The organism is Acetobacterium tundrae, assembly GCF_008086615.1.
Taxonomy (GTDB): domain Bacteria; phylum Bacillota; class Clostridia; order Eubacteriales; family Eubacteriaceae; genus Acetobacterium; species Acetobacterium tundrae.
In genome coordinates this window covers 1-57671 of sequence record NZ_RXYB01000017.1, presented here as the reverse complement: position 1 = coordinate 57671, position 57671 = coordinate 1, and the positions used below count along the sequence as shown (strand labels likewise).

Here is a 57671-nt window from a genome sequence, read left to right as displayed (position 1 = left end):
GTTGGGCTATCATATTGATGCTTTTGTAAGGCGATTTCCAGATACAACCTTTTCACTTTATGAGCCTTCAGAGGAAGTATTTGAAATTTTTTTAAATTATAAAAAATTGAAAGATTTGCCAATAAAAAAAATGATTGCAGTTCAATGCGAAGTTAATACTGAAGCAATGGATGACTTCTTTAATACAGTTTTAATAAATACAGATAAAAAAACGATTATTATGGATTTGCCAATTTATCAAAATGCGTTTGAAGAACAGTACACTCAGTTTTCAAACAGATTTATGGAAGCAATTAAAAGTAAAAGAAGTTTATTGAACACAAACTATTCTTTTCAAAATAGATGGATCCTCAACAGTGTCAATAACTTTGATAAAGTGTTGAATACACCAAATATATTGATGCAGGATAAAAATAATTTTAAAAATAAAACGGCTATTTTAGTTTCTGCAGGACCATCACTAGATTACGAAATTGAAAACTTGCATACTATTAAAGAAAAGGGATTAGCATACATATTTAGTGTTGGATCGGCGATTAATACATTACTCTATAATGATATATTACCAGATGCAATGTGTACCTATGATCCTAAAGAAGAAAATAGAACCGTATTTAAAAAAGTTAATGAGATGAAGATTAATACAATACCGATGTTGTTTGGTAGCAGTGTTGGCTATGAAGTATTAAAAGATTATACAGGTCCACAATATCATATGATTACTTCTCAAGATACTGTGTCCAATTATTTTCTTAAAGAAAAAGATGGTAAAGAAATTGATAAAGTTAATGATGCACCATCTATTGCAGTGGTAACATTGGAATTATTGAGTAAGCTTGAATTCTCAACAATTATTCTTGTCGGTCAAAATCTTGCTTATAAAGACGAAAAAAACTATGCTAAAGGTATAGATTATCATCAAAATGATATCGAGGAAATAAAGGAGCAAAAAATAAAAGATGTTTTGGGCAATGAAATTCTAACAAGTGTTTCTTTTAATGATATGAGAAAGCAGATGGAATTTTACATTAAATCATTAAATATTTCAGTTATTAATACAACCGTTGGTGGTGCACAGATTGAAGGGGCTAAATTCATCCCAATGGATAATGTGATAAATGATATTCTGCAGCATAAAATTGTTCAAGGGGATGAATTTAAAAGTTTGATGCAATCAGATTTATATGACAAAGAATATCTTCAGTCAAAGATAAATTTATTGGACGATGAATTTACAGATTATGTGGGGTTATTATCAAAAATAAAGCAGCATATCTTAAAAGTAAGAGAATTACTCGACATTTCAAATACAAAACAGGCTGGTATCATGTACGAAAGGCTAGACAGTTACATTGTAAAGCTCGAAGCTAATGATTTTTTTAATGTAATCGCTATGCCAATGAACCGTGTACAATATGAAATATTGTCAAATGATGTTCAACGAATCAAAAGGGAGAAAAATGAATTAAAGCGTTTAAAGCGGTTAATTAAACACATAAAGCCAGTTTTTGATCTTTTGTATATTGATAACAATAATAATTTAAACCAAAATATAATGAAAGTACTTTCAAATAATATTAACAATTTTGTGGAAACAAAATAATTTGATTATGGGATAGGATTGCCTTTTGTAATTACTATACAATAAAAGACAATGATTCTTATGTATTAAAAGTTAATAAAATGATGAGGAATTAATATGGCTAATTTGAATATTGCAGGCAGAAAAATAGGAAAAGACTACCGACCATTGGTTATTGCCGAGATTGGTATAAATCATGAGGGAAGTTTAAAAACTGCTTTTGAGATGGTGGATGCAGCACATAGTGCCGGAGCAGAAGTAATTAAGCATCAAACCCATGTTGTTGAAGACGAGATGTGTAAAGAAGCTAAAAAAATTATTCCGGGTAATACTGATGTTTCAATTTACGAAGTAATGGCCAGATGTGCTTTATCAGAAGAAGATGAAATTAAACTGAAGGAGTATGTTGAAAGCAAGGGTATGATTTTTATAAGTACACCATTTTCAAGAGCAGCCGCGGATCGGTTGGAAAGAATGGGAGTAGTCGCATACAAAGTTGGATCGGGTGAAATGAACAACTATCCATTGTTGGATCATATTGCTTCATTCGGTAAGCCAATGATTGTTTCTACCGGTATGAATAATATTGGAAGCGTGAGAAAAGCCGTCGAGATATTGGAAAAAAGAGGAGTTCAATATGCTTTGCTGCATACAACCAACTTATATCCTACCCCACCGGAGTTAGTTAGATTGGGCGCAATGCAGGAACTGGAAAGGGAATTTCCGAATGCAATTATCGGGTTGTCGGATCACACCATTAATAATAATGCTTGTCTTGCGGCAGTTGCATTGGGTGCTTCAGTGTTGGAAAGACATTTTACCGATCGCTCAGATAGACCTGGCCCGGATATTATATGTTCAATGACGCCAGATCAGTTGCACGACTTGATAATTGGATCAGTAGAAATTGCAAAAATGAGAGGCGGTAAAAAAGAAGCTGTTAAAGAGGAACAAGTGTCAATCAATTTCGCTTTTGCAACAGTTGTTTCCATTAAACCGATCCATAAGGGGGATCTATTTACGCAAGAAAATATTTGGGTTAAAAGACCTGGTACAGGTGAAATTAAAGCTGTGCATTATGAAAATCTAATTGGAAAAAGATCAATAAGAGATATTCCTGAGGATGAACAACTTAAATGGAATGATGTGAAATAGGGATGGGGAACAAGAAGAAAAAAGTACTTTTCCTTACCGGCACACGTGCTGACTATGGTAAAATGAAACCGCTGATGAGTGCAATAGAAGAAAATAATAAATTCGAATGTCATGTGTTTGTAACCGGTATGCACACATTAAAAGAGTTTGGTGATACAAAAAATGAAATCATTAAAGATGGGTTTAAAAATATTCAAGTATATATGAACCAGATTATTGAAGAACCGATGGACCTAGTTTTGGCCAATACTATCAATGGTTTTAGTCGTTATATTAGAGAATTGGAGCCAGACATGATTATTTTACACGGTGATAGAGTTGAAGCTCTAGCTGGTGCAATCACCGGTGCACTGAATAATGTATTAGTAGCTCATATCGAAGGTGGAGAATTATCAGGTACGATTGATGAATCGATTAGGCATGCAATATCCAAACTTGCACATGTGCATTTCGTTTCAAACGTTGATTCAAAAAAACGGTTGTTACAACTGGGTGAAAGTGAACAATCGGTTTTTGTTCTTGGTTCTCCTGATATTGATTTAATCATGAAAGAACCCAGTATGGATTTTGAGTTTATAAAAAAAAGGTATGAGATTCCTTTTGATTTATATTCTGTTTTGATGTACCATCCTGTCACTACAGAATTAGAAAATTTAAAACAAAATGTAAAACAGGTTGTCGACGCAATTATCGAAAGTGGCGATAATTGCATCGTGATACATCCGAATAATGATTCTGGTTATAAAGATATACTTGAAGAATACAATCGGTTTAGTGATTTTAAACAAATAAAATGTTTCCCATCAATAAGATTTGAATATTTTCTTCAAATTTTGAAGAATGCCAAATATTTGATTGGAAATTCCAGTGCCGGTATTCATGAGGCACCTGTAATTGGAATTCCAAGTATAAATATTGGTTCAAGACAAAAAAATAGATTTAATCATGAGACAATTATTAACTGTTCAGATTCATCCAAAGATATCTTAAGGTCGATTGAAATAGCCAGAAAAATGAAAAATTTAAATAAGACAAATCATTTTGGAGATGGTAATAGCAGAGAAAATTTCATTAAAATTATGTTAGATGAAAATGTTTGGAAAATATCGAGACAAAAAGTATTTAATGATATAATTTATAATGAATGAATTAACCGAATTATATAACAAGATTTAAAAAAACAATGATGTTAAACTGTTTTGAAAGGAAAGTTATATGTATAAAGGAATGAGATTTTTGGCTATCATACCCGCAAGAGGTGGGTCTAAGAGCATTCCAAAAAAAAACATTAAAGATTTGATTGATAAACCTCTAATTGTATGGTCAATTCAAGCTGCAAAAAAATCTAAATATCTTGATAGAATTATTGTATCGACTGATGATGAAGAAATTAAAAATGTTTCGCTGGATTATGGTGCAGAAGTTCCTTTTTTAAGACCACAGGAGTTGGCAAAAGATGATACGCCAAGTTCAGAAGCAATTTATTATACAATGAAGAAATTAATTGATGATGCGAATGAAAAATTTGAGTATCTTATACTACTTCAGCCCACTTCACCACTAAGAGATGAAAAGCATATCGATAATGCAATTGAAATGCTTTTGGAGAAAAAAGAACAGTTTGATTCTCTTGTTTCGGTAACTGAATTAGAACATCCTGTATACTGGAATAGAGTTATTGGTAGTCGGCAAGAATTAAATAGTTTTCTTGAGTACGATAAAGATAAACTTTTTAGAAGGCAAGATTTTGAAAAAACTTTTCGATTAAATGGTGCAATTTATTTAATAGAAGTAGGAATTTTCATGAAATATAAAAGCTTTGAAACGGATTCAACAATGGCGTTTTTTATGGATAGAATATCATCAACTGATATAGATACAAAAGATGATTTCGAGATAGCTGAGTTTTATCTTAGAAATAAAACTTTAACAAAGAGAATAAACAATAGGGAAATATAATTATTTTTGCCACTGGAAAGGTAAATTATTGGATTTGTATTAGTTTGGATAAGATAATTGTAGATCTGCAAGTTATAAGTTGATTAAATCTTTTAGAAATTTTGCGAGTCTAGTATATCCTTCAAAGTAAGAATAAACAGAAAAATTGAGCTTTTTTAATGTATAGTTAAGGAGAAATAATTCATGAAGGTAGTATTATTAGCAGGTGGTTTGGGTACACGAATATCTGAGGAATCACATTTAATACCAAAACCGATGATTGAGATTGGTGAAAAACCGATTTTATGGCATATTATGAAATATTATTCAAGCTTTGGATATAATGAGTTTATCATTTGTTTAGGTTACAAAGCTTATGTGATTAAAGAGTTTTTTGCTGATTATTTTTTGCATACATCGGATATTACATTTGATTTAGCAAATAATAAAATGATCGTCCATAATAATTATTCAGAACCTTGGAAGGTAACACTTGTTGATACAGGTTTAAATACGATGACTGGTGGTCGTGTGAAGCGAATTCAAGAGTACATTGGAAACGAATCATTTATGTTAACCTATGGTGATGGTTTGAGTGATGTGGATATATCAGCATTAGTTAACTTTCACAAATCACATGGAAAAATTGCTACCATGACAGCAATTCAGCCAGAGGGACGTTTCGGAGTTTTAGATATTGAAAGCAATAGTATTAATTCTTTTAGAGAAAAAAACAAGGAAGACAGTGGATGGATTAATGGGGGCTTTATGGTTTTGAATCCAGAAATATTTGATATTATTGAAGGAGATACCGTTGTTTTTGAAGAGGAACCTTTAGAAACAATGGCTAATCATGGAGAATTAATGGCGTATAAGCATTCTGGCTTTTGGCAATGCATGGATACGCAACGAGATAAACAAAAGTTGGAAGAATTTTGGAATACTGGAAAGGCACCGTGGAAGGTATGGTAGTCGATATTAATTATTATAAAGGCAAAAGGGTCTTTATAACTGGTCATACAGGTTTTAAAGGCTCATGGTTATCAAAAATTCTAATTAATGCAGGTGCTGAGGTAACAGGATATAGCCTTGAACAAAAAAAAGAACTTAATCTATTTACAATTGCAGGAATTGAAAAAGGCATAAATTCGATAGTTGGTGATGTGCGAAATCTGGAATATTTACAAAAAATGATAAATGAAACAAAGCCCGAATTTGTTTTTCATTTGGCAGCACAACCGATTGTGAGCGACTCTTACAAGGAACCCGTATATACTTATGAAACAAATGTTATGGGAACTGTCAATATTCTAGAAGCTATTCGACATTGTGAGAGTGTGAGGTCTTTTTTAAATGTGACGACGGATAAAGTTTATGAAAACAAAGAGTGGTGCTGGGGCTATCGTGAAAATGATCGCCTGAGCGGTTTTGACCCATATTCTAATAGCAAATCATGCAGTGAGCTGGTAACTCAAAGTTACAAGCAATCATTTTTTGGAGATACTAGAGTTGCAATTTCAACAGCAAGAGCAGGTAATGTAATAGGTGGTGGAGATTTTGCTAAGGATCGGATTATTCCTGACTGTGTACGAGCAATCATGCGTGAAGAATCAATTGTCGTACGAAATCCGTACTCCATTCGCCCATACCAACATGTATTGGAACCATTATTTGTTTATTTGTTAATAGCAAAGAAGCAGCAGGATAATGCTAAGTACGCAGGCTGTTATAATGTGGGACCAGATGAACAGGATTGGATAACAACGGGTGAATTGGTTTCATTATTTTGCGAAAATTGGGACAACGGTTTATGTTGGGAAAAGCACTTTAAAGGTGGTCCTCATGAAGCGAATTTTTTAAAATTGGATTGCTCAAAGTTAAAAAATACATTTGGTTGGAAACCACATTGGAATATAAAAACAGCAGTGAAAAAGACGATTGAATGGACAAAGTGCTTTTTAGATAATAATGATGTGGACGAATGTATGGATAGACAAATTGATGAATATTTTTATCTGAATAAAAATTAAAAAAAATATTTTCATATTATAATGGATACTGAACAAACCGAACTCCCCAATAACACTGACTTTAAAGGGGTTTCATGAAATAATAAGTGCAAGAGAAATGTGTGAAAACACTCAAAAACCTTGCACATCGGGTGAATTACATATATAAATTCAGTGGTAATCAGATCAGTTTCAGCGATTTCAAACAACCCAGAGGATGCGGCTCTGCCGTACAAGAATATTCAGTCGATTGTTATTTTGAACCTGCGCAAGGTTCTTTACGCCATTTTAAATTTTTTATGCCAGCATTGAATGGGTTCAGTGTTTATCAAAAATTGGTAATTGTTCAGTAGACATTAATGTAGGTGATCGAATTAGAGAATATGTAAGAAAAAATGATGGATAAGTTTTTTTATGGAACAAAGCGTTTATAACGCGATTTTCCAAGGGCAGATAAAATATTGCCACCAATATACAAATACACACCACTTATACTCTGATGTAATATTTGTCATATGAGAAAATCATTAAATTGAGAAAACCAATGGGTTTTTATACCCAAAGAGAAATCGAAGATGCTGTTAGTAATCATGAAATTGTTCATTTGACAAGCACTTTCCTGATTACGAACCGCGCTTGGTTTGAAGTTACTAATAATCCGGAGAATGAGGAGTTTAAGAGATATCAGTTATTAACCCCATGGAAGAATGAGCCAGCATTTCCGGATAGAAGGAATGCCATAAAGAAAGCGACACAATTCTTTGTGGATTATCTGCCAAAAGCATTTGTTATAGCCTTCGCAGAAATGATATACAACTCTTTTAGAATTTATAACATTAAGAAATTGCAGAAGAAGTATCGTAAAGCAATTTTGCTTTATGACTTTTTAGGACAGGAGCAGTGAATTTGAATAAAAATATACAGATTTTGGATTGCACATTACGAGATGGGGGCCTTGGTCTAGAAGATGCTGAAAAGAATAAGATTGCCTCTATCAGATTTACAGAAAAGGACGCTTGTTCTGTAGCAGAAAATCTTACATTATCAGAAATAGATATTATTGAATTAGGTTCAATTGAGATAACACCTGATGATCGGCGGGGGTTTTGTATATATCAGGATATTCAGAGTATTTCAAAGGTCATGCCTAAAAAGAAAAATGGGAATCAATTATTTGCTGCTTTATACAGGGGGCCGGATACACCGATTGAAGACATACCTGAGTGGAATCCGTCATTATGTGAGGCCGTTCGAGTGATTATAAGATATTCTGAACTCCAGAAATCACTTGATTTTTGTGCAGCACTATCTACAAAAGGATACAAAGTATTTGTGCAACCAATGCTTACGATGAGATATAGTGATGAAGAAATTAAGGACTTAATACAAAAATCCAATAAGATGGGTGCATATGCCCTTTATTTTGTTGATAGTTATGGATATATGCAAGCTTCGGACGTGATGAGATTATTCAAGGTATATGATCAGGGATTAGATAAGAACATCCGAATTGGATTCCATTCACATAACAATATAAATTTGGCTCTGAGCAATGTTCTTTCATTTATTGAAATAAATACAGAAAGAAAAATCATAGTGGATTCATGTTTGCTTGGAATGGGGCAAGGCGCAGGAAATCTGCAGACAGAACTGTTTATCGGGTATTTGAAACAGAATCAAGAAATCAGATATTCTTATTCTAGAGTGCTAGAAGCCTGTGAGATTATAGAAAACTATACTGAACAGGGATCCTGGGGCTATTCTGTAACAAGACTTCTTCCAGCGATATATAAAACTGCCTATAAGTACGGAATTGCGTTGAGATATCATTATCGCTTAAGGTACAGCGAGATGGATGTTGTATTATCAGAAATGCCTGAAGATTTACGTCAGAGATACACTCCTGAAAATACTGTGAACTTATTAGAAAGAACAGGTTTTTTTGAAGAAATAAAGGTAGAAGGATAGAGAATATGAAAGTTGCTGAATACATTGCAAAAAAGCTTATAGATCAACATGTGACCGATGTGTTCGGTATTCCTGGTGGAGTTATTTTGGACTTGATTTATGCTTTTGATAAGTGTCCCGGTATTAATGCTCATTTGAGCTACCATGAACAGGCTGCTGCATTTGAGGCGTGTGGATACGCTCAGGTTAATCATTCACTTGGTGTAGCTTATGCAACACGTGGACCCGGATTTACAAACTTAATCACTGGAATTGCGGATGCATATGCTGACTCCCTCCCAGTATTGTTTATAACAGCACATAGTGGATTGGCTGTTGGCCATGAGCAAAGATTTGAGCAGGAACAGGAAATGGATACTGTTCAGATGGTTAAATACATCACAAAGTTTGCTTCAACGGTTGAATGTATTGATCAAGTTGAGGCAAAGATTGATGAGGCTATTTCAAAGGCTCTAACAGGAAGAAAAGGTCCTGTGCTATTGGATTTTTCTACAAGTCTCTGGAATGAAGATGTTGAAAATGACTGTAGCCAGAGCAAATCAAATGCTAAGCATAATGTAGTGGGAACGCTAGCGTGTGAGAGTATTTGGAAAATAATCGAAAAGGCTCAAAGACCTGTTTTTTTGTTAGGCGATGGTATACGTCAGGCCAACGTGTGCTATAAGTTATCAAACTATATTAATGATATAGGAATACCAGTGCTAACAAGCAGAGGTGCACAGGATACCGGAAGAGCATGCAGGGAATATTACGGTTATATAGGCAGTCATGGAATTCGGTATAGTAATTTCATTTTTGCAAAAGCTGATTTAGTAATTTCGATGGGGAACAGATTAGCCTTCCCTGTTAAGTCAGAAAGCTTTCAGAAAGCTATTCAAAATAAAACAATAATTCGTATCGAATGTGATGAAAATGAATTAAAGAGAGCAATTCCTAATTCTATAGTTTTCAAAGAGGAGCTTAGCAATTTTGTTCAGGGAATCAAAGAACAGAGTATAAAAACAAGTAATTATGAATCATGGCTGAATGTATGCAGAGAACTAAAAAGACATTTGTGTAGAACCGATTGCAATGACATAGTTGACACTGTTTCCGATATCTTTAGGAAAATTTCTGATGAAACTATTGTTGTCGCGGATGTTGGAAATAATGAATTTTGGTTATCGAGGGCATATGAAATTTCGGGAATCAAAAATCGTATTTTGTATTCAAAGTCATTTGGCGCATTGGGGTGCGGAATTGGTAAAGCTATAGGGGCCTATTATAAGACAAAAAAGCCAATTCTCTGCGTGGTAGGGGATCAAGGCTTGCAGTTAAACATACAAGAGTTGCAGTTGATGACTCAAGAGAAGCTGCCAATCACTATATTTGTTGTTAATAATCATTCTTCAGGGATGATAAAAGATAGACAAAAGTCAAGAGAAAAATTTGTTCATACCACTTTAGATAGTGGTTTTATGACACCAAAATTTAACTTAATTGCTCAGGGATATGGGATAGACTATTTACAGCTAACTGATGATGTAACAGATAAAAATAAGATTCTTGAAGCTGTTAAAAAACCTATTATTATTGAAAGATTTTTTGATGAAAGTATTGGTCTTCAACCAAGCCTCCCTAAAGGAAAACAGATGCAGGATATGACACCTGAAATAGACAGGGACTTATTCAAAAAATTGTCAGAGTTATAGGAGAAAGGTAATGAGTGTATATTCAAATAAAACAGTTCTTGTAACGGGAGCTACAGGCCTCATAGGAGGACGTATCGTTGATGTTTTTATGAAAAAGGGAGATGTGAGAGTTGTTGCTTTAAGTCGTTGCGATAAAAAGCTTAGAAAGGGATTTCTTGAATATTTGGAAAACCCCAATTTTGAAATTATTGCGCAGAACATTAGTGAACCATTGACTATCGAGAAACCTATTCATTATATATTCCATGCAGCAGGACCTATGGAAGGGAAAATTATAAAAAACTATCCAATGGATGTTATTAATCCAAATCTCGTGGGGACAATCAAATGTCTAGAGTTTTTAAAGAATCAGGAAAAAAAATCAGGAATTAAGGGTAGAATGATCTTGTTTTCATCCGTAACAGTTTACGGTAATAATACAGATCAAGATATAACAGTTGGTGAATGTGATACGAGAGTAACGGAAACACTTGATGCTATTAGTGCTCCATATTCTCAGTCAAAGAGAATGTCAGAAGTAATCACACTTGCATACATTAGACAGTATGGGATAGATGCGGTAATAAGTAGATTTTCCACTGTATATGGAAGTACTAGATTTATTCCTGATACAGCATTTTTTGAGTTTATCAAGAAAGGAATTGCGGGTGAAGATATAATCATGAATATGTCCGGCTTACCAAGAAGAGATAATATTTATGTGGATGATGCTGTGGAAGGGGTTTTGTTGGTAGGAAGCGATGGTGCAGTAGGAGAGGCTTACAATATTTCCTCTAATGGAGATTTAGATAATTATGCGTCTGTGGATGAAATTGCGAAGGTGGTTGCGGATGTAGCCAATAATAAGTATGAGGGAAATTCGGTAAAAGTGCTATTCAAGACAGAAAACACAGAGGAAAAAAAACCAGGTCTAAAGTTGAGTAATGAAAAATTAAAGAAACTTGGTTGGAATACGACAATTAGCTTGAGTGCGGGGATAAAGAAAACAATGGAAGATGTTGCCTACAGATAATACACACATATTGTTGTTTTTTCACCATAAAATCAAGGCATATCGAGCTAAATGATGGACAATAATAACAAAATTGCGTTTGTAATTTGTTGGTTCGGCAAATTGCCTATTTATTTTCAATTATGGGCAAAGACGTGCGTATATAATTGAAAATTTGATTTTTGGATATTGACAGACGATTCTATGCCGTCAAATCTTCCGAATAATGTTTGCTGAACAAATCGCCCCCCAATAACACTGACTTCAAAGGGGTTTCATGCTATAATAAGTGCAAGAGAAATGTGCGAAAATACTCAAAAAACCTTGCACATGGGTGATTTAAATGTATAAATTCAGCGATAATCAGATCAGTTTCAGCGATTTCATACAACCCATTGGGATGAAAATGAATGCCACCAATCGATGGGTAAAAAAAGCCGAGTCGATTCCCTGGAAAGCCATTGAAAAAAAGTATGCCAAACTGTTTTTAAATAAAAAAGGAAATGTGACCAAATCGTTGAGACTTGCTTTGGGCGCCTGCATCATTCAAGCAGAGTATGGGTATTCCGATGTGGAAACGGTCCTACAGATTCAGGAAGGTCCGTATCTGCAGTTCTTTTGCGGATTCCGTGAATACCGGGATGAACCGCCATTTGATCCATCACTGATGGTTTACTTCCGAAAACGACTGATCCCTGAGATTCTGGGAGAGATCAACGAACTGATTATTCAAAAGGCGGAAGCAGAAACGGTGAAAGACGATTCTGATGATCCGGATGATTCATAGTCAAATGAAACACCACAAAACAGTGGAACGCTGATCGTTGATGCAACCTGTGCCCCATCGCATATCCGATATCCCCAGGACACTGAACTCCTGAATGAAGACAGAAAAAATGCTGAAGCAATGATTACTGAAATGCATGATCCTGCTGATGGCAGAAAACCCCGTACCTATGCCGGCCGGGCACATAAAGATCATTTGAATCTGGTCCGTAAAAAGAAAAATACAGCCAAAACAATCCGCAAAGCAATTGGGAAACAACTGCGTTATCTGCGCAGAGACCTGGCGATTATCGACACCATGTTGAGTCATAAAAAACACTATCCAGAAAATGGCAGGTTCGGCTGGAAACCATCCGCTGTCTTTATGAACAGCAAAAATACATGTACGACAATCATACCCATCAGGTTGAAAATCGGATTGTCAGTCTGTCTTAACCGCATCTGAGTCACATTGTCAGAGGGAAAACCAAAGCGCCGGTGGAGTTCGGCGCAAAACTGGACATCAGCGCGGTGGACGGGTATACCCGTCTTGAAAAAGTATCCTTTGATGCATATAACGAAGCAAGCTATCTTATCGAAGTCATTGAGCGTTACAAAGCTCGGGTCGGTGTTTATCCGTCACGGATCCTGGCCGATAAGATTTACAGAAACCGGGGTAACCTCAAGTTCTGCAGAGAAAAAGGGATCCGATTGTCAGGTCCGGTGCTAGGTCGCCCACCTAAAACCGCAGTGATTGATAAAAGACAGGACTACGTGGATATTTGCGAACGTGTCGAAGTCGAACGAAAATTCAGTCTTGCCAAACTCAAATGTGGCCTGGGTCTGATCCGGACACGTTTGCCTGATACAGACCTTTGTGCCATTGCTCTGTCGATTGTTGTTCTGAACCTGCGCAAGGTTCTTTACGCACAGTTTCAGTTTTTTATGCCGGAATTGAATGGGTTCTGTGTTTATCAAAAATTGGTAATTATTCAGTAGGCATTATTTACTAGTTTATAACGATGAAAGATTATTAAATTTGAGGATGAAAGTAGTGCTACAATGAGATTAACTAATCAACAATTAAATAAAAAGTTAAATGAAATCAAAGTTTTAGTTGAAAATGAGGAGCTAGAAGACGCATGCAAAGAATATAAACGGATAGAAAGTTATATTGATAATATTAGTGAAGCAATATCAGGAGAAAATCAATTCGATCGAGAGGAAGTTGCTGAATTTTATGCTTCTTATGCCTATTTTTTATTTGCCTTATCAGAATATGAACAGTTCTTTGAAATGTATATTAAGGCACAAAATTATGGATACTCATGTGAAAAAAGAATAAATTTTATTTTTGAAGCATTTGTTCAACCTAATTTGTGTGATTTTATGTCTAACTATGAAATAAACAGAAAAAATATGTTTGTTAACGGGTGTTTAAACGAATCTTTGGAGTTTAGTGAATTACCCTACTGGTTACTTACAAGCGGAAATGAAAATGAGTATTATTTATTCGAAAAGGAATCGAATTTGATAAAAGAAAAATTCGAATGGAATCTTTCAGAATTCTCTTGCAATGAAGAAATTACTTTAGATTCAAGTGCGTGCGACCAATTAATTATAGGGTGCGACTCTTGGTCAGAATTTCAAGGATATTTAAAAAATTCAAGCATGAAGGGAAAAAAAACATATTATGTTGAAGCAAACATAAAAGAATTATTAACCTGTCTTCAAGGAGGTATTATTAGCGAACTATATTTATCAAAATTTATATTATTTGAAAATAATGAGGACTTGAAAAAATATTTCATAAATCATAGTGATTATTTACCAAGAAAAATTATTGGGATAGATGAAGAAAAAGCAAAATATAAAATAAATATTGAAAAAATCCATCAATTGAGGTTGAAAAAAGAGAATAGAGGTGGTGATAATATACTGTTAAGTATCGGTATACCTAGTTTCAATAGAGGAAAAAGGGCGTATAATAATGTAATCCACACCTTGTTATCAAATTTTGATGAGGAAATTGAAGTGGTTATTTCAAATAATGGGACACAAAATGAGACTAAAGATTTATATGAAAAAATTAGCTTAATTGAAGATGCTAGGGTTACATATTTTGAATTTGATAAAAATCAAGGTGTTGCATTAAATATTTGCAAGGTGATTGATTTAGCTCATGGAAAGTATGTGTTGATGATTAGTGACGAAGATTTAGTTGACTTGAATAAGCTTAAAGAAATTGTGAACATGTTGAATCGGATCAAAGATAATAATATTGCAGAAATTAGAACTAAAACTGATGGAATGGGAATAGTACCATTTATTGGTATAGCTAAGCCAGGAATGGACGCTTTAAACAAATTTATGCTTACTTCAAACTATATGACGGGTATAATTTATAAAAAAGAGATAATAGAAAAATATGATTTGCTAGATTATATTAGATTGCATTTGAATAATGAAACCTGCTTTTATTATCCTCATGTAGTGATGGAATTGATACTTTGTCAATACGGATCCATTTTAGGTTTAGACATGGTTTTAGTCAATGAAGGTAGACCGGAAAAAACAGAAGTTGAATATGCTGAAATTGGAGAAAAGTTGAATAAAACTATTCCATATTATGCAACTTTAGAGGGAAGAATTAAACAACATAAGGGTTTTTTTGATATCATTAGAGAAATGGAAATAAGTAAAAATAATTTTGATGCTTTTAGACAATTGTATCTAACGTTATGTAGAAAAACTATTTATTTAGTTAATCTATCAATATGTGTAAACTATAGAGAAACAGATATTAATACTGATAAACTATTAAAATCAGCGTATGATGCAGTAATGAAGTATTTTGATGAGATATATTATGGCAAAAAAAATAGTAATAAATATAAATTTGTAGAGGATACTGCAGAAATAAAAAAATATTACTCTTATTTTATAAATCAAAGCAGATAATCAAAAAAATAAATTTACTGATTATGATTTAGATAGTTATAGATGAAAGTTAGTTTAGGTGATAATTTACTAGCTAGAATTTTGAAGTTTTTTTTAAAAGAAGGTAAGGAGTAAAATAATGGAAGTTGCAATAAATCGAAGAGCAAATTGTAGGGCCTGTAAAGGTACAGATTTAAGAAAATGCTTAAAGTTAGAGAATATGCCATTAACTGATGACTTGAGAAGTCAACAAAACCAAGGTTTAGAGTTCTTTCATGATATCGAAGTATTTACTTGTGAAGACTGTGGCTTGACTCAAACGTTAGATGAAGTAGAGCTGACAAATTATTATAATGATTATTGTTATACATCTTCAAATTCAAATTTTGCTAAAGATTTTATGAAATGTCTAGCCAATGAACTCTATTCGAAGTTCTGTTTTGATAGTAATTGTAAAGTCATTGAGGTTGGCAGTGGAGATGGTGCTCAATTGAGCTTCTTCAAGTTGTTAGGTGCTGATGTTTATGGAGTGGAACCTTCAGAAATACTCTGTAATGTAAGCCGAGAAAATGGCATACCGGTATACCAGGGCTTTTTTGAAAAAGAAACAATTCAGTATTTGCCTGAAACGCTAAAACCAGCAAATATTGTTTTAGCTACATATACTTTTGATCACATACCAGAGCCAAGTGATTTTCTAGATTCAACGAGAGAAATATTGGATCCAGACACAGGAATATTAGTATTAGAAATTCATGATCTTGATAAAATTATTAAACGAAAGGAATTTTGTCTTTTTGAACATGAACACTACATATATATGACGAAAAATACGTTATCACATCTTTTGAAAATACACTCATTTGAGCCAGTTACTTTTGATTTGCTTTCAGATAGTCAAAAACGCGGAAATTCATTGCTAGTTGTAGCAAAACCGGTAAAAAGCAAACACGTGAAGTCTAGCATAAAAATTGATAAATATGAAATTCAAAAAACAATGACACTCACTAAAGAAATTGGGCAGGCAATTGAAGATATTGATAAGTTTATTGAAAATATGGTTAATTGTGGAAAAAAAATTGCTGGTTATGGCGCCGGAGGAAGAGGTGTTATGACGTTAGCGGCACTTAGTAAAGCGCAACATATGAAATATTTGTGCGATCAAAATGAGAGCTTTCACGGCTATTTTACGCCAAAATCAAATATTCAAATAGTATCGCCACGGATGCTTAAAGATAAGCCTGTTGATGTTCTATTGGTATTTAGTTTTGGATATATAGATGAAATAAAAAACCAAGTATCAAAGTATAACCCCAATATGGAAATAATATCACTATTGGATGTAATAGGTTAAAGAAATTTGTCTAGTTACGGGAGTAACGTTTTATTTGGTAGTTACCTTGGGAAGTATCTCTTATAAATTAATGAAATTGTTGTATTGTGATTATGAATAGGCTTGTGGATTAATTGAGCAATTAGCTATTTAAATACCTTATCACTAACCTCATTCCCCTCAGCCAAATTAAGTAGTGATATATATATATTCACCACAATCTGGAACAGTTCCGGGGGGACTTCCTGACCCATTTCCAGCTTGGAAAGCAGGGTGGCGGCGCTGTCATCATGGTAGACGGGAATACCGCTTTTTTCGGCCACATTTAAGATGTTCTGGGCTACGAAACCAGTGCCGGCGGCAACGATCACCGGGGCATTGTTCTTTTTGGGATCATATTTTAAGGCCGATACTCTTAATGTTTTTTCTTTTTCCGGCAGTTCCTTATTGGGGACTGCTTTTTTCTTTTTAGACGGTGACATCGATTCCTACCTTTCTGAAAGCCAATTTGGGATAACGCTGGAGAATGCTCTGGCTTTCCACATACTCTGCAATGCCACAAGAAGCCAGTTTATAACCCTGTTCCTCGACAATCGATTTAAGTTTGTCTTTGCTGCTGTTGATGGTATCAACCAAAGTGGGCGGACAATTGATGTTCAAATTGATGCTTTTATCTCTTGCCGAAAGTTCAACTTCAAAATTTCCGTATTTGTCGGTTTGAATGGTAAAAAAGATATCTGTTGCAGTTTCTGAATTTGTTTGGCTGCCATCTTTCTCAGCAGGGTCTTTGTCAACAAAGAACTCGCCATAGGTATTGGCATCCAGGAAACGAAGCGGGATCAGAAAATGCATCAGGCTGAATATTGGGCTTTCGTTTCGGATAATGGTTTCTAAAAGATTTTGAGCTGAATTGATGATTTTAGTCGAGTTGGAGTCATCCAGGGCTTTTTCAATTAAATGAGCCAGCTCGACCTTGTCTCTGTCCTGGGGATCCTGGGTGGTCGAATTGATTCGATCAGACAGAATTTCAGCTTCTTTGGCATGAAAAAAAAGTTGCTTTTTCATGTCGACTATTTCAGTGTCGGTTAAATTGGACAAAGGCTTCAAAGCCTGGGCGAATTTCAAGACCGATGCTTCCAGTTGCTCCGGATCGCCTTTATCGTACCGGACAATATGATCAATAATGGTGGAAATGGACTGATAAGTTTTGTCGCTAAACGACTGGGAGTTTAAAATTTGGCGTAATGCCGGAATGACTTCATTTTTCAGCAGCTTTTGAATCGCTTGAAAATCCTGGCTTTTTCCGTCTAAAGCCGTTTCTATTCTCTCCAATTGATTCGTAAGGTTCTTCCCGGACTGGGCAGCTTTTAAATCGATCAGTTTTTGAAGTTCAGGACTCGTTTGATTTTTCCCGCCTAAAATGGTTTTTAAATCGACCAGCTTTTGGTCGCTTTGTTCTGGGGCTTTATTGCCGGTTAAGGCCGATTCCAGTTTAGTCAATTCCTGTGCCAATAAAGCTTTCTCTTTGGCCGGGAGGGTCGTCAGCAAATGGCTTATTTCGATAAAAATGCCCTTTAGGGTTTGGTTGCGGTTTACATAGGCATCGTAATGCCTGAGGATGCCTACTATGGCTTCCTTTAACTGGGGATAGCCTTCCAGCTTGGCTAAAGATCGAAGACTGTCGAAAAACGATCCTTTAAAGATTGTTTCAGTTTTATCCTGAGTTAACAGCGCGCTTAACAAATCCTGAGAATTGATAAAGATGCCATCAAGCATTTCTTTAGGAATGGCGTCGATTGAGCCATCAAAAAGCTGTGCGATCAGGATAAACTTTCGCAGCGAATCGGCCTCGGCAGAGGTGCTGTTCAATAAGGGTTTTAAGATTTCCTTTTGTAAATTCTGAAATAAGGTATCTCTGAAACTCTCCTGTTGCAGGTTGTCGGAAGTCTCAGGGGTCTTAATGCTGATGTCGGTATTGTTAAGATTAAAAATGGCATCACCGGGGATGATTGGTTTGCTGGTTATATCGTTCGTTTTAGGTGATTGAACGGTCGAGGTAATTTTGATACTGTCCATATGGAGGCTCCCTTCAACTTATTTGTTAGTTAAGATTATACGTTATCATTTAAATTTAAGCAAACATTTAAGTCGGAGTCGATTTAATTTAATAGATTTGACAATTTTATAAAATTGACTAACCTTTTTGACTGATTTGACGATATAATAAAAAGAGAATAAAGTAATGGAATGATAAATAATCAGGATTTGTAAAAAAAAGTAGATTTAACACAAAAAGACGATATAATAATAATGGTACGAAAAATTCATTATAGGTAAAGGATGGTTACAATGAGTAATTATGATTCTGGAAATGATTCGATTCTAGAAATGTATATTTTTGAATCGGAAACGCTGCTTGATCAATTAGAGGAAATATTACTTCAATCTGAAGATAATGCGGAATTAACACCGGAAGATATTAATGAAATCTTTCGTATTATGCATACCATAAAAGGGTCTTCAGCAATGATGGAATTTGAGGCAATGACTCATTCCTCTCATAAATTAGAGGATTTGTTTTTTGTTATCAGAGATGAAGGCATAAAAACAGAAGATTTTGAAGATTTAATGGATTTGGTTTTGAAATTTTCAAGCTTTTTAAGAGGCGAAGTTGAAAAAATTCAAAATAATGAAGATTTGCTTGATGAAAACGAGGAGCTTATTGAAGAGACGGAAGCATTCCTTAATCGCATCAAAGGAGCACCTCAGGATAAAACAATTGCGGATCACCAGAAAACAGATGATGCTGTTTCGATTGACCTGGAAGAAGAATTGCCAGCAGAAGCAGAGCTGGAGACATCAGGAGAAGGAACCCTTTATAATTTACACACATGCTTTACCGAAGATTGCCAGATGGAAAATATCCGGGCATTTATGCTGGTGAACAAATTGGAATCCATCGGGAAAGTAATCGAAACCATTCCCAAAGTGTTGAACAACAACCCCGAGGCGGCAAGCATTATTTTAAGAAATGGCTTTTTCTGCAAATTTCTGACCAATGCCGACAAAGAGGCCGTTATCAGTACGGCAAAGAGTATTTTATCGGTAAAAACGTTGGAATTTATCGACTCTTTTCCAGAAGGTGATTCAGAGCTGAAAAAGAATGATAAAGAAGAGCAGATAACCTCAAATGAAACGGCTACGACTCTTCCTGAAAAAAGCAAGGAAGAAAACAAAGTCAAACAAAACAACAATGTCCAGAATTTAATCAGTGTCGATTTAAATAAACTGGATACCCTGATGAATTTAATCGGGGAGATCGTTATTACCGAATCCATGGTTTTCGGGAGTGTTCATCCTGATGGCGAACGCGATGAAAGTTTTGAAAAATCGTCCACTCAGCTGCAGAAACTGACGGATGAGCTGCAGGATATCGTTATGTCCATACGAATGGTCCCAATTGCCGGAACGTTCAAAAAAATGAAGCGGATCGTTCGAGATACGGGTAAGAAGCTATCAAAAGATGTTGAGTTTATTACCATGGGTGAAACCACTGAAGTTGATAAAACAATTATTGACGGTATCACTGATCCACTCATGCATTTGGTAAGAAATTCCATGGACCATGGAATTGAAAGCAAGGAAGAAAGAATCGCCGCAGGAAAAAACCCGATTGGCAAGGTTATTCTGTCTGCTCAAAGCGTTGGCGGAGATATTGTTATTTCTGTCAGTGATGACGGCAAGGGTTTGGATCCGGAGGTGCTTCTGAAAAAAGCGAAAGAAAAAAATCTGCTGACAAAACCTGAAGAAGAATACACCGAAAAAGAAATTCTGAATCTAATCATGGCGCCGGGTTTTTCGACAAATAGTGTGGTAACCGAGCTCTCAGGCCGTGGCGTGGGAATGGATGTGGTTAAACGAAATATTGAAAAGGTTGGCGGTTCCATTTCGATTGAAAGCGAAAAAGGATCTGGTACCAATACTTTCTTAAAAATACCCCTTACCTTGTCTATTATTTCGGGAATGGAGATTCAGGTGGGTGACAGCCTTTATGAAATTCCGATCAGTAATATCCGTGAGTCCTTTAAAATAACATCAAAGCAGCTCATTAAAGATCCCGATAAAAATGAAATGGTCATGATCCGTGGTGTATGTTATCCGCTGATTCGTTTACACGACATCTTTAACGCTGGAAAATGTGAAACCACTATTGAGGATGGAACGTTGATGCTGGTGGATTCCGGAGAAACTTTTGCGTGCCTGTTTATGGATGACCTGATTCAAAAACATCAGATTGTTGTTAAACCAATACCCAAATATTTAAATCGTTATTCGGTTAAAGATTCTGGCATTGCGGGGTGCACGATCCTGGGAAACGGGAGCATTAGTTTGATCGTTGATATTCCCAGTATTTTGGAACGATATTAATGATGGAGAGGTGTTAAGAAATGATTAAGTTAAAAGAAGATGAATTTACAGCCATCACCTCTTATATACATTCCAATTATGGTGTTGATTTGCGAAAAAAAAGACACCTGATCGAAGGCCGATTGGGCAATCATATTGCGCAACTCGGATATGAAAATTATATGGATTATTTGAATTATGTGAAAAGTGATAAAAAAAATGATGAAGCGACGGTGCTGATTAACAAATTGACGACGAATCATACCTACTTTTTAAGAGAAAGTGAACATTTCGATTTTTATAAAAAAAATGTCCTGCCCTGGATAGAGGATACAACAAAATCTAAAGATTTACGGGTCTGGAGTGCCGGTTGCTCTTCAGGCCAGGAACCTTATACCCTCTCGATCATTACGCGTGATTATTTTAGTGGCAGACTAAGCTCATGGGACAGTACGATTTTAGCTTCTGATATTTCTGATAAGGTATTATCCATTGCAAAATCAGGCATTTATACGAAAGAAGAACTTTCGAAAATACCGTTGGATTGGAAAAAAAAATATTTCGTGGATTATGACGATGATTGTATGAGTGTTTCAGATGCTTTGCGGAAAGGGGTTGCTTATCGAAATTTCAATTTATTATCGAAATTTCAGTTTAAGAAACCTTTTCAGGCAATCTTTTGCCGCAATGTTATGATTTATTTTGATAAACCGACAAAAAATGAAGTGGTGCGAAAATTCTATGATGCATTATTGCCGGGCGGCTATTTCTTTATTGGTCAAAGCGAGTCGCTGGCTTCTATTGAGCACCCATTTAAATACGTTCAGCCGTCTATCTATCAAAAAGAATACTAAAGTATTTCTGGAAAAAGACGATAGTAATAATAACGAAAAGAAAGAATCGAATAATTATAGTTTGGAGGGATTAATATGGCAACGATCAGCTCATTATCATCATCGTCATCGTCAACAAAAGCTTCATCGTCATTATCAACATCAACCGGCATCGGCGGACTGGTTTCTGGTCTGGATACGGACACCATTGTAGATGGTTTGACACTGGCGAGCCGAACGAAAATTTCAAAAGCACAGCAAAAAGTCGATAAATTGGGATGGCAGCAGACCGCATATCGTGATGTTACAACAGAATTGAAAGATTTTCAGAGTAAATATTTGGATGTTTTGTCCGGTACGAATCTCACCAGTACGTCAGCATACAATACCGTAAAGGCTTCAACAACTTCCCTAAATGTTTCGGCTACGGCCACAAGCAATGCGATTGCCGGAAGTCTGACGATTAATAAAATAACTCAGCTGGCTAAGAATGAAATGATAAAAAGTAGCGAAGTCTCCGATGGATTAAAGAGCAGTACATCATTAGCAACCTATACGGATTCGGATGTCAGTTCACTGGTTTCTGCGCTTACCGGCAAATCGATCAAGATGACATTGGACGGTACGGTTAAGACGGTAACCTTCGACGATACATTTGTCAGCAATGCCGGCGGAACCGGAGCGACTCAAGCAACGTTTTTAAGTGCAATGCAAAGCAAAATGGACGAAGTTTTTGGGACAAGCAACGGTTCATCAGTGGTTAAAGCGACCCTTTCGGATGGTAAATTAAGCTTTGCTGCTTCCGGTTCTCAGCTGACCGTGAATGCGCTCAATTCAGATAAAGACACCTTGACGGCTTTGGGGTTGACTGATGGCCAGACGGACAAAATCAAGACGACGGCCACATTGGCAGATCTGAAACTGAAAACGCCGCTGACGGGGGATTCATATTCATTTTCGATTAATTCTGTTGATTTTAAATTTAGCTCAACCGATAGCTTATCTTCAATTATGGACAGTATCAATGCCAGCGATGCCGGTGTAAAAATGGCATACTCGTCGACTTCAGACAGTTTAACTCTGACAGCCAACAACGGTGGCAGCGGTGATAACATTAGAGTTACTGATACGGATGGTTTGTTTGCTGCTTTTCGTTTGACGACCGCTACGGGTGCAACGACGACTGCCGGGCAGTATGCTACGTTAACGGTTAACAATAAGGACATTACCCGATCATCAAATGATTTTACTATTGAGGGCGTGAAAATTAGTTTGTTGAACACCGCAACGGATGAAAGCAAAATTTCATTAAATGATGATACCAGTGCGTTAAAAACGACAATCACAAATTTTGTAACAGATTATAATACCTTAATTAGTTCGATGAATGGGTTAATTAATGAAACGCCTGATAAGGATTACCAGCCACTGACGACTGATCAAAAGGCAAGTATGAGCGAATCGGCAATCACAGCATGGGAAAAAAAAGCTAAAGTAGGGCTTTTAGCTCAGGACAATACCTTAAAATCGATCACTTCCAAGATGCAGTCAATTATGTACAGCGCCGGTGTAAAGGGTGGGATTACGCTTTACAATATGGGAATTTCCTCGGCTGGTGTTGATCAAAAGGGTAAACTTACAATTGATTCAAATAAATTGGATACCGCGTTAAGTACTTTGAGCTCCAGCTCAATTAAAGCGCTTTTTACAACTGGTACAACCGGTATTGCCAATCAGTTGGATAGCATCATCACTGGGGCGATAAAGACTTCCGGGGTAGAAGGTTCGCGGGGGACTCTTGTGGAACTAGCAGGATATGCGAACACCACGTCAGATACCCAAAATAGCATTTCCGAAACGATAACCAGATCTAAAAAAGAGATTAAAGATATGAATACGGCATTAACGAAAGAACATGATCATTATTGGAGTAAATTTACAGCGTTGGAAACAGCCATGGAATCATTAAACTCTCAAAGCTCAATGATTACATCATTTTCATCAGGCTCATAATAAATAGAAAGGAGGAATTGTAATGCAATATGCTAATGCCTATCAGGAAACAAAACGTCTTTCTTTAGAAGCCTTATCCAAGGGTGATGTGGTTGTGAAGCTTTATGAAGAAGCTTCCAAACAGCTGAAGATGGCGATTATTTTGAATGAACGTCAAGAATATGTGAAAGCCTTCAATTGTGTTGCAAAATGTCAAAAGATTATTTCTTCATTGACTGGTTCCCTGGATATGCAATATCCGATCTCAATCGAGCTGGAGCAATTGTATGGGTTTATGTATGAAAAGCTGGGAGAAGCCAATGCCAGGCGGGATACCAAATTAATGAATGATATTTTGCCAATGATCAATGAACTTAAAGACTCTTTTAAGGAAGCGAATAATATAACTAATTCTTCAAACCCGCGGAGGCAGTAATCAATGAATGATGATGTTAATGAATTCTGCCGGGCGAAAATTCGGATTTTGAAAGAATATGTTTCGAAAAGTGAAGAGCTGCTAAGCAGTTTAAAAGACTGGGAATCGATCGCCGGGATTTTAGAAAATCGGGATGATTTAATTAAAAAATTGCAGAATTTGGAAATAAGCTTTGAAGAGAAAAACAGCCGAAATTCGTGTTCTCAGGAGCAGAAAAAGAAAATTGATGATTTGATCAAACTTATTTCGGAAATAGATCAGGACGTGATCAAGCAGATTCAAGAGGAACAGAAAAAGACGATGCAGGGTTTAAAAATTAATCATACCAATCAAAAAATTGCGAATTATGGAACCAATACGATCCAAAACTATGGCACCTTTATGGATGTCAAGAAATAAAGAATAATAGACACAGCCAGATAGATGTCAGGTTTAGAAAGCTGGTTTGAAACTTCAGCAACTGAAATTCAGTTGCTTTTTTTAGTTGGATAAAATATAATTGGATAAGTATCTTAATTAATTGTTAATTTATTTGTCGTTATGAGATATTTATGATAATATATGAATATTATATAAATGGAATGGCTATGAATAATATAATCAAACAATTTAAAGATACGGTACAGTTAAATATGGTTAATTTATTTGAAATAAAAGAATGAAAATGGTAGAATAGAAGAGAAGAAGTTTGGTTGAGAAACCTTTAAATATTTTTCAAACGGGAATAAGGAGGAAAAAATGATAGGAGATTCGATCACATCGGCAATGTATCAGAAGGCATTAGATGGAACATGGCAGCGACAAAAAGCAATCAGTAATAACATTGCCAACTCTGAAACACCTGGATACAAATCAGTTGAGGTGAATTTTGAAGATTCATTGAATTCGGCCATGCAAACACTTCAGGGAAATTCAAGTTCGGCGAAAAGTGTTAATGCAATTGAGAATGCCAAAGTTAGTGTGAATACGAGGGCGTCGTCAAGTAAATTGGATCAAAATAATGTTGATATCGAATCTGAAAATATTGACATGACCAAGACCCAGCTGCAGTACTATTATTTAGTTCAAGGTATCAGTAGTTCTTATTCACGTTTAAAATATGCGATTAGTGGAGGGAAATAACAGCAATGAGTTTTATGAGTTCTTTAAATATTTCAGGATCTGGTATGACTGCACAGAAGTTTAGACTGGATATTATTTCTCAAAATATAGCCAATGCCCAAGTTACCAGAACGGAAGCGGGCACGCCCTACCGTCGCCAGATGACCGTTCTCAGCAGCGTCAATACGGTGGACACCGGTACTTTTCAGGATGCGCTTAGTTCGGCGGTTAGTACGCAAAGAGAAGGCGTTCAGGTGGATGCGGTGGTGGAAGATCCTTCCGCCCTGGTACCGGTTTATGACCCGACCCATCCGGATGCAAACGCACAAGGATATGTGATGTATCCCAATGTTAATACGAGCCAGGAAATGGTTGATGCAATGGGAGCAAGCCGGGCGTATGAAGCGAATGTAACCGCTTTTAATGCCACCAAGGCGATTGCGTTAAAAGCTTTAGAAATTGGTAAATAAAAAGGAGAATGGTTAATATGTTTATTGTTCCTATGGATTCGATTATTGGTGGCAGTAGTAGTATCAGTTCAATCAGCAACAGCCTAGGTGGCGCGTCGGCAACGACTGAAACCACCGGATCGACAAATAGTTTTAAAGATACATTGCAAGGCTTGATGGACAATGTTGAGCAAACCGAGGCTCAGACAAAGGTGGATTCCTATAATTTATCGATTGGAAATATGGATGATCCGTCGACCATGATGATTAATTCGGCAAAAGCGGATGTTGCATTGCAAACTATGGTTCAGCTTCGAAACAAAGCACTGGATGCTTATTCATCAGTCATGAGTACGAGTCTGTAATTTTGAGGGAAATTTTATTTAAATATTTAATTAAAATTGTGGAGACGGTTCAAATAGTTCAAATTAATGAGGGTCTCCACAGTTTTTGCTGTGCGGGATTAATAAGTTATGACAACTTCAAATTTATTTAGATGGAAGAAAAAACAGAATGAATGAACAGATAAAAAGCTTTTTAAATAAAATAAAGACGTTGTGGTCCGGTACTTCAAAGAAAGCCAAGCTATTGGCTTTGGGAGCAATTGCCCTTATTTTGATTGCGTCTTTCACTATAACAGCGATCTTAAATAACAAGACTTATGTACCACTTTTTGAGAATCTAACTCAGGCGGAAACCACCGAAATCATGGGCGCCCTTTCAGGAACATCAGTCGATGTAAAACTCGATGCCAGCGGAAATATTACGGTGCCGGAAGGTGATGAGGCCTCTGTCAGAATGCAATTAGCGACAGCGGGTTATCCTAAAAATGGTTTGAGTTATTACGTTATTAAGGATAACAGCAGCATGCTTTCCACTGATTATGAAAGAAAGCAATATGAAAATATGCAGTTGCAGGAGCGAATTGGAGCGAGTATAAAAACGTTGGAGGGTGTCAAAGACGCCGTCGTCACGATTGCGGTTCCAACTGAAAGTGTCTTTTATTTAAAGGATGATCAAAGTACTACGGCTTCTGTAATTGTTACGATGAACACCGGCTCCACATTATCAGAGAGTCAGGTTTTAGGAATTCAAAATTTGGTGGCGAAATCAGTATCCGGGCTTTCTAAGGATAACATCGCCTTAACAGATGGTGAAGGCAATGATTTAATCGATAGTGCTTCATCCCTGATGGGTGGTACTTCGAAAATCAAATTGACCAATGAGATTGAAAATAATATTAAGCAAAAAGTGAACAATGTTTTGGCTGGCCCTTATGACCCGTCGAAATATAAAATTTCGGTGACCGCAACCCTCAACACCGATACTTCAAAAAAAGAAACAACGGCTTATAGTCCTTCTGCGGACGGAAATAATACCGGCGTTACCAATAAGGAATCTTCCAGTCTGGATATTACCGGAGGTACCTCGACGACTGGGGGGGTTGCCGGGACAACCGCTAATACTGATGTCACTACTTATGCCAATAATGCGACCGCCAGCGGTGGTGCGGTTACTGGAATTACACAAGATAAAACGTACTCGGTGAGCCAGGAAGTAACCCAAACTGAAAAGACAGATCCAACCATTGAGACAGTTTCTATTGGGATTGCGCTTGATGGTAATGCTTTAAATGCTACAGAACAGGCGAATCTTGTCCAATTAATATCATCTGCTTCTGGGGTGGCACCGGCAAATATCACCATTCGGAGTTTCGCATTTGCGGCCCAAGCGGATAACGTTCAAACTCAAACCGGGAGTTTTCTGACCACGGACCGGTTGCTTATTTTCGGAGCCATTGCCGGCGGTGTGCTGTTACTGCTTTTAATTCTGCTGTTTGTTGCGACTCGGGGTAGAAAGAAAAAGAAAGCCAAAGGTAAAGGCTTTGAAGCGTCTTTCGGTCCCGGCGAGGATGCTGCTACAGACGAATTGTTTGGTGCATTGGCTGCTGAAGGACTTCCTCCAATTGAGACTATTCAGCCGTTGAAGGATGACAAAAAAGAAAAAGTCAAAGATTTTGCCCAAACGAATCCGGAAATTGCAGCCCAGCTGTTTAAATCATGGTTGAAAAATGAGGAATAAAAAAGTGCTAAACAAAGGATGTCGACGAATATGGATGAAGGCTTAAAACCGCGGCAAAAAGCAGCCCAAGTAGTCATTGCCCTTGGGGAAGACATAGCTTCCAATATATATAAACATTTAACTGAAGATGAAATTGAAATATTAACCTATGAGATTACCCGACAGGGTAGCATTCCTCCGGATGTCGCAGATCAGGTAATTGATGAGTTTTACGGCCTTTGTGTGGCCCAAAAGGTATATGTTGAGGGTGGCGTCACCTACGCCAGAAATGTCCTTGAAAAGGCTTTCGGAGTCCAGCAGGGGGGGGCCCTTTTAGAACGGGTCACTAAAACCTTGCGGACCAAGGCCTTTGAATTTATTCGAAAAGCCGATTACAAGAATCTTATGAATATGATCGTCAGTGAACATCCTCAGACGATTGCTTTGATTTTGTCTTATGCAAGAGCCGATCAGGCATCGGCGATTATTGCTGAATTGCCAAAAAGCTTTCGGGTGGATGTGGTGGAGCGGATTGCCAGAATGGATCGGACTTCACCGGAAATCATCAGACAGGTGGAAACCATCCTGGAGCGGAAATTTGAATCCGTGGTATCCTTTGATCTGCTTGAAGTGGGCGGTATTAATTATATTGCTGAAATTATGAATAACATTGATCGGGGAACTGAAAAATACATCTTTGATGAACTTAGCAAAAATGATGCGAAACTTTCTGAAGAAATTAGAAAACGAATGTTTGTATTTGAAGATATCGTTATTCTGGATCCGATGTCAATTCAGCGATTCCTCCAGGAAATCGATACAAAAGAAATGTCGATTGCCCTTAAAGGTGCGAATAAAGGCGTTTCCGATATTATTTTTGAAAACATGTCCCAACGTATGGGCGATACCGTTAAGAGTGAAATGGAATACCTGCACAATGTCAGAGTACGTGATGTTGAAGAAGCTCAACAGAAGATTGTATCAGTGATCAGACGACTGGAAGAAGAAGGCGAAATTGTTACTTCTAAGGGCGGAAAGGACGAAATCATTGTCTAGTATTGTTAAGGCTAAATGGGTTACACAGGAGAATATTACTTTAAAAACACCGTCGAAAAACAGTTTTGAAGAGAAAAACAATAATCGGCAGAAAACCAATCAAACTCAGGAGCTTAATCAGAATGAAGCGGAGTTTGAACAAAATGCTGAGGCTTTGCGGGCCGCAAATGATCTCATGAAGAATGCCATAAAAAGCAGCCAGGAGATTAAACTAAAATCTCAGGAGCTGGGGTACAGTGAGGGCTATGCGGCCGGTTATGAGGCTGGTCATTTACAGGGAATCCGGGAAGGGCATCAGGAAGGACTGCTGTCGGCAACAGCGGTGACGGAGGTGGGACTCCAGGAAATCCGGGAAGTTGTTGACTGCCTGAATCTGGAGCGACAGACAGCCCTTGAAAATCAGGAAGAAGATTTGTTGGCAATTGCTTTTGAAATTTCAAAAAAAATTATGCGACAGCAGGTTCAGGAAGACGAAGCGGTTTTTCTGAAGATTTTTGATGAAGTGATTCACGGCGATGAAGAAAATCTGAAAATTTATTTATCAGAAAACCAAAAGACCCTGGATTTTCATATAAACCGGGAAATTGCTGAAAAGATCAAGAAATTAGCCAATAAAACAAAGGTCATTATGTTAAAAGATGATGATAAAATAATGGTGGAAACCGATGATGCCGTGATTGATATGAGTTTGCCGGTACAGTTGGAGCAACTGGATAAAGCGATTGAACAAAGTTTTTAACTGGGAGGCTTTAAATGGATAGGTCAAGGATTTGCAAAGCAATTCACAGAGCTGAAACGTATCATTATTTTGGAAAAATCGAAAAAGTTGTCGGAATGATGATCGAATCCGTCGGACCGGAATGCAGCATTGGCGATTTGTGCAAAATATTCGATTCGAAAGCAGAGAATTTTATTTTGGCGGAAGTGGTTGGCTTTCGCGGAAATAAGGTTTTGTTGATGCCCTATGAAGAGGCGGAAGGGATTAGTTTTGGCAATATTGTCGAACCCACCGGATCGTCGCTTAAGATTGGCGTGTCTGAGAATATGATTGGCAGAGTTGTCAATGCTTTAGGGGAACCCATTGATGGAGAAGGACCGATTGAAAATTGTGTTCCTTATGATATTCAAAGTACGGGTTCCAATCCTCTTTCAAGACCGCCGATTGAAGAAATCCTGGAATTCGGAGTGAAGGCCATTGATGGCTTGCTGACCATTGGAAAAGGCCAGAGAATGGGAATCTTTGCCGGAAGCGGGGTTGGCAAAAGCACGCTGATGGGGATGATTGCCAGAAATGTCAAAACCCAGGTCAATGTCATCGCTTTGGTTGGCGAAAGAGGCCGGGAAGTTCGCCAGTTTCTGGAAAACGACCTCGGCAAAGAGGGCTTGGAAAGATCGGTACTGGTGGTCGCCACCTCAGATCAGCCGCCAATGCAGCGGATGAAATGTGCTTTAACCGCCACCACCATTGCGGAATATTTTAAAGACCAGGGAAATGATGTGTTGTTGATGATGGACTCGTTGACCCGATTCGCCATGGCGCAGCGGGAAATCGGGTTAGCGACTGGGGAGCCTCCGGTTGCCAGAGGCTATACACCCTCAATTTATGCCATGATGCCAAAGCTTCTTGAACGCAGTGGGAATTTTGAAACAGGCTCAATTACCGGTATTTATACGGTTTTGGTTGAAGGTGATGATATGAATGAGCCGGTAGCCGATACGGTGCGCGGGATCATTGACGGACATATCGTGTTATCCCGAAAAATTGCGGCGCGAAATCATTACCCCGCTATTGATGTTTTAAGCAGTGTCAGCAGACTGATGTCCAATATTGCGGATAAGGATCAATTGGAAGCGGCCTCAAAAATGCGAAATATGATGTCAACTTATGATACCAATTACGATCTGGTCAGTATCGGTGCTTATAAGAGCGGCAGTAATCCGGCGCTTGATGTTGCCATCAAAAAGATTGATGGGATTAATGGCTTTTTACAGCAACGCGTTAACGAAAAGTGCAGGTTCGAGGAAAGTAATGAATTAATGAAGAAGGCTGTCTTATGAAAAAGTTTCAATTTCAGCTGGGAAAGCTCCTTTCCTATAAGGATCAGAATTTAGAGAATGAAATGATGATAATGGGAGGGCTCACCAGACAGTTAAGTGATGAAATGGATAAAATGCTGGATCTGGAAGACCAGCAGGAAAAATGCCGGTTGAACTATGAACGGGATATGGCTGCGTCCATTACGCCGACGGCCTGCCAGGTATATATTCACTATATGTCTTTTTTAACAGATCAGATTAAAATTGTCGAAAAAAGAATTGAAGAAATCACTGAAAAAATCGATATTCAAATTGAAGTGGTTAAAAATTTAAAATTGGAAACACGCTCTTTGGAAATTGTCAAAGAAAATAAATATGACGAATATAAAAAAGAACTGATTAAAGACTCTGAAAAAGAGATTGAGGAATTTGTTTCGAACAGCAACATTGCTAAGAATCATGTTTAAATACTGATAACTGAAATAGTTAATTGCGAAAAATTATAAATGAGGTGTTTAGATGAGTTATGATACAATTATTATCGGGGCTGGTCCGGCTGGTTTGGCTGCCGGGCTCTATGCCGCACGTGGCGCACTTAAAGTATTAATTATTGAAAAAGGCGGCATCGGCGGACAGATTGCCACAAGCTGGGATATCGAGAATTATCCGGGATCGCCGCCAAACAGTACCGGGCCAAGTCTGACCGAACGGATGCGTGAACAATGCGCGGAATTTGGAGTGGAATTTTCCACGCGGACCTATCAGTCCTTTAGCATAACTCTAAATGGTTTTGCGATTGAAACGGATTCAGGAAGTCTGGAAACGCAAACTTTGATTGTGGCTACCGGGGCAGAACCAAAAATGATTGGCTGCAAAGGCGAAAGAGAATTAAGAGGAATGGGTGTATCCTACTGTGCTACCTGTGATGCGAATTTTTTCAAAGGCTTAAAAGTCGCAGTCCTTGGCGGTGGTGATACGGCCTTGGAAGAATCATTATACTTGACAAAATATGCCAAAGAAGTTGTGATTATTCATCGTCGCGACGAGCTTAGAGGTGCGAAGATACTGCAGCAGCGAATTAAAGACAATGAAAAAATCAGCATCATTCTCGATTCAGTCGTTGACGAGATAAAGGGAAATGGTTTAGTTGAAGGCATCGTTGTTAAAAATGTCAAGACTGGTGAAACATCAGAAGTACCAGTCGATGGTGTATTTGTTTTTGTTGGTCAAAAACCAAATACCGAACCATTTGTGGGTTCTCTCGAACGGGATGCCAGGGATTATTTGATAACGGATGAAGACATGCGTACGAATATTTCGGGGATTTTTGCCGCCGGAGACGTGCGCAGAAAATCGCTGCGACAAGTGGTGACAGCGACAGCCGATGGTGCTATCGCTGCTGTTAATGTAATTAAATTTATTGAAGAACTTAGGTAGATCATGGTATGATGAAGACTGGAGAGCATCCAGTCTTATTTTTTTATTGAAAAATTCGGTAAAGAGCGTTTATATCTTTTTATAAAGTGTAAATATAAGATGTGATGAGGCCACAGTTCGTTGTGTTTTGTAAAGATTAATCAGTAATGGTGAATAGCAAAAAAATCAGGCGGTAAAAATGATGAATTTAAAATTTGATTTAAATATAAATCAAACCCAAAAATTAATTTTGACTCAGGAAATGAGGCAGTCCATTGAAATTCTTCAATTAACGGCAATAGAATTAAACAGCCTCATTGAAAAGGAAATTATCGAAAATCCGGTTATAGAATTTAATGAGAATGCTATAAAAGAAGTAGTTCCGATAAATGAAGAACCGGTTAAAGAAGAAGTCCGGCAGGAAGAAGTTTTGTCAAAAGAAGATGTCCGCTGGGATGAGTATTTCCAGAGTATGGAAAGTTCTGAATATCGCGGACAGGCACAAAGCAACCCTGACACAGAAGCAGAGTACGGTTTTGAAAAATACTCGTCGCAGGTGCAAACACTTAATGAATATCTGCATTTCCAATTTAGCTTGGCGGCCCAGACACTCAGTGATAAGGAAAAATTTGTTGGCGAATATCTAATCGATTGTATCGATGATAACGGGTATCTGATTGTTGCTGATAATTATATCCGAGCGATTCTTGAAGTGGATGAAGAGATGATTGGCAAATTGGTGGAAATCATTCAAGGGTTTGATCCGGCTGGGGTTGGCGCCCGAGATGTTGAAGAATGTCTGCTCATTCAGTTGCATCAGATGGGATATGAAGATGACGAAGTCTATCTCGATATTATCAAGAACTATCTCGCCGAGTTTGCCGATAATCAATTTAAGCGCATTGCTCAGGCAACCGGCCTTTTGGTTGAAGAAGTTTATGAATTCAAGGAAATCATCAAAACCCTGGAACCCAAACCGGGTCGCAAGTTTTCGTGCTCTGAAGGGGTTTCCTATGTTATCCCGGATGGGAGCATTGAAATAGTTGAAGGGGAATTGGTGGTCAAAATCAATGATGTTTGCGCTCCGCGACTAAAAATAAATGGTTACTACAAAAGTTTACTGAAAACTTCTAAAAAAAATGATGAAACACGCGTGTACATTGAAAAAAAATTGGACAGCGCCGCTTTTCTTATTAGGAGCATCGAACAACGCCGGGACACCATAAAAAAAGTGATTCAGGCGATTGCGGAGTATCAATGTGATTTCTTTTTTGAAGGCGTTGAAAATTTGCGGCCGCTGACACTCAAAACAATTGCCGAGATAGTTGATGTGCACGAATCGACAGTAAGCCGTGCCATTCACGGGAAATATATCCAAACTCCGAAGGGCACCTTTGCTTTAAAGTTCTTCTTTAAGCGGGGCTTCACCCAGGGTGAAGAGGATCGTTCATCCGATGTTATTAAACGTTTTATTAAAGAAATGATTGAGGCGGAAGACAAGCAGAGACCATTGAGTGATCAAAAGATTTCGGAAATACTGAAAGCGCAGAATTTGGATGTCGCCAGACGAACGGTCGCTAAATATCGGGAAGCCTTGATGATACAGCCATCATCAAAACGAAAAGAATACCGATGATAAAATATCAAATAATCGGATTGGGCATTTGCAGTGATCTATTTTTAACTTGTCTTTCTTTCTAAGATAAGGTATAATCAATTTGTCCCAGTGGGACAAAAGCGAGTATGCGTATCTGAAGGAAAGGTGAAGCTGTGACAAACCAATTAAAAATCAGCAAAGAAGTTATCGAGCTCCAGGAGCTTGTTGCGCCGGAGGTTAATCGCCTCATTGAAATGCGTTACAATATTTTGTCAACGATCAGCAGTGAGCAACCTATTGGTCGGAGAAATCTTGCCTTTGTTTTGGATATGAGCGAACGGCAAGTGCGAAACGAAATCGACTTTTTTCAAAAACAAAAGCTGGTCTCAGTTGAGCGACAAGGCGTGGTCATTACCAAAGCGGGGGAAGAAGCACTGCTCAAGCTCAAGAGTCTGCTTTACGCCTATAATGGCCTTGAACAATTAGAAAAAGAACTTATGGATAAGCTCAATTTAAAACGAGTGATCATTTGTCCCGGAGATATGGATATGAATTATGAAGTGCTGCGATTTATGGGGCGTTCAGGTGCAAAATACGTATTGTCCGTCATGAAGTATAAAGATACCCTAGCGCTTACCGGCGGAAGCTGTACGGCTGCAGTCGCCGATGAAATGCGGGAAGCTTTTTATCCGGATGTCTATGTTATTCCCGCACGAGGCGGAATTGGCAAAAGCCATTCGACTCAGGCGAATAATGTCGTGGCTGAAATGGGATTAAAATTACATTCAAATTATGAACTTCTGCATTTGCCGGACAATATTGATCAGCGCTTGCTGGATGCCTTAAAAGATTATCCGGAAATAAAAAGAGTTTTTGATAAGATGGAAGAAATCGATATTTTTATTTTTGGATTGGGTCGTGCGGATGTGTTGGCGGATTGGCGCAACATAAACGCGGCTGACAAACAAAAACTATTGGAAAAAGGCGCCGTTGCCGAGGCTTTTGGCCATTATTTTAATATCAATGGGGAAGTTGTTTCACCTTCCAGTACCATTGGTGTGGGCATCGAAAATTTCAAAAGAATACCGAATGTCATCGCAGTGGCTGGCGGCGTTAACAAAGCAGAGGCAATTATTGCAGTTAGCCGTATTCGTGACAATATTGTCCTGATCACGGATGAAAGTGCCGCAAGAGAAATTCTTGAAAAATTATCAACCACGTCAGATGCAAAATGAATCGTATTCTGACTGAGTAATAGATTAATCAAATAAATCAATATTTTAAGGAGGCAGATAATATGTCTGTAAAAGTAGCAATTAATGGTTTTGGAAGAATTGGTCGTTTGGCGTTTAGAAAAATGGCGGATAATCCTGCGTTTGATATCGTTGCGATCAACGATTTAACAGATGCAAAAACATTAGCATACCTATTGAAATATGATAGCGCTCAGGGGAAATTCAAAGAAAATGCCATTGACGTAAAAGGCGATACGATTGTTGTTGATGGAAAAGTGATCAAGATTTTTGCAGAAAGAGATCCTGAAAATCTTCCTTGGGGTAAACTCGGAGTGGACGTTGTTATCGAATCAACCGGATTTTTTACAACTAAAGATGGTGCCGAAAAACACATCAAAGCTGGCGCTAAAAAAGTTATTATCTCGGCGCCTGCCAAAGGTGATGTAAAAATGATCGTTTTCAATGTTAATGACAATGTGCTTGATGGTACAGAAACAGTTATTAGCGGTGCTTCCTGCACAACAAACTGCTTGGCTCCCGTCGCTAAAGTATTAAATGATAATTTTGGGCTTGTCAGTGGTTTAATGACAACCGTTCATGCCTATACCAATGATCAGGCAACGCTTGATGGTCCTCATAAAGATCTAAGAAGAGGCCGTGCTGCGGCTCAGAATATTGTTCCAACCTCAACCGGCGCTGCCGCTGCAGTTGGAAAAGTTTTGCCGGCTTTAAACGGAAAACTGGACGGTTTTGCACTGCGGGTACCGGTTATTACCGGTTCTCTGGTTGATTTAACCTGTGTTCTTGAAAAAGAAGTAACGGTTGAAGAAATCAATGCGGCCATAAAAGCCGCTGCAAATGAAACGTTAGGCTACAACGAGGAACAAATTGTATCGACGGATATTATCGGCATGTCTTATGGATCATTATTCGATGCAACGTTAACAAGAGTAATGAATGTTGAAGGCGGAAAACAACAGGTTAAAATTATTTCCTGGTATGATAATGAAATGTCTTATACCGCCCAATTAGTACGGTTGGCTAGCTTCGTAGCAACGCAAGTTTAAAGACAACCTAAAAATTAACATAAAACACAAAAACTTTTCAGTTCCTCATAATATGGGGGACTGAAATTCTTTATAAACAAATGTTTAAGCGGAAAGGATAACAATATGAGTAAGAAAACAGTAGCAGATATCGAATTAAAAGGAAAAAAAGTTTTAATGCGAGCTGATTTTAATGTTCCGTTGGATGAAAATGGAAAGATTACGGATGAAACCCGAATTGTCGCCGCTTTGCCAACCATCTCTTATATTTTGGACCACGGGGCCGCCCTTATTTTAATGTCACATTTGGGACGTCCGAATAACAAGCCTGATCCCAAATACTCATTGGCTCCGGTAGCAGAAAAATTATCAGAATTATTGAAAAAGAAAGTGATCTTTAATGATGATCCCGTTGTGACCGGATCGATAACCGTTGCCGCCGCCTCAACCCTGAAACCCGGGGACGTTCTTTTGCTCCAAAACACTCGTTTCCGGCCGGAAGAAACGAAAAACGATCTGGGATTTGCAAGAGAATTAGCAGATTTAGGCGATATCTTTGTAAACGACGCATTCGGAACTGCTCATCGGGCCCATGCTTCAACCGTCGGGATTGCGGAAATACTTCCCGGCGTATCCGGTTTCCTGATTCAGAAAGAATTGGATTTTATGGGAAAAGCCCTGGAAGCGCCGGCCCGACCTTTTGTTGCTATTTTAGGAGGCTCTAAGGTTTCGGATAAAATTGGCGTAATCAATAACCTGCTGGAAAAAGTGGATACACTCATCATCGGCGGAGGGATGGCTTTTACTTTCTTGAAAGCGCAAGGTTATGGGATTGGAAAATCCCTGCTTGAAGAAGATAAAATTGATTTAGCAAAAGAGCTGCTGGCAAAAGCCAAGTCAAAAGGCGTGCAGCTATTGTTGCCGGTTGATGTGGTTGCCGCTGAGACGTTTGCCGCTGATTCACCCCATAAAATTGTCGATGTGACGACGATTCCTCCGGAATCGATGGGCCTTGACATCGGTCCGGTTACCTCGGCAACGTTTATAAAAGCGATTCTTGCGGCCAAAACAGTGATTTGGAATGGCCCAATGGGGGTATTTGAAATGCCGGCCTTTGCCAAAGGCACAGCAGCGGTTGCTAAAGCGATGTCAGAATCTGATGCGGTTACAATCATTGGGGGCGGAGACTCGGCTGCGGCGGTTAAAATATTAGGATATGAAGAAGGAATGAGTCATATCTCCACTGGTGGCGGTGCTTCTTTGGAATTCCTTGAAGGAAAAAAATTACCTGGGATTGAAATATTACAAGATAAATAAGGAGAGAAAAAATGCGAAAACCAATTATTGCGGGAAACTGGAAAATGAATAATGACATTTCTGAAACAGAAACCTTAATCAATACGCTATTGCCCTTAGTAGCTGGCGCTGCGGCTGAAGTCGTATTTTGTCCAACTTATTTAGGACTTCAAAAGGCCGTTGAAATGACAAAAGACTCAAATGTGGGGATTGGGGCGCAAAATATGCATTTTGAAAAAAATGGCGCGTTTACCGGAGAAATTTCAGGAGAAATGCTAACGGCCATTGGGGTAAAATATGCCATTGTTGGTCACTCTGAAAGACGGCAAACTTTCAATGAAACGGACGAAGCCGTCAATAAAAAAGCCATTAAAGCTCTGTCACTGGGAATCATACCGATCGTATGCTGTGGGGAAACCTTAGCAGAACGGGAAAGTGGTAAAGCCAAAGCAAAAGTGGTCGGCCAAATAGAAGCAGGTTTGAAAAATATCGATGACATCGGCAAAGTTGTGGTTGCTTATGAACCGATCTGGGCCATCGGAACCGGTAAAACGGCCAGTAAAGAAGAAGCCAATGAAGCCTGTGGCTGGGTCAGAGAAACCATTGCTAAAATGTATGGCCAGGATGCTGCTGATAAAGTTCGGATTCAATACGGGGGAAGTGTTAATCCCGGGAATGTTAAAGAATTGATGGCCATGGATAATATCGACGGCGCTTTGGTAGGCGGAGCATCTTTAAAACCTACTTTTTCTGAAATTGTGAAATTCTAATAACGATCATCGCAGAATTCAATTGAAAAGAGAGACGAAATGGAAAATAAATTAACGGCCCTCATCATTCTTGATGGCTACGGCTGCACGGAGTGCCTGAAGGGGAATGCGGTTGAAGAAGCGAAAACCCCATTTCTCAAAGCATTATACGAAGAAAACCCCCATACACTGATTACGGCAAGCGGCCTTGGGGTCGGACTTCCCGAGGGACAAATGGGAAATTCCGAGGTGGGCCATTTAAACCTGGGCGCTGGAAGAGTCGTCTATCAGGAGTTAACACGAATTACTAAAGCCATTGAAGATGGTGACTTTTTTGAAAATGAAGCATTCCTTTCGGGAATCCGCTCGGCAAAGGAAAAGGGTGGTGCCCTTCACATCATGGGTTTATTATCTGACGGAGGCGTTCACAGTCATGAGCGTCATCTGTATGCGTTGCTTGAGTTGGCGAAGCAGCAGGGAATTGATCGGGTTTACGTACACTGCCTGATGGATGGCCGGGATACAGCACCGGATAGCGGAATCAAGCATATCATAGCTTTGGAAGAAAAGATGTCAGAAATAGGGATCGGGAAAATTGCAACCATTATTGGACGATATTATGCAATGGATCGGGATAATCGCTGGGATCGTGTTGAAAAAGCTTATGATGCAATGGCTATCGGTGAAGGCGAACATGCCAAATCGGCTTTGCAGGTGATGGCAGAAACCTATTCAAAGAGCATCACCGATGAGTTTGTTTTGCCAACAATTATCGACACTGAGGAAGATAAGCGCATCAAAACAAATGACACCATTATCTTTTTCAATTTCAGACCGGATCGCGCCAGGGAAATAACCAGGGCTTTCATTGATCCGGATTTTAATGAGTTTACTAGAAAAAACGGCTTTTTTGCAGTCAACTTTGTTTCAATGACTCAATATGACCAGTCTTTTAAAAATATTTCGATTGCTTTTAAGCCGGAAACCATTAAAAATACGTTAGGGGAATATCTCAGTCATTTAGGCATTCCGCAATTAAGAATCGCCGAAACTGAAAAATATGCCCATGTGACTTATTTTTTTAATGGCGGACAGGAAAAGCAGTATCCCATGGAAGACCGTTTATTGGTACCCTCACCGCATGTGGCGACCTATGATTTGAAACCGGAAATGAGTGCTTTTGAAGTGGCAGAAAAAGCGGTTGAAGCGATTGAAAGCGAAAAATATCAGCTGATGGTGCTTAATTTTGCTAACGCCGATATGGTTGGTCACACCGGTATTTTTGAAGCAGCGGAAAAAGCCGTCGAGGTAGTTGATACCTGCTCACAGAAAGTTATTCAGGCTATTTTGAAAAAAGGCGGAACGGTGTTGTTAACAGCGGATCATGGAAATGCTGAAAAAATGATTGATTATGAAACCAATCAGCCTTTTACCGCTCATACCTCCAATCAGGTAAAATGCATTCTTGTTGGAGCTGGCAAGGTCACATTAAGAAATGATGGAAAACTAGCTGATGTTGCACCGACCCTGCTGGATCTGATGGGACTTCCAAAACCACAAGAAATGACCGGAGAAACCCTGATTCAACGATAGTACTTTGGTGAAAATATGAAACTGATTAGAGGTTAAGTGCAAAAGTAAGTCCTGGAGGCACTCGTAACATCAGTTGTGACCAAGGGGTCAGACTCTCTGCATCATGGCGAACAGGCGTTAGCCTGTCCGATCATGCAGCCGACAATGATTTACGAGTGCCTCCAGGACGATAGGCAACCGTTCATATAAATACTATTTGATAAGTAGCATTTTTTATGATATTATAGTTTGTACGATTAGTTACGGAGGTGATACCAATGAAAACAGCTTTATTGATTATATTAATTATTTCTAGTTTAGTTCTTGTTGCGGCGATACTTTTATCCCCAGGAAAGGCAGCAGGTATGTCCGGAGCCATTGCCGGTGGCGCTGAATCCTTATTTGGAAAGAAAAAAGCAAAAGGGTTTGAAGGCTTCTTAGAAAAAGCTACCAAAGTATCAGGTATTTTATTTATGTTGTCGGCATTCGTTTATTCAATCATATAATCGATCGATTTAACCAAAAAAGTCTGAATTACAGATTAGCTGTAGTCAGGCTTTTTTTTGCGTAAAAATAAGACTGCCGGAAACTGGCAAAAGGTGTTTCCGGTGATTAAGAAGATTATTTGATGTTCGTTTGGGTATGTAATAAATAATAAGATTCTTAAGAGTATCTGATATTAAACATAAAATGCAATGTAAATTACATAATATGTTTGACATAATAAAACATATGTATTATCATTTATATAAAAGGAGTGAGAATATGAAGAAAAGCGTCTATAGCCTGATGCTATTTGATGAAATTGTTGAAAAGATTGATCAAATAGCCTATACCAAGAATACCAACCGCTCCCAATTAATCAATGATATGTTAGCTGAAAGAATAGGAATGGTAACTCCTGAGCAAAAAATACAGAAAATACTTGAACAATTGGATGAAAATTTTAGTGATACCTTATCGGTTAGTCAAATAAATAAGAATTCGAGTATTCAGTTTGGCAAGAGTTTGAAATATAAATATCGTCCGAAAGTGCGGTACAGTTATGAATTTATCAGTAGTGAGCGGGGGAAATATGCGGTATTAAAAATTAGTTCCCGTACAAAATCTGAAAATTTGAATGATCATTTTGATGAGTTCTTTAAGCTTATTATGAATATTGAAAAAGAGAAAGATGAGAATTATACAGATTTATTGGAGCATCAAACAAATCATAAATTTGTGAGAGAATTTAAAGTTGACGGAGAACTATCTCAAGATATTGAAACAGTTACAGATAATTTGACCCGATATTTAAAAATGATTGATCGGGCCATGAATACCTACTTTTCAAACATCGATGAAGTTGATAATAATGATATAAACTTCTTATTAGAAGAAATTTACGGATATTATTACAAGAAATAAGAAATAAGAGGGAAAAATTATGGATATGAATTTATTTACACAAAAATCTTTAGAAGCAATTAAAACAGCTGAATTAATCGCCGGGGAAAACAACCATATGGAAATTCAGCCGGAACATCTGTTGATGAGCCTTATCACTCAAGAAGATGGGGTTGTTGGCCGGATATTTGACCGTCTGGGAAAAAATCCGCATACTATTTCGGAAGAAGTGCGAAGTGAAATTGCTAAAATACCAAGCGTCACCGGTCCCGGTCGTGAACAGGGGAAAATATATATTAGCAATGATACGGAAAAAGTTTTAAATGAGTCTTATAAAGAAGCAAAAAAATTAGATGACCAGTACATTTCGGTGGAGTGCATATTGCTTGCTCTTTATAGCCTGGGAAAAAAATCTAAGATTGTCGAGATTCTCGAACATCATGCTATTACCAAATCGGACGTCGAAAAAGTGCTGAAGGAAGTTCGTGGCGGACAACGGGTGGTAAATGATCACCCGGAAGTAACCTATGAAGCTCTGAACCAATACGGTCACGATTTAGTACAGGATGCCAAAGATAACAAACTTGACCCGGTCATTGGCCGTGATTCAGAAATTCGCCATGCTATTCGAATTTTAAGCCGAAAAACAAAAAATAATCCGGTCCTTATTGGTGAACCGGGGGTTGGGAAAACGGCGATTGTGGAAGGTCTTGCCATTCGAATTGTGGCCGGTGATGTACCCGAGGGGTTAAAGAATAAGCGCCTGATTGCCCTGGATTTAGGCGCTTTGGTTGCCGGCGCAAAATATCGCGGTGAATTTGAAGAACGACTAAAAGCGGTGTTAAAAGAAGTGGTCGACAGCAATGGGGAGATCATTCTGTTCATTGATGAACTGCACAACATCGTCGGAGCTGGAAAAACCGAAGGCGCAATGGATGCCGGAAACATGCTGAAACCAATGTTGGCAAGAGGCGAGCTTCATTGTATTGGGGCAACGACCTTGGATGAATATCGACAGTATATTGAAAAAGATCCGGCATTGGAAAGACGTTTCCAACCAGTATTGGTGGATGAACCAACCGTTGAAGATACGATTTCAATTCTCCGTGGACTGAAAGACACCTATGAACGGTATCATGGGGTCCAGATTCTTGATACGGCGTTGGTGGCTGCGGCGACATTATCGGACCGATATATCTCGGATCGTTTTTTACCGGATAAAGCCATTGACTTAATTGACGAGGCCTGCGCGAAAATTCGAACCGAAATGGATTCCATGCCGGAAGAAATGGATGAAGTGCGTCGTAAGATGATGCAGTTGGAAATTGAAGAGGTAGCCCTAAAGAAAGAAAAAGATACATTAAGCAAAGAGCGTTTGGAACGACTTCAAAAAGAGTTGGCAGAGTATAAAGAACGTTTCAATGCCATGAGCATGCAATGGAATAATGAAAAAAAATCAGCGGATACCCTGAAATCTCTTCAGGAAGAATTGAATCAATTGAGTTATGAACGAGAAAAAGCAATCCGCGAAGGGGATTACCGCAAAGCCTCGGAGTTGGAATACGGTCTGATTCCAGAAAAAACGGCGAAAATCGAGGAAATTAAAAAGAAAGCTGAAGAGAAGGGTAAAGGGGACAGTTTAAAACGCGAAAAAGTGACAGAAGAAGAGATTGCTGAAATTATCTCGGACTGGACCAATATACCGCTGAGTAAACTGGTTTCCGGCGAGCGTGAAAAGCTGCTGGGATTGGAAGAGACCCTTAAACAACGCGTCATTGGACAGGAAGAACCGATACAAAAAGTTGTTGATGCAATCATTCGCTCGAGAGCCGGGATAAAGAATCCCAACAGTCCAATCGGTTCATTCTTGTTCCTGGGACCGACCGGGGTTGGTAAAACAGAACTGGCGAAGGCGGTGGCAGCGACATTATTTGACTCTGAAGAGAATATGATCCGGATTGACATGAGTGAATACATGGAAAAATTCTCCGTGTCACGTTTAATCGGAGCGCCTCCGGGATACGTTGGCTATGAAGAAGGCGGTCAACTGACAGAAGCGGTCAGGCGTAAACCATATTGCGTCATCCTATTGGATGAAATTGAAAAAGCGCATAAAGATGTCTTTAATATTCTGCTGCAGATTTTAGATGATGGTCGGATTACGGATTCCCAGGGAAGAACCGTCGATTTCAAAAACACCATTATTATTATGACATCCAATATTGGCTCAGAGTATTTGCTGGAAGGAATCAATGCCTTTGGAGAAATTACCGAAAAAACCGAAACCGCCGTAATGGAACTCTTGAAAAGTTATTTCAGACCGGAGTTTCTAAACCGTATTGATGAAATTGTTTTATACAAACCATTAAATAAGGAAGCCATCGGTAAAATTGTCGAGCTGATGTTAAAAGATTTGCAAAAACGATTGGATGAGCGACGAATTACGATTTCTTTGACACCAAAAGCCATCGAAACCATTATTGATATGGGCTATGACCCGGCATATGGCGCAAGACCATTAAAACGTTACCTTCAGAAATACATCGAAACCATGATTGGAAAAGAAATTATCCGCGGTAACGTTCACGAGGGACAGGCGTTAACCATTGACGTTAATGCAAACGGCGATTTTATTATGGCATAAGGTAGATGAGTCGATTATCAAACCTTACCTACTTTAAATAAAGTAGGGGCGATCCTTGATCGTCCGCAAACATTAGTATGAAGGATTAATTTGTAGGGGCGATCCATGATCGCCCTAGCAAGTTTAATTAACAAAGCTGGGTGCTTTTTATTTTCACATTTCAGCAAAATATTACTAATCGAATTGAAAACGTTAAATCGCATTGAAAATAATATCACTAGTAAGCTGAATTTTTTAGATGATAACGAATTCATTTTTCAATATCTTTGATATAATTACAAAAGAATCAAATATATTTTCGGAGGTAGGAAAAATGCAAAAAATCATTATGTCTCCTAGCCGTTATGTTCAAGGTGCTGGAGAAGTTGGTAAATTACCTGAACATGTTGGAAAATTTGGTACATCTGCACTCGTTCTTATGAGTGGAACAATGATGCGTACGAAAGCCGACGAGTTGAAAGCAAACTTTGAAGCTGCGGGAATTAAATTTACCCCTGAAAAATTTAACGGAGAATGCTCAAAAGTTGAAATTGCCCGTCTTCAAAAAATCGTCAAAGAAAAAGGCTGTGATGTTGTTGTTGGGGTTGGGGGCGGAAAAACTCTGGATACTGCAAAATCTGTTGCCTTTTATGAAAAATTACCAGTCGTTATTGCGCCTTCTATCGCTTCTACGGATGCACCCTGTTCGGCACTGGCTGTTGTTTATACCGAAGACGGAGTTTTTGATGAATATTTAGTACTGCCTAAAAATCCTGAGTTGGTAATCATGGATACGGATATTATAAAAGAAGCACCGGCACGACTTTTTGTAGCGGGTATGGGGGATGCTTTGGCAACCTATTTTGAAGCTCAGGCGACTGTTGATTCCAATGGAACGACAATGTCCGGTGCTCATCCCACGAAATCAGCCCTGGCATTGGCAAAATTATGCTATGATATTTTAATTGAAGATGGATTAAAAGCCAAATTGGCAATTGAAACAAAGTCCTGTACACCGGCGGTAGAAAATGTCATTGAAGCAAACACATACCTTAGTGGAGTCGGTTTTGAAAGTGGCGGATTAGCCGCCGCCCATGCCATACACAATGGCTTAACGGTACTGACAGAATGTCATCATATGTATCACGGCGAAAAAGTGGCATTTGGTCTGATGGTTCAATTAATCATGGAAGATAAGCCGATGGATGATATTGAAGAAGTTATTGATTTCTGTCTTTCTGTTGGGCTGCCGATTACTCTTGGAGAATTGGGATGTTCAGAACCGACACCAGAGAAGATAATGGCTGTTGCCGTTTCTGCTTCTGATCCCGGCGAAACGATCCATAATGAGCCTTTTGATGTGGACGCAGATGTTGTTTATGCGGCTATTATGGCGGCCGATGCTCTTGGCCGTTTATATTTAGGAGAATATTAAAACTGAATGAAATTTGAAAGGTCAAGATCCTGATTCAACGAATCAGGATCTTGACCTTTTATTATTGTTTAGACAAGATTGTAGGAGCACTGCAAGATTGTAGGGGCGATCCATGATCGCCCGCAGGCGTTTGGTTTTAAATACTAACGTTTCCGGGCGATCATGGATCGCCCCTACGAAACGAAAGTACGAAACGAAAGTACGAAACGAAAGTACGAAACGAAAGTACGAAACGAAAGTACGAAACGAAAGTACGAAACGAAAGTACGAAACGAATGTACGAAACGAATGTACGAAACGAAAGTACGAAACGAAAGTACGAGACGAAAGTACGAGACGAAAGTAACTTTTTATAAAGATCAATAGAAATTGTCAGAATTTATACCAATGGATCAAAGAGTTCCCGGGTCTTTTTCAACATTTCCCGAATCGGGAGGTTATAAGGGCATCTTGGTTCGCATTCTCCGCATTCGATACAAGCGGAAGCATTGGCTACAAAACTTCGGTATCGGTCCAAAGCCCATTCTTCAAGATCGTAACGACGGTAGTAGCCTTCCACAATGAACTGCATCGGGATATCGATGCCCTGGGAACAGGGTGCGCAGTATCCGCAGCGACGGCAAAATGTTTTCCCCAAAGCATTGGCATCGGATTCAAGCGTATGACGTTCTTTTTCACTTAATGGGACAAAATTGTTTCCAACAACAGCATTTTCAAGAACTTGTTTAACAGAATCCATACCAGGTATTAAGACTGAAATATTGGGATTTTCGGCTACCCAGCGGAGAGCGTAGTTAGGATTCATAAAAGCACCGCCGGCCAGGGGCTTCATGATGATGACGCCAATGTTTTTTAGCTTAGCTTTTTCAAAAAGACTGGCGCCTCGATTTTCGACAATATTGTAGGGAAATTGAATGGTTTCAAATTTATCTTCATCCAGCGCACGATCTAATACTTCATAGCTATGGGAGGTGATTCCAATGTGCTGAATGAGACCTTTTTCTTGACACTCAACCAGCGCGGAGTAACCGCCGTTAGGTCCCATGATGGTCTCATAGGCGGCTATTGTTTTAGCATTATGGAATTGATATAAATCAATGCTGTCGGTTTGTAATTCACTCAGGCTTGTTTTTACATCAGCCAATACATCATCATAGCTTAATTTTGGGGTTTTTGTGGCCAAGTAAAAATTTTCTCGACCCCAATTTTTCAGGGCTTCCCCCAGCATTTTTTCACTATTGGTGTAAGATCTGGCAGTGTCAATAAAATTGACGCCTTCTTCAATAAGATTTTCAACAATTTCATCTACTTCCCATTGTTTACATCGTTGAATTGGAATACCACCAAACCCAATGAGGGATACTTCTAATCCGGTTTTTCCCAGTATTCGCGTTTCCATCATTATCCACCTCAATATTCTTATTTTGGCTAATTTTAACACATTGAATGAGAAAAGTCATCATTTATGAAGCATTAAATGAATTTTCTTAATACCTGGAAATAGTGGCTGGAGAATGCCTTCGAGCTGTGTTATAATGCCGTCATAAGATACCTTTGAAAGATACAAAATTGATTGACTAATTAAAAAAAACAGAAAGAAAGGCAGAAATTATGAGTATTCATTTTGATCTCTCCTACGCAAATATTAAATTGAGTGAGTTGAAAAATCGTTTTGATGAATTGTCACTGGCAAACGAGAAATTAATGAAAAAAACGGGCATTGGCAATGATTTCCTGGGGTGGGTGGATTATCCCGTTCAGTATGATGAAAGGGAATTTAGTCGGATTAAACAAGCGGCGAAAAAAATACAGGAAAACTGTGATGCCTTGGTCGTGATCGGCATTGGTGGATCCTATCTGGGTGCTAAGGCGGTGATTTCAGCATTAACCAGTCCATTTTATAATGAAGAGCCCCGAGTAAAAAGAAATGCTCCCAAAATATATTTTGCCGGACAGAACATCAGTGGAAAATACATTGAAAATCTCTTGGCGTTATTGGAAGACCAAGATGTTTGCGTCAATGTCGTTTCAAAATCTGGAACAACCACGGAGTCCGCAATCGCCTTCCGTTTCTTTAAAGAATTTTTAGAAAGAAAATATGGAAAAGATGGGGCGAAAGATCGCATTTTTATCACAACTGATGCATCAAAAGGAGCCTTGAAATTCATGGCCACTAAAGAAGGCTATGAATGTTTTGTCATCCCGGATGATATTGGCGGACGTTATTCCGTTTTTACGGCTGTTGGTCTGCTGCCGATTGCAGCAGCAGGAATTGATATTGATGCGTTTATTGCGGGGGGAAAAGAGGGTTATGAGGACTATCAAAATCCTGATTTTGATGATAATCCTTGTTTTCAATACGCTTTATATCGGAATGTTTTATATAATAGCGGAAAAAACATTGAAATACTGGTTGATTATGATCCGTCCTTGGAATATATATCGGAATGGTGGAAACAACTTTTTGGTGAAAGTGATGGCAAGGATGGCAAGGGTTTATTTCCGGTTGCGGTTCATTTTTCAACCGATCTTCATTCGATGGGACAAATGATTCAAGATGGGCCTAAAAATCATTTTGAAACAGTCTTAGTTATTGATGAGGATCAATCAGAGATTGTAGTTCTTCAAGATCAAGCAGACTTGGAAGGGCTTAATTATTTAGCCGATCAGAAGATTGATGCGATTAACGAAAAAGCGTTTAAGGGTACGCTGTTAGCACACGTTGATGGCGGTGTTCCAAATGGCATTATTCATTTGAAAAAGTTGGATGCATTTACTTTGGGGAAACTCATTTATTTCTTCGAAAAGGCTTGCGGACTGGACGGATATCTTTTGGGTGTGAACCCATTTAATCAGCCGGGGGTTGAAGCTTATAAAAAAAATATGTTTGCGCTGCTTCATAAACCGGGGTATGAGGCGTTAACGGCTGAATTAGAAGAACGTTTATAGAAAACTCAATATGGATCAGAAAATCCTCAGCAAGATCAAATAGTGGCAAACATAAACAACGGACTTAATGAAATCATATTATACAAAAATATGTAAGACAATTTGCTGTAAATATGATAGAATACAAAAAATGAAAAGATGAATGTTAAGGCAAAACTGTTGTGAAACAGTGACGCAAAGCTAGAGGGACTTTTGTAAGTCAGCCAGTTACGAAATAAGTTTGAAATCAACTATTGGAGGTAATGGTGTGAATTATAATGAAAAAAGATCTCTTATAATTAGTTTTGCGTTGTTTTTTTTGGTGCTGATTGTCTATTTATTAAATGCTGCTTCTATATCTCAGGCTACCAATATGGAAAGAGTAAGTGTTGCTTTTTATGCATTTTCATTATTAGGATTATTTGTGATAGCTATTCTTAGTATTGCAGCGGTTTATCGAGAAAAAAAAGTAGTCGAAAAACTGAGAGAGATGCAGGAGTATGATTCTTTAACCGGTTGTTCAAATTGGATTAAATTTCAGGCAGATTGTGAAGTGCTGATTAAAGACAAACAGAATCAACGATATACAATGGTTATTTTTGATATCGACAAATTCAAGGCGATAAACGATTTGTTTGGTTACGAAGTAGGTAATGAAATTTTAACGGCAATTGCCCGGATACTGGAAAATTATATTGAGAAAGATGAATTGTTTTCCAGAACGGCAACCGATAATTTCAATATTCTGATGAAATATGATGGCTATGGTGAGTTTTCAGATCGAATAGAAGGCTTAATAAGAGAAATAAATGCCTATTCGAAAAATTTCATTGTAAATATCTCACTGGGTATTTATTTAATAGAAGATCGAACTTTGAAAATAAATATATTCAGTGACCGCGCCAATATGGCAAAGCGATCGATAAAAAACAACTCTCAGGTTGATTATGCTTTTTATACAGAGTCGATGCGAGTTGTCATGATCCATGAGAACGAAATTGAAAATAGAATGGAAGCGGCGTTAATAAACAAAGAATTTGAAGTCTATTTGCAACCAAAATATTTGTTTTCTGATGAAAAAATTATTGGAGCAGAGGCTTTAGTACGTTGGAACGATCCAGAGTATGGGCTACTGCCACCCAATGATTTTATTCCGTTATTTGAAAAGAATGGTTTTGTGAGAAAAATTGATACATTTATGTTTAAAGAAGTATGCAAGCTTATGAATAAGTGGAAGAACGAAACCGATCAATTTGACAATATTGTTATATCAGTCAATTTCTCTCGGCTGGATATGAATAATTCAAGATTGCCGGAAGAATTGTTGAAAATTGCCAATCTTTACAATATTGAACCTAAAATGATTGAAATTGAATTAACAGAAAGTACAATTTTTGATAATGATATTCAGCTGGCAGCTATTCTGAATCATTTAAAGGATTATGGTTTTCAAATTTCTATTGATGATTTTGGAAGGGCGTATTCTTCTCTTAATACATTAAAAAGTTTGCCGGCAGATATTTTGAAGATGGATAAGGCTTTTTTTAGTGAATCAGCCAACAATCAACGTGGCCGGAAAATTATTAAGTGTGTATTGTATATGGCAAAAGACTTGAATTTAATCACCGTTGCTGAAGGCGTGGAAACAATCGAACAGGTTGAATTCTTAAGAGAAATGGGATGTGATATTGCGCAAGGATTCTATTACGCCAAACCAATGAAGGTGACTGATTTTGAAGATTTTGTAATAAAAAAGCAGAAATCAGCATAGTGCGGATTTCTGCTTTTTTATTATCTAGCAGCTGCAGCATTGATCGGTGGCTGGGTTTTCGAGGTCGGCATTTTCAAAATTAAGTCCCCCACATTTTATGTCTGCAAAAACAGAGAGTAAAACGGAATTTTCAGGATCTTTGCAAACGGTATTATCAGCTATCCCACCAAATTGGCAATGGTCCACAATTTTTAGTTTGAAATTATCAGGGACAATGATATTGAATATACCGCTTACTATTTTTACGTCCATGCGGTAGTCATTTTTCTCAGTGACAATATCAGAAAAATCAAGTTGCATGCCACCACAAAATGCGCCAAGGCGAAGATCCCGCATGGTTTGTCCATTAAAGGCTTTTGATTTTCCGCCATAGGTAACAGAATCATCCAGGGATTCCGGACTTTTATCAAGACCTGTTTCAAATTCTTTCCCTTTTTTAACAATAAAAACCGAATATAGAGCCAATCCAGTGGCATAAAGCAATCCGGATCCGATAAGTAAATTTTTTACTTTCATATTAATATCCTTTCTGATTTTTCTTTAGTTTAACACGTTTTCTTAAAATAAGATTCCTTTTTTGTATTTTTCCCAAACATTTTTTAAAATCTAAGTTAGAATAAAGATAATATGCTATAATAATAGCAGTCAGTTCATTAAGAACAAATAAAACAATTAAGAAAGGTCTCAATGGAAGCAAAAAAAAATTATGAAGAATTTGAAACCATTGTCGGCGATATATTAACACACAGCGAATTTCAAAAGCTGAAAAACATTGAACATCATGGTAATGGATTATATGAGCATTCAGTTGCCGTTGGTTATTATTCTTACCGAGTAGCCAAGGTTCTTGGAATGGATTATAAATCTGTTGCTAGAGGGGCAACCCTCCACGATTTTTTTACGGAATCATGGCATGGACAGAAAAAAAACTCAAGGGGAATCAGACGTATCAAAGAAATGCATGGCTTTTCACATCCGAAAACGGCACTAATTAATGCCGAAAAGTATTTTGATATTGACGAACGTCAAGCGGATATGATCGTCAAGCATATGTTCCCGTTAACACTGATCCCACCAATGCATATGGGTGGCTGGATTGTAACAGCGGTTGATAAATGTGTGGCAACAAAGGAATTAGTTGTTGAAAACATGAGACCGATAAAACGGTTAAAAAGCTTTATTTTAAAAGCTTCTTAAATATAGACGAAATTTAATTTACGGAGGATTTGATTTGATCGAACAACAAATTGAAAGAGCAAAAGAACATTTCGGAGAATTGGTTAAAGAACAATTAGAACGCATTGAAAAAATGAAAGTTCAAAAAGATTTCACGGATTATAAAGCAAAACAAAAAATAGTTATTGGTGTTGTCGGAGGAGATGGAATTGGTCCCTTTATTACAGCAGAAGCCAAAAGAGTGCTGGAATTTTTATTGTCGGAAGATATAAAAAAAGGCCGAATCATTTTTAAGGAAATCAATGGTTTGACAATAGAAAATCGTGCCGCATGTGGAAAGGCTATTCCAGATGATGTTTTAGCCGAATTAAAAACCTGTGATGTCATCTTAAAAGGACCGACAACGACGCCTCGAGAAGGTGATCAATGGCCAAATATTGAAAGTGCCAATGTTGCGATGCGCCGGGAATTGGATTTGTTTGCCAATGTTCGTCCGGTAAGTGTGCCGGAAAAGGGTATTGACTGGACTTTCTACCGGGAAAACACGGAAGGTGCTTATGCCATCGGCAGTAAGGGAATTCATGTAAATGAAGATCTTGCTATTGATTTTACGGTTACAACGCAAGAAGGCTCAGATCGGATTATCAAAGCTGCCTTTGATTATGCAGAAAAATCTGGCAAGAATAAAGTAACAGTAGTAACCAAGGCGAATGTTATCAAAACCACAGATGGAAAATTTTTAGATGCCGCCAAAGCGATTGCTAAAAACTATCCAACGGTGGAAATGGATGACTGGTATATTGATATTATGACAGCCAAACTTGTTGATGAAAAACGAAGAAGTCAATTTAAAGTAATGGTTCTGCCTAACTTATATGGCGATATTCTAACCGATGAAGCGGCTGAATTCCAGGGCGGAGTTGGCACCGCAGGTTCAGCTAACATTGGGAAACAATATGCAATGTTTGAAGCTGTTCATGGTTCAGCCCCAAGGATGGTAGCGGAAGGTCGCGGCCAATATGCCGATCCTTGCAGTATTATCCGTGGCGCCGGCATGCTCCTGGGACATATTGGATATCAGGAAAAAGCGGATCAGCTTCAGAAAGCTTTGGATATTTGCGGCTTATATGAGAAAAAGTTAGTCCTAACTGGTCGGGATACTGGTGCAACCGGGGCAGCGTATGCGGATTATGTCATGGAAACTTTATCTCATCCTAATTTAGATGAGAGTTATGCAAAATGGTCAAAAACAAACTAATTTAATCTTACTTACAACAGGGTGTCTCTCAGACGCCCTTTTTTTCTAAAATTTATTCAAAATTAGATTTTACAGGAGGTTGTTATGCTGGAAAAAATTGATTTAGGTGTTACGATTGACAAAGCGACTTATCGCTCTGAAAAAGAACGGCTGTCCATACGACTGGGAGAACTGCAACGAACCGTTCATGATATGGGGATACCGGTTTTAATTATCTTTGAGGGGTGGGAAGCGGCCGGAAAGGGAACCTTAATTAATGAACTCCTGATGCCGATGGATCCTCGGTCATTTAGAGTTTATAATTTTAAAAAGCAGGAAAGTGAAGATGAAATATTTCGTCCGTTTTTATGGCGTTATTGGACGAAAACTCCGGAAAAGGGACAAATCGCTATTTTTAATCAAAGCTATTATAGTGACCTTATTTACCGTAAATCCATTGATGACCTGAATTTGCTGGGACTGATGAGACAGTGCAATGAATTTGAACAAACCTTATCTGACGATGGTATGATTATTATGAAGTTTTTTATTCATATCAGTAAGAAAGAACAAAAAAAGCGTTTCACCAAATTGCTTGGAAATGATGCCACAGCCTGGAAAGTAACGTCCCAGGATAAAAAAGAAAATAAACACTATGCGGCGCTTTATGAAAAAGCGAATCGAGGGCTTGAACAAACGGATAGTGAGTGCGCCCCCTGGATCATTGTTGAAGGGGAACAAAAAGATTACGCCTTAATAAAGGTCTTAACTGCATTGGAAACCCGTTTGGAAAAAGCGATTGAAAAAGTTAACACCGAACCGAAAATAGAACTAAAACCGCTGATTCATACCGGTGATATGCCATTTCATTCCAAGGTGCTTGATGGTGTTGTTTTAGATCAAATCATCAGTGAAGAAGAGTATGAAAAAGAGATTAAGGACTGTCAAAAGAGAATCAGGCTATTGCAATATGAACTCTATAAAGAAAGAATTCCGCTGATTACTGCATTTGAAGGCTGGGATGCGGGTGGAAAAGGGGGCTGTATCAAGAGGTTGACACGAAACCTTGATCCCCGAGGATATACGGTGTATCCGACCGCAAGCCCAAGTGATGTTGAGCGGCAGCATCATTATTTATGGCGGTTTTGGCGGGATATTCCTAAAAATGGGCATCTGGGGATATGGGATCGTACCTGGTATGGTCGTGTAATGGTTGAACCAATTGAAGGCTTTTGTACACAGGAAGAGTATGACCGAAGTTACCGGGAAATCAATGAATTTGAGAAACAACTCTCTGATTGGGGCGCGGTGGTCATTAAGTTTTGGCTGCAAATTGATCAGGATGAACAGCTGAAACGTTTTACTGAAAGACAGGATAACCCGCATAAAGGTTGGAAAATCACCGATGAGGACTGGCGAAACCGAGAAAAATGGGAAATTTATAAAATTGCTGTTGATGAAATGTTGCTGAAAACGTCAACCGTAAATGCGCCCTGGATTATTGTGGAAGCAAATAATAAATATTTTGCTCGAGTTAAGGTTCTTAAAGAAACGATTGCGGCGATTGAAAAACGTCTTAATGCTTAAAAAGTATAACATTAAAAAAGATTGGCTAAACAAATCAAATTTTCACTTTATTATAGACAAAAAATTACCTTTAATAAAGTGTATACACCCAAAAACTATTATGATATAATTTTATTGATAAAATTTTGCTATTTTTCAACCAATAAAAATAATCTGTTTTAATTTCAAGGAGGAAAATCATGACAAAAAAAATGATGACAATGGATGGAAACAGCGCAGCTGCACACGTTGCTTATGCGTTCACAGAGGTTGCTGCTATTTTTCCAATTACACCTTCGTCCCCAATGGCAGAATATGCGGATGTTTGGGCTTCACAAGGTCGAAAAAATATTTTTGATGAAACGGTAAAAGTTTCTGAAATGCAATCTGAAGGTGGTGCGGCCGGAGCTGTTCATGGTTCTTTAGCTGCTGGTGCACTCACAACGACTTTCACCGCATCCCAGGGATTGTTGTTAATGATCCCCAATATGTATAAAATTGCCGGGGAACTATTGCCTGGTGTTTTTCATGTAACTGCTCGTACGGTGGCAGCGCATGCATTATCCATTTTTGGTGATCAGGGTGACGTTATGGCTTGTCGTCAAACGGGCTTTGCTTTATTGGCATCCGGCGGCGTTCAGGAAGTTATGGATTTAGCGGGGATTGCCCACTTGTCAGCCATTAAATCAAGAGTGCCTTTCATGCATTTCTTTGATGGATTCAGAACATCTCACGAAATTCAAAAAATCGAAGTGATTGACTATGATGTTTTCAAAAAATTAGTTGACTACGATGCGATACAAGAATTCAGAAATCGGGCGTTGAATCCTGAACACCCGGTCACTCGCGGAACCGCTCAAAATCCTGATATTTACTTTCAGGCACGTGAAGCTTGTAATCCGTTTTATGAAAAAGTTCCTGGTATTGTTGCCGACTACATGGAAAAAATCTCTGCTGAAACAGGTCGGGAATATCATCTGTTCGATTATTATGGTGCCCCGGATGCCGAAAATATTATTATTGCAATGGGATCTGTAACAGATGCTATTGAAGAAACCATTGATTATCTAACTGCTAAAGGTGAAAAAGTTGGTTTAATTAAAGTACGACTTTTCAGACCTTTCGCACCGGAATATTTATTTAAAGTACTGCCAAAAACAGTGAAAAAAATAGCAGTATTAGACCGAACTAAAGAACCTGGTTCTACGGGTGATCCTTTATTCCTGGATATTTGTACGGTTTTTTACGGAAAACCAGTTCAGCCACTCATTGTTGGGGGCCGTTATGGACTAAGTTCAAAAGATACAACACCAGCACAAATTAAAGCAGTTTATGACAACTTGAAATTAGATGTACCTAAAAATAAATTTACCATTGGAATCGTTGATGATGTGACCCATACAAACTTGGAATTAGGCGAAAATATCGATACCGTTTCAGAAGGAACAACTGCCTGCAAATTCTGGGGTCTTGGTTCTGACGGAACCGTTGGAGCGAATAAATCAGCCATCAAGATTATTGGGGATCATACCGATTTATATGCACAAGGGTATTTTGATTATGACAGTAAAAAATCTGGCGGGGTTACCGTTTCCCACTTAAGATTTGGTAAAAAGCCAATTAAATCGACCTATTTAATTTCTAATCCGGATTTCGTATCGTGTTCAACCCAAGCCTATGTTAATCAATATGACATGCTAAAGGGTCTGAAGAAGGGTGGAATCTTCCTACTAAATACCGTTTGGAGTAATGAGGAGTTAGAAGAAAAATTGCCGGCTTCCATGAAAAAACACATAGCAGAAAATGATATTCAGTTTTACACGATCAATGCCACCAAAATTGCTGAAGAGATTGGTTTAGGCCGTCGCACAAATATGATTATGCAGTCAGCATTCTTTAAATTAGCCAAAATTATTCCGATAGATGATGCTGTTACCTTCTCAAAAGCCGGCATCCAGAAATCGTATGGGAAAAAAGGCCAAAAAATTGTTGATATGAACAATGAAGCAGTGGATCAGGGAATTAATGCACTGGTCAAAGTGGAAATACCGGCAGCTTGGAAAGCGCTTAAAGCTGAAGCAGCAAAAGTAGAAAATGTACCGAAATTTATAAAAGATATTCTTCGCCCGATTAGCCGGTTTGAAGGAGACAGCATCAAAGTTTCGGCATTTACCGGAGCTGAAGATGGAACCTTTATGGCAGGATCTTCTGCTTATGAAAAACGCGGTATTGCAACGAACGTGCCTAAATGGATACCTGAAAATTGTATTCAATGTAATCAATGTTCATTTGTTTGTCCTCATGCAGCGATTCGACCGGTCTTAGTGGATGCAGACGAAAAAGCAGCAGCTCCAGCAGGATTTACAACTGTTGAAGCGAAAGGAAAACAACTTGAAGGGTTGGAATACCGTATCCAGGTAAGTACTCTGGATTGTACCGGCTGCGGTAATTGTCAGGATATTTGTCCGGCTAAAACAAAAGCACTGATGATGGAACCAATTGAAACACAAACAGCACAAATTTCATATTGGGATTATGCGATGAAAGTAAAAGTAAAAGATCGTTTATTGAACAAATCTTCTGTTAAAGGAAGCCAATTCTGCCAGCCGCTGCTTGAATTCTCAGGCGCTTGTGCTGGATGTGGGGAAACACCATATATCAAAACCATTACGCAATTGTTCGGAGACCGTATGATGGTGGCCAATGCAACCGGTTGTTCATCAATTTGGGGCGCATCTTCGCCATCAACACCTTATACTAAAAATGCCGAAGGAAAAGGCCCGGCTTGGGCAAATTCATTATTTGAAGATAATGCCGAATTTGGCTTTGGAATGCTTCTTGCCACTGAAAAAATGGGCGACACCATCGGAAATTATCTCAAGGAAATCATTGCGGGGGATTCTCCAGATGGCGTTAAAACGGCAGCTAATGCATGGATTGACGGCAGAAATGATCCGGAAGCTTCAAAAATAGCAGCTACTCAGCTTATTAAAGCGTTAGCAGGATATTCTCCTGACGGACTGCTGGCAAAACGGGTTAAATTCATCCTTGATAATAAGGCTTACCTAGTCAAAAAATCCCAATGGGTATTTGGCGGCGATGGTTGGGCTTACGATATTGGATATGGCGGTTTAGACCATGTTCTGGCATCACATAAAAACATTAATGTATTTGTAGTAGATACGGAAATCTACTCCAATACCGGTGGTCAGGCTTCTAAATCGACACCGACTGCCGCAGTTGCACAGTTTGCTTCCGCAGGCGAAAGAGTTAAGAAAAAAGATTTGGGTATGATGGCAGCTACCTATGGTTATGTCTATGTTGCACAGGTTGCAATGGGGGCAGATAAAAATCAGTTTATCAAGGCAATCACTGAAGCAGAAGCTTACGATGGTCCTTCATTGATCATTGCTTATGCACCTTGCATCAATCATGGGATTAAAGGCGGGATGAGTCGAACTCAATCCCATGAAGCTTTTGCAGTGGAATCAGGTTACTGGCATTTATACCGATTCAACCCAACCTTAAAAGAAGAAGGAAAGAATCCATTTATCTTAGATTCAAAAGCACCAGATATGGATAAATTTACTGATTTCTTAGATTCAGAAGTTCGTTATACCTCATTAAAATTAACTTTCCCGGAAGTTTCGGCTACGCTTTATAAAAGAGCAAAAGAAGAAGCTTACGAACGTTATATGGGCTATAAACAAAAATCAGAAATGTAATATAATAAATAAACAAACTAAAAGGAACCCCACAGGGGTTCCTCAGACTGAAGACAAAGGTCAGGGAAACCTGGCCTTTTTTAGTTTTTTGAAATCAAAAAAGCTTATTCCAAGGTTCATGGTTTATCATAAAATTAGAAAACAAATGGAGGCAAACCTTATGTTAACC

General features: G+C 38.3%; 46 protein-coding genes, 1 pseudogene and 1 riboswitch (1 of these 48 running past the window's edge). Of the genes and pseudogenes, 43 read left to right on the top strand and 4 right to left on the bottom strand.

Annotated elements, in window-relative coordinates; translation table 11 throughout:
• The 13 genes and pseudogenes from FZC40_RS12910 to FZC40_RS12850 form a co-directional block, all read left to right on the top strand.
• Positions 1–1603, top strand: partial view of a motility associated factor glycosyltransferase family protein gene (locus FZC40_RS12910; RefSeq protein WP_148604986.1) — the 3' portion only. 269 nt of this gene lie to the left of the window's left edge; the window shows 1603 of its 1872 coding nt (coding positions 270–1872); the start codon falls outside the window, past its left edge; its stop codon occupies positions 1601–1603.
• A 96-nt stretch (positions 1604–1699) separates the two neighbouring features.
• Positions 1700–2737, top strand: coding sequence for an N-acetylneuraminate synthase (gene neuB, locus FZC40_RS12905; protein WP_148604983.1), 1038 nt, complete (start codon positions 1700–1702; stop codon positions 2735–2737).
• 2 nt (positions 2738–2739) lie between these two features.
• Complete coding sequence (neuC, locus tag FZC40_RS12900) at positions 2740–3885, top strand: UDP-N-acetylglucosamine 2-epimerase (RefSeq protein ID WP_148604981.1); 1146 nt, start codon at positions 2740–2742, stop codon at positions 3883–3885.
• Positions 3886–3952: 67 nt separating this feature from the next.
• Positions 3953–4696 carry an acylneuraminate cytidylyltransferase family protein gene (locus FZC40_RS12895; protein WP_243135814.1) on the top strand — a complete coding sequence of 248 codons (744 nt, stop codon included), beginning with the start codon at positions 3953–3955 and terminating at the stop codon, positions 4694–4696.
• 183 nt (positions 4697–4879) lie between these two features.
• Positions 4880–5647, top strand: a complete 768-nt coding sequence (rfbF, locus tag FZC40_RS12890; protein WP_148604978.1) for a glucose-1-phosphate cytidylyltransferase — start codon at positions 4880–4882, stop codon at positions 5645–5647.
• On the top strand, positions 5641–6705 hold the full coding sequence (rfbG, locus tag FZC40_RS12885) for a CDP-glucose 4,6-dehydratase (RefSeq protein WP_148604976.1): 1065 nt from the start codon (positions 5641–5643) through the stop codon (positions 6703–6705). Before rfbF ends, rfbG begins: the two co-directional genes overlap by 7 nt.
• 523 nt (positions 6706–7228) lie before the next feature.
• Positions 7229–7588 (top strand): hypothetical protein, encoded by a 360-nt coding sequence (locus tag FZC40_RS12880; RefSeq protein ID WP_148604973.1) that lies wholly within the window; start codon positions 7229–7231, stop codon positions 7586–7588.
• A 2-nt stretch (positions 7589–7590) separates the two neighbouring features.
• A complete protein-coding gene (locus FZC40_RS12875) occupies positions 7591–8652 on the top strand; it encodes a beta/alpha barrel domain-containing protein (protein WP_186843728.1) in 1062 nt (353 codons plus the stop codon).
• Between the two features lie 5 nt (positions 8653–8657).
• The gene (locus tag FZC40_RS12870) at positions 8658–10343 is read left to right on the top strand and encodes a thiamine pyrophosphate-binding protein (RefSeq protein ID WP_148604969.1); all 1686 of its coding nucleotides are present in this window, start codon (positions 8658–8660) and stop codon (positions 10341–10343) included.
• A 10-nt stretch (positions 10344–10353) separates the two neighbouring features.
• Entirely contained in the window at positions 10354–11355 is a 1002-nt protein-coding gene (locus FZC40_RS12865) for an NAD-dependent epimerase/dehydratase family protein (protein WP_148604967.1), read from the top strand.
• Between the two features lie 322 nt (positions 11356–11677).
• Positions 11678–13098 (top strand): annotated as a pseudogene (locus FZC40_RS17805) (IS5 family transposase).
• 63 nt (positions 13099–13161) lie between these two features.
• A complete protein-coding gene (locus FZC40_RS12855; RefSeq protein ID WP_148604965.1) occupies positions 13162–15060 on the top strand; it encodes a glycosyltransferase family 2 protein in 1899 nt (632 codons plus the stop codon).
• A 118-nt stretch (positions 15061–15178) separates the two neighbouring features.
• A complete protein-coding gene (locus FZC40_RS12850; protein ID WP_148604962.1) occupies positions 15179–16393 on the top strand; it encodes a class I SAM-dependent methyltransferase in 1215 nt (404 codons plus the stop codon).
• Positions 16394–16518: 125 nt separating this feature from the next.
• Here FZC40_RS12850 and FZC40_RS12845 read toward each other — a convergent pair whose 3' ends face one another.
• Both FZC40_RS12845 and FZC40_RS12840 read right to left on the bottom strand, forming a co-directional pair.
• Positions 16519–16854 carry an EscU/YscU/HrcU family type III secretion system export apparatus switch protein gene (locus tag FZC40_RS12845; RefSeq protein WP_148604960.1) on the bottom strand — a complete coding sequence of 112 codons (336 nt, stop codon included), beginning with the start codon at positions 16852–16854 and terminating at the stop codon, positions 16519–16521.
• Positions 16841–18448, bottom strand: a complete 1608-nt coding sequence (locus tag FZC40_RS12840; RefSeq protein WP_148604958.1) for a hypothetical protein — start codon at positions 18446–18448, stop codon at positions 16841–16843. The genes FZC40_RS12845 and FZC40_RS12840 overlap by 14 nt, the downstream gene beginning before the upstream one ends.
• Positions 18449–18721: 273 nt before the next feature.
• On the opposite strand from FZC40_RS12840, the gene FZC40_RS12835 reads away from it, so the two are divergent.
• The 24 genes from FZC40_RS12835 (at position 18722) to FZC40_RS12720 (ending at position 45099) form a co-directional block, all read left to right on the top strand.
• Positions 18722–20800, top strand: coding sequence for a chemotaxis protein CheA (locus tag FZC40_RS12835; protein ID WP_148604956.1), 2079 nt, complete (start codon positions 18722–18724; stop codon positions 20798–20800).
• A 20-nt stretch (positions 20801–20820) separates the two neighbouring features.
• Positions 20821–21633, top strand: coding sequence for a CheR family methyltransferase (locus FZC40_RS12830; protein ID WP_148604954.1), 813 nt, complete (start codon positions 20821–20823; stop codon positions 21631–21633).
• Between the two features lie 75 nt (positions 21634–21708).
• Entirely contained in the window at positions 21709–23625 is a 1917-nt protein-coding gene (gene fliD, locus FZC40_RS12825) for a flagellar filament capping protein FliD (protein ID WP_148604952.1), read from the top strand.
• A 22-nt stretch (positions 23626–23647) separates the two neighbouring features.
• The gene (locus tag FZC40_RS12820) at positions 23648–24040 is read left to right on the top strand and encodes a flagellar export chaperone FliS (protein WP_148604950.1); all 393 of its coding nucleotides are present in this window, start codon (positions 23648–23650) and stop codon (positions 24038–24040) included.
• Positions 24041–24043: 3 nt separating this feature from the next.
• Positions 24044–24439, top strand: a complete 396-nt coding sequence (locus FZC40_RS12815) for a hypothetical protein (RefSeq protein ID WP_148604948.1) — start codon at positions 24044–24046, stop codon at positions 24437–24439.
• A gap of 339 nt (positions 24440–24778) precedes the next feature.
• Complete coding sequence (gene flgB, locus FZC40_RS12810; RefSeq protein WP_148604946.1) at positions 24779–25162, top strand: flagellar basal body rod protein FlgB; 384 nt, start codon at positions 24779–24781, stop codon at positions 25160–25162.
• 5 nt (positions 25163–25167) lie between these two features.
• On the top strand, positions 25168–25611 hold the full coding sequence (flgC, locus tag FZC40_RS12805) for a flagellar basal body rod protein FlgC (RefSeq protein WP_148604943.1): 444 nt from the start codon (positions 25168–25170) through the stop codon (positions 25609–25611).
• Positions 25612–25628: 17 nt separating this feature from the next.
• A complete protein-coding gene (fliE, locus tag FZC40_RS12800) occupies positions 25629–25955 on the top strand; it encodes a flagellar hook-basal body complex protein FliE (protein ID WP_186843727.1) in 327 nt (108 codons plus the stop codon).
• Between the two features lie 148 nt (positions 25956–26103).
• The gene (gene fliF, locus FZC40_RS12795; RefSeq protein WP_148604939.1) at positions 26104–27672 is read left to right on the top strand and encodes a flagellar basal-body MS-ring/collar protein FliF; all 1569 of its coding nucleotides are present in this window, start codon (positions 26104–26106) and stop codon (positions 27670–27672) included.
• A gap of 30 nt (positions 27673–27702) precedes the next feature.
• A complete protein-coding gene (fliG, locus tag FZC40_RS12790; RefSeq protein ID WP_148604936.1) occupies positions 27703–28707 on the top strand; it encodes a flagellar motor switch protein FliG in 1005 nt (334 codons plus the stop codon).
• Positions 28700–29446: a FliH/SctL family protein gene (locus FZC40_RS12785; protein WP_148604934.1), complete on the top strand. Its 747-nt coding sequence runs from the start codon at positions 28700–28702 to the stop codon at positions 29444–29446. The genes fliG and FZC40_RS12785 overlap by 8 nt, the downstream gene beginning before the upstream one ends.
• A 14-nt stretch (positions 29447–29460) precedes the next feature.
• Positions 29461–30765, top strand: a complete 1305-nt coding sequence (gene fliI / locus FZC40_RS12780) for a flagellar protein export ATPase FliI (protein ID WP_148567729.1) — start codon at positions 29461–29463, stop codon at positions 30763–30765.
• Entirely contained in the window at positions 30762–31211 is a 450-nt protein-coding gene (locus tag FZC40_RS12775; protein WP_148604931.1) for a hypothetical protein, read from the top strand. Before fliI ends, FZC40_RS12775 begins: the two co-directional genes overlap by 4 nt.
• A 52-nt stretch (positions 31212–31263) precedes the next feature.
• Positions 31264–32181, top strand: coding sequence for a thioredoxin-disulfide reductase (gene trxB / locus FZC40_RS12770; protein ID WP_148604929.1), 918 nt, complete (start codon positions 31264–31266; stop codon positions 32179–32181).
• 178 nt (positions 32182–32359) lie between these two features.
• On the top strand, positions 32360–33796 hold the full coding sequence (rpoN, locus tag FZC40_RS12765) for an RNA polymerase factor sigma-54 (protein ID WP_243135813.1): 1437 nt from the start codon (positions 32360–32362) through the stop codon (positions 33794–33796).
• 134 nt (positions 33797–33930) lie between these two features.
• Positions 33931–34992, top strand: coding sequence for a sugar-binding transcriptional regulator (locus FZC40_RS12760; protein ID WP_148567732.1), 1062 nt, complete (start codon positions 33931–33933; stop codon positions 34990–34992).
• Between the two features lie 62 nt (positions 34993–35054).
• A complete protein-coding gene (gene gap, locus FZC40_RS12755) occupies positions 35055–36059 on the top strand; it encodes a type I glyceraldehyde-3-phosphate dehydrogenase (protein ID WP_148604927.1) in 1005 nt (334 codons plus the stop codon).
• 105 nt (positions 36060–36164) lie between these two features.
• Complete coding sequence (locus FZC40_RS12750; RefSeq protein WP_148604926.1) at positions 36165–37355, top strand: phosphoglycerate kinase; 1191 nt, start codon at positions 36165–36167, stop codon at positions 37353–37355.
• Positions 37356–37366: 11 nt separating this feature from the next.
• Positions 37367–38104, top strand: a complete 738-nt coding sequence (gene tpiA / locus FZC40_RS12745) for a triose-phosphate isomerase (protein ID WP_148604925.1) — start codon at positions 37367–37369, stop codon at positions 38102–38104.
• A gap of 39 nt (positions 38105–38143) precedes the next feature.
• A complete protein-coding gene (gene gpmI / locus FZC40_RS12740; RefSeq protein WP_148604924.1) occupies positions 38144–39676 on the top strand; it encodes a 2,3-bisphosphoglycerate-independent phosphoglycerate mutase in 1533 nt (510 codons plus the stop codon).
• A 257-nt stretch (positions 39677–39933) separates the two neighbouring features.
• A complete protein-coding gene (gene secG / locus FZC40_RS12735) occupies positions 39934–40161 on the top strand; it encodes a preprotein translocase subunit SecG (protein ID WP_148604923.1) in 228 nt (75 codons plus the stop codon).
• A gap of 259 nt (positions 40162–40420) precedes the next feature.
• On the top strand, positions 40421–41062 hold the full coding sequence (locus FZC40_RS12730; RefSeq protein ID WP_148604922.1) for a hypothetical protein: 642 nt from the start codon (positions 40421–40423) through the stop codon (positions 41060–41062).
• Between the two features lie 19 nt (positions 41063–41081).
• The gene (clpB, locus tag FZC40_RS12725; RefSeq protein ID WP_148604920.1) at positions 41082–43685 is read left to right on the top strand and encodes an ATP-dependent chaperone ClpB; all 2604 of its coding nucleotides are present in this window, start codon (positions 41082–41084) and stop codon (positions 43683–43685) included.
• A gap of 313 nt (positions 43686–43998) precedes the next feature.
• Positions 43999–45099, top strand: a complete 1101-nt coding sequence (locus tag FZC40_RS12720) for a glycerol dehydrogenase (protein ID WP_148567740.1) — start codon at positions 43999–44001, stop codon at positions 45097–45099.
• Positions 45100–45478: 379 nt separating this feature from the next.
• Here FZC40_RS12720 and FZC40_RS12710 read toward each other — a convergent pair whose 3' ends face one another.
• Complete coding sequence (locus FZC40_RS12710) at positions 45479–46498, bottom strand: aldo/keto reductase (RefSeq protein ID WP_148604916.1); 1020 nt, start codon at positions 46496–46498, stop codon at positions 45479–45481.
• Positions 46499–46710: 212 nt separating this feature from the next.
• On the opposite strand from FZC40_RS12710, the gene FZC40_RS12705 reads away from it, so the two are divergent.
• Both FZC40_RS12705 and FZC40_RS12700 read left to right on the top strand, forming a co-directional pair.
• Positions 46711–48048, top strand: a complete 1338-nt coding sequence (locus tag FZC40_RS12705; protein WP_148604914.1) for a glucose-6-phosphate isomerase — start codon at positions 46711–46713, stop codon at positions 48046–48048.
• A gap of 139 nt (positions 48049–48187) precedes the next feature.
• Positions 48188–48263: riboswitch (cyclic di-GMP riboswitch) on the top strand.
• 32 nt (positions 48264–48295) lie between these two features.
• Complete coding sequence (locus FZC40_RS12700) at positions 48296–49798, top strand: putative bifunctional diguanylate cyclase/phosphodiesterase (protein ID WP_148604912.1); 1503 nt, start codon at positions 48296–48298, stop codon at positions 49796–49798.
• Between the two features lie 24 nt (positions 49799–49822).
• Here the strand turns inward: FZC40_RS12700 and FZC40_RS12695 are convergent, their stop codons facing one another.
• On the bottom strand, positions 49823–50314 hold the full coding sequence (locus FZC40_RS12695; protein WP_148604910.1) for a hypothetical protein: 492 nt from the start codon (positions 50312–50314) through the stop codon (positions 49823–49825).
• Positions 50315–50485: 171 nt separating this feature from the next.
• Here FZC40_RS12695 and FZC40_RS12690 point away from each other — a divergent pair, with 171 nt between their 5' ends.
• The 4 genes from FZC40_RS12690 to nifJ all read left to right on the top strand — a co-directional run bounded on the left by FZC40_RS12690 (position 50486) and on the right by nifJ (position 57502).
• Positions 50486–50995: an HDIG domain-containing metalloprotein gene (locus FZC40_RS12690; RefSeq protein ID WP_148604908.1), complete on the top strand. Its 510-nt coding sequence runs from the start codon at positions 50486–50488 to the stop codon at positions 50993–50995.
• Between the two features lie 34 nt (positions 50996–51029).
• Entirely contained in the window at positions 51030–52232 is a 1203-nt protein-coding gene (locus tag FZC40_RS12685) for an isocitrate/isopropylmalate family dehydrogenase (protein WP_148604906.1), read from the top strand.
• Positions 52233–52316: 84 nt separating this feature from the next.
• Entirely contained in the window at positions 52317–53798 is a 1482-nt protein-coding gene (gene pap / locus FZC40_RS12680) for a polyphosphate:AMP phosphotransferase (RefSeq protein WP_148604904.1), read from the top strand.
• A 179-nt stretch (positions 53799–53977) separates the two neighbouring features.
• On the top strand, positions 53978–57502 hold the full coding sequence (gene nifJ, locus FZC40_RS12675; RefSeq protein ID WP_186843726.1) for a pyruvate:ferredoxin (flavodoxin) oxidoreductase: 3525 nt from the start codon (positions 53978–53980) through the stop codon (positions 57500–57502).
• The last annotated feature ends 169 nt before the right edge of the window (positions 57503–57671 follow it).

Coding starts and splice junctions, on each gene's coding strand:
- trxB (WP_148604929.1), top strand. CDS start 31,264: ATGAGTTATGATACAATTATTATCGGGGCTGGTCCGGCTGGTTTGGCT.
- neuB (WP_148604983.1), top strand. CDS start 1,700: ATGGCTAATTTGAATATTGCAGGCAGAAAAATAGGAAAAGACTACCGA.
- clpB (WP_148604920.1), top strand. CDS start 41,082: ATGGATATGAATTTATTTACACAAAAATCTTTAGAAGCAATTAAAACA.
- FZC40_RS12705 (WP_148604914.1), top strand. CDS start 46,711: ATGAGTATTCATTTTGATCTCTCCTACGCAAATATTAAATTGAGTGAG.
- FZC40_RS12865 (WP_148604967.1), top strand. CDS start 10,354: ATGAGTGTATATTCAAATAAAACAGTTCTTGTAACGGGAGCTACAGGC.
- pap (WP_148604904.1), top strand. CDS start 52,317: ATGCTGGAAAAAATTGATTTAGGTGTTACGATTGACAAAGCGACTTAT.
- fliE (WP_186843727.1), top strand. CDS start 25,629: ATGTTTATTGTTCCTATGGATTCGATTATTGGTGGCAGTAGTAGTATC.
- FZC40_RS12730 (WP_148604922.1), top strand. CDS start 40,421: ATGAAGAAAAGCGTCTATAGCCTGATGCTATTTGATGAAATTGTTGAA.
- fliF (WP_148604939.1), top strand. CDS start 26,104: ATGAATGAACAGATAAAAAGCTTTTTAAATAAAATAAAGACGTTGTGG.
- rpoN (WP_243135813.1), top strand. CDS start 32,360: ATGATGAATTTAAAATTTGATTTAAATATAAATCAAACCCAAAAATTA.
- FZC40_RS12840 (WP_148604958.1), bottom strand. CDS start 18,448: ATGGACAGTATCAAAATTACCTCGACCGTTCAATCACCTAAAACGAAC.
- nifJ (WP_186843726.1), top strand. CDS start 53,978: ATGACAAAAAAAATGATGACAATGGATGGAAACAGCGCAGCTGCACAC.
- FZC40_RS12835 (WP_148604956.1), top strand. CDS start 18,722: ATGAGTAATTATGATTCTGGAAATGATTCGATTCTAGAAATGTATATT.
- FZC40_RS12880 (WP_148604973.1), top strand. CDS start 7,229: ATGGGTTTTTATACCCAAAGAGAAATCGAAGATGCTGTTAGTAATCAT.
- FZC40_RS12830 (WP_148604954.1), top strand. CDS start 20,821: ATGATTAAGTTAAAAGAAGATGAATTTACAGCCATCACCTCTTATATA.
- FZC40_RS12815 (WP_148604948.1), top strand. CDS start 24,044: ATGAATGATGATGTTAATGAATTCTGCCGGGCGAAAATTCGGATTTTG.
- rfbG (WP_148604976.1), top strand. CDS start 5,641: ATGGTAGTCGATATTAATTATTATAAAGGCAAAAGGGTCTTTATAACT.
- neuC (WP_148604981.1), top strand. CDS start 2,740: ATGGGGAACAAGAAGAAAAAAGTACTTTTCCTTACCGGCACACGTGCT.
- FZC40_RS12855 (WP_148604965.1), top strand. CDS start 13,162: ATGAGATTAACTAATCAACAATTAAATAAAAAGTTAAATGAAATCAAA.
- gap (WP_148604927.1), top strand. CDS start 35,055: ATGTCTGTAAAAGTAGCAATTAATGGTTTTGGAAGAATTGGTCGTTTG.
- FZC40_RS12775 (WP_148604931.1), top strand. CDS start 30,762: ATGAAAAAGTTTCAATTTCAGCTGGGAAAGCTCCTTTCCTATAAGGAT.
- FZC40_RS12895 (WP_243135814.1), top strand. CDS start 3,953: ATGTATAAAGGAATGAGATTTTTGGCTATCATACCCGCAAGAGGTGGG.
- gpmI (WP_148604924.1), top strand. CDS start 38,144: ATGGAAAATAAATTAACGGCCCTCATCATTCTTGATGGCTACGGCTGC.
- fliG (WP_148604936.1), top strand. CDS start 27,703: ATGGATGAAGGCTTAAAACCGCGGCAAAAAGCAGCCCAAGTAGTCATT.
- FZC40_RS12870 (WP_148604969.1), top strand. CDS start 8,658: ATGAAAGTTGCTGAATACATTGCAAAAAAGCTTATAGATCAACATGTG.
- FZC40_RS12695 (WP_148604910.1), bottom strand. CDS start 50,314: ATGAAAGTAAAAAATTTACTTATCGGATCCGGATTGCTTTATGCCACT.
- flgB (WP_148604946.1), top strand. CDS start 24,779: ATGATAGGAGATTCGATCACATCGGCAATGTATCAGAAGGCATTAGAT.
- rfbF (WP_148604978.1), top strand. CDS start 4,880: ATGAAGGTAGTATTATTAGCAGGTGGTTTGGGTACACGAATATCTGAG.
- FZC40_RS12690 (WP_148604908.1), top strand. CDS start 50,486: ATGGAAGCAAAAAAAAATTATGAAGAATTTGAAACCATTGTCGGCGAT.
- FZC40_RS12750 (WP_148604926.1), top strand. CDS start 36,165: ATGAGTAAGAAAACAGTAGCAGATATCGAATTAAAAGGAAAAAAAGTT.
- secG (WP_148604923.1), top strand. CDS start 39,934: ATGAAAACAGCTTTATTGATTATATTAATTATTTCTAGTTTAGTTCTT.
- FZC40_RS12720 (WP_148567740.1), top strand. CDS start 43,999: ATGCAAAAAATCATTATGTCTCCTAGCCGTTATGTTCAAGGTGCTGGA.
- fliI (WP_148567729.1), top strand. CDS start 29,461: ATGGATAGGTCAAGGATTTGCAAAGCAATTCACAGAGCTGAAACGTAT.
- FZC40_RS12820 (WP_148604950.1), top strand. CDS start 23,648: ATGCAATATGCTAATGCCTATCAGGAAACAAAACGTCTTTCTTTAGAA.
- flgC (WP_148604943.1), top strand. CDS start 25,168: ATGAGTTTTATGAGTTCTTTAAATATTTCAGGATCTGGTATGACTGCA.
- FZC40_RS12845 (WP_148604960.1), bottom strand. CDS start 16,854: ATGTCACCGTCTAAAAAGAAAAAAGCAGTCCCCAATAAGGAACTGCCG.
- tpiA (WP_148604925.1), top strand. CDS start 37,367: ATGCGAAAACCAATTATTGCGGGAAACTGGAAAATGAATAATGACATT.
- fliD (WP_148604952.1), top strand. CDS start 21,709: ATGGCAACGATCAGCTCATTATCATCATCGTCATCGTCAACAAAAGCT.
- FZC40_RS12710 (WP_148604916.1), bottom strand. CDS start 46,498: ATGGAAACGCGAATACTGGGAAAAACCGGATTAGAAGTATCCCTCATT.
- FZC40_RS12850 (WP_148604962.1), top strand. CDS start 15,179: ATGGAAGTTGCAATAAATCGAAGAGCAAATTGTAGGGCCTGTAAAGGT.